The organism is Chlorogloeopsis fritschii PCC 6912 (assembly GCF_000317285.1).
In the GTDB taxonomy this organism is placed as follows: domain Bacteria; phylum Cyanobacteriota; class Cyanobacteriia; order Cyanobacteriales; family Nostocaceae; genus Chlorogloeopsis; species Chlorogloeopsis fritschii.
Window position 1 is genome coordinate 57,672 of sequence record NZ_AJLN01000153.1, and the last position, 57,671, is coordinate 115,342.

Here is a 57,671-nt window from a genome sequence, read left to right on the forward strand (position 1 = left end):
GAGTATGTGCTTTCTGTTTCAAGGAGCCAGCCTGTTGCAGGAGAGTGGATTCAAGCAGATATTTCCACAGCAGAAGGGATACGATCAGTTATTGATAGTGTTGGTGAATCTCGCTTGGATGCACTGTTATTTATGGGTGGAGTGTGGGAAGAAGGTGCGTTTACGGAGCGATACAACTTCATACAAAGTCCTGATCGAGAAACTCGTTATGTGATAGCTGTAAATACAATTGCTCCTATTGAACTAACTAAACAACTCACCAAAAATCTTGTTAGATCGAATAATCCAAGAGCTATATTTATCGGCTCATTATCTGGTCTAGATAATGCTGCATCGATCGAGGTAGCTAATACAGCATCAAAATTCGGATTGCGAGGCGCAGCACAAGCTTTAAAGATAGCTCTACGTGATTACAAGATTGGTGTTACAGTTATTAACCCTGGAAATGTCGCTACAGAAGAAGTAATGGCAGATATTGAAGAAGGTAGATTTGAGCAGCAAGTTCCGATCCCTCTTACAGATATCATTTCTGCAATTGAGTGGATTCTAAAGCTTTCAAATGCGGTGAACATCGGAGAAATTAATATGCAACAGAAGGATTAATCGATTAGCATTGTCAAGCAGGCATAGATGCTAAATGCTGAAATCTAACAATCGCGCTGCACCAGAACGTTTTAGTATGGTTGAGTTGCAAAGATTATCCCCGTCCGCTGAGTTCAACCGTTAGACTGAAGACAACACAACAGAAAAATAGTGCATGGCTAAGGAATCGGCTTTGCTCTCATTAGAAATTTTTTTGTAACTAGAATTAAAAGTAATTGTGCATAGTTTGTCAGCATGAACCAGAGGATGAGGCAAGTAATTCTCTACAAAGACGAAGATGGCTATTGGGTGGTGGGGTGCCCAAGCCTTAAGGGATGTATCAGCCAAGGTAGGACAAAGGAGGAAGCTCTTTCAAATATCAGGGAGGCAATTTCAGGCTACGTTGCAGCTTTGGAGGAGGATGGCTTACCTGTTCCAGAAGAGAAGTTTGAAACGTTTCTGGTGGTTGTGTGAGTAGAATATGGAGTAATTTTCAATCACACGACCCTTATAAACACCCCAAAAAAGCCATAATAGGAGTATTTGTAAAGCGTCGTGGCTAAAAGGCGGGTTTATTTATGGAGTCAGTTATTTCTGAACACATCGAAATCACGCCTGGTGTATGTAGTGGTAAACCGCGTATTGCTGGACATCGGATTCGAGTGCAGGATATTGCCATCTGGCACGAACGACTGGGATTTTCACCAGATGAGATAGTATCGCAGTATCCCAGCATCACCTTGGCTGATGTGTATGCGGCGTTGGCATATTATCACGATCATCTTGAGGAAATAAGGCAACAAATTCTAGAAGATGAAGAGTTTGCTAAACAGTTGCAGGCGCAAACTCATTCGCTTTTGTTGCAAAAACTAGGCAATCGAGATGTCCGGGAAGATTAGATTTCACCTAGATGAAAATGTTAGTAACGTCATTGCAGACGGATTACGCCGTCGTGGTATTGATGTTACAACCACCCCAGAACAAGGATTAATATCTGTCTCAGATGAACAACAACTAGCGTTTACACTGGCTGAGAGTAGAGTAATTTTCACTCAAGATGCAGATTTTCTCCGCTTCCATCAAGCAGGTGTTACTCATGCTGGCATTGTCTACTGTAGTCAGGGTAGTCGCTCAATTGGTGAGATCATACGCAGCTTGATTTTAATTTGGGAGTGGTTAGATGTGGAAGAAATGCGTGGGCGTGTTGAATTTATTTGAACTGCTCACATATAGATACTACCTCTTGCTCAAAGAACAAGAGGTGAAAACTATCTAGGAAGCGATCGCTCGATTTAAAAACCTAAGCGCTAGTGAGAAGAATGCGATCGCTAAATATTTAACGCAGCTTACTTGTTTGTCTAGCTCGATCGAGAAGTTGCTTGAAATCCTCACGCCAGCTATCAAATTCTGCGATAAAGTTATATCCGCATACAGTCTGGAGCGATCGCTCAGAAATAATCTCTAGTATCCGTGCGGCGCGATCGCGCGTCTCGTCTTGCAATCCAAAAGGATTGAGTCGCATCCTAGATCCTGGAGGGAATGCATAGTCACAAATAAACAATACCTTGCCATAGATATACATGGTAAAGCCCGGTGTGTGCCCACCAATATGGAAAGCTTCGATGCCATGCTCGGTGAAGTCACCGTTAAATTTTTGATCGACCGGAAATTTTCTGGCAAGCGGATGTTCGGCATCAAGAACGTGCAGATAAACTTTCGCACCCCAGAGATCGCGATACTGGTTGGATGCACCCATAAAATCCTTGTGGGTAAAGTAAATCGCTTTTACTGGCTCCAAGTCGCGATTGAATGCTGATGGACAATCAATCCAGACGGCACCTTCATCTGTTTCAATGCGATAAGCAGCATGTTCAAAACCAAGACGAGGCACAGATAACAACTGCGTGACATATTCATTGACGCGATGCGGTGTGACTCGATAAGTCTGCTCTGCCTCATCCCAAGTGACAAAACGATCGTGGCGTGCTCCGCAGAACGGACAGACATCAGGCATCTCACCAATCATGTTATAGCCACAAACTTTGCAAACCCACTGCTTATAGTACATAGTAGATTCCTCCATAGGTGTAAATTTGAAACTCTAAAATCAGCGAAGCAAAAAGTGTTTTAATTGTTCGATCGACCAAGCACCAAATAGAATCCCCAGCGCTCCTACGAATCCCATCAGAGGAGGTGCAGGTAACGGCAGTTTCAGCCACCCAAACAGAACACCAACGATCCAGCCTGCTACCAGGGAAAGCATGAATTCTTTCATCAGTTGATACCTCTGCGCCTTGTGTCAGGTTTCTATCTTTGTGTAAGAGGCAATATCTGCTTTCTAATAGTGATGAGTTCAGTATGTAAAATCTCTAGAATCAGCGTCTTGCATATTCTTGTACTTTTGAGCAAATTCTTATCTATTTGTTGAGAAATGCTTTAGGACTACTGCCAGTCAGACGTTTGAAGTGATGGCTCAAGTGGCTTTGATGAGTAAACCCCAAAGAATAAGCAATTTCTGCAATACTAAATTCGCCCTGTCGCAACAACTGCTTGGCGCGATCAACGCGACATTGAATCACATACTGATGGGGTGACAACTTTGTGGATTGTTTGAACAACCGGGAAAAATAACTCTGACTCATGCGAGCGATCGCCGCTAGTGTCGCCAATGTCAAATCTTGATCCAGATGTTCGTGGATATAGTCCACCACTTGCCGCAGTGTGTGTCTAGGTAAACCACTAACAATTGGGGACAGCGAATATTTATGAGCAGAATAATGCCGCAACAGATGCGCCATCAATGCAGTTGTCATGGCATCAACATACAAACGCCCGCCAATTCCACCGGACTCCAATTCTGCTTTCAGCGCTAACCCCATGCTGTGAATCAGCGGATCGCAAAGATTGATGATAGGAAGCAGTTCTACATCGCTGACATCGGTTGTCTGGGCCATGTGCTGTGCCAATAACTCTGGTTCAAATGCCAGCACTATAAACTGATGCTCTGTCTGCCAATACGCTTGGGTTCGAGCATTCGCGGGTAACACTCTCACCGTGCCCTGGCTCATCGGATACAACTGGTTGAGTCCTTCAAAGGTTTCAACGATGGGCGATCGCGAGGTGCGATCGTGAACGATCAGGCGATGCTGTGGACAAAAATTTTCAAGCATTTCAGGGGGCGGTTGGCGGTGATATTGCAGGTAGAGTCCACCCCAATCTGTTGAATTATTAGACAGGAGTGCTTTGTTTGGGTAAATTGAAAGACCGTCTTCTCCAGCCAGATTAACCCTCAGAGCCTCGTTTGTCACCATAACTCACAGCCTCCTTATCCAGCCAAGCTACTTAGACGTAGTTGAAATGACTTCATTTTAGCGCGTGACTTCAGTTTTTGAGTAAAGTTTCATGAAGGTAGAGTGTCTATCGAGATATGGATATCATGAGTGAATTCTGCAAATATCTAAACCGAGCGTGGCAAAGACTACCCATACTGAATGCGGCGTGGGTACGGATACTACTGAAAACACTGATAAAATCAGCCGTCGATTAAGTTCTTCGAGTATTATTGAATTTTTAGACTACAAATGTAATTTAGCGTAGTATAATAAAAAAACTCGATGATTAAGCAACAAGTGTTCTGCTTTGGTGTCAGATGAGCGCCCTGCCCTTGGTACAGGCAAAAAGGCCTAGAAGCCCAAATTCAGAGCATGGGCGCATGAAACCAGTGATGCCACCTATGCGATCGCGCAGTTTAGAGGAGTGAGGTTATGTTTGATTTAATAGTTTGCTGTGAAATGTGAATTAATTAAAACTTCACCTGATCGGGTGAGTCGGTTGGGTGAAGCAGATAGAAATCGTGGTCGCTACCCTAAGAAGGCTATGGCAAAAGGAGAAACACGATGTTCTAAGTTTTTTGAGCTAGAAATTGTGCTTGGCATTCTCTACAATCCTGACTCCGACTGCTGTTCCGGCATTAATGGCATTTTTGCATAAATTTTCACGTAGTCGCACCGATCGCTAAAATTGCCGGATTTGAGATATACAACGTATGACAAAACTTTTTTATGCCGTTTTAGCCAACTCACTTGTGGCTTCGCTGACTAATACATTTGTGTGGTTTGCCGTCACGTTTTGGGTGTATCTTCAAACCAAGTCAGTGCTTGCTACCTCAATTATGGCGGGCGTATATCTCGTGACAGTCGCCATTTCTGGATTTTTTCTCGGATCTGTGGTGGATAGGTATAAAAAGAAGACAGCTATGATGCTTTCAAGTATCTGTTCTCTCGTTTTATACTTACTTGCATATATTATTTTTGTTTCTACTCCACCATCAGTTTTTACTGATACTTCTAGTATCATTCTTTGGGTATTCATCATCCTCGCACTTCTTGGTGCGATCGCTGGCAATTTACGGACGATCGCACTTTCAACACTCGTAACGATTGTAATTCCCGAACCAAAACGAGATAAAGCAAATGGTCTGGTTGGCACGATCAATGGCGTAGGATTTCTTGTTGCTTCCACTTTTAGCGGTTTAGTAATCGGTTTTCTTGGCGTATTTTGGATGCTTGTTTTCTCAATTGGACTGACTATTCTCGCGATCGTGCATTTATGGACAGTACCCATTTCGGAACAGAAAATCATTCATACTGAAGCTCACACGAACCATATTGATATTCGTGGCACGATTCGAGTCATACATCTCGTTCCTGGACTTTTTGCACTGATTTTTTTCAATACCTTCAATAATTTCTTAGGCGGAGTTTTCATGTCTCTGATGGATGCCTACGGTTTGTCACTCGTTTCTGTACAAGTCTGGGGCATTTTGTGGGGTTTTTTGAGTTTAGGATTTATCGTTGGCGGGTTAGTTGTCGCCAAGAAAGGCTTAGGAAAAAGCCCGCTGCGAACGCTTTTTTTGGCAAATATTGTCATGTGGATAATTGCCATTTTCTTTACGATTCAGGCGTCCATCGTACTGCTGACAATTGGCTTATTTATTTACTTATGCCTCATTCCGGTTGTTGAAGCTTCAGAACAAACCATTCTCCAAACAGTGATACCGCCTGAACGTCAAGGTCGAGTATTCGGTTTTGCCCAAAGCATCGAGCAAGCGGCATCACCTCTGACTGCTTTTACAATCGGCCCGATCGCACAATTTATCTTCATCCCCTTTATGACAACAGGTGCTGGCGTGGATCTCATTGGTACTTGGTTCGGAACTGGAACAGATCGAGGGATCGCGCTTTTATTTATAGTGACTGGATTAATCGGACTGATCGTCACGCTCATGGCGATGCGATCGCGTGCGTATAGAAAATTATTAGCAAATTATCAAAAGTATTAGTGGACTATCGCATTAATTTTGCTGGGTAAAATAACGAACCACAAAGGACGCATTATACGCGTAGCGGCTTCCCGTAAGGGTAGAACACAAAGGAAGAGGGAAAGAAGAGAAATTGAAAAGTTGATTAACCTATCAAAACTTTTGCGATAGAACATTAGGGGTTTGTCTTATTAGTTCTAAGGAGTTAAGGTGCTCATATCCCCAACTTTTTTCAATAAGTCGGGGAGCTGCTAGCCAACAAAATTAATGGGACAGACTTCTTAATGCTACATTTAAGCTTGAGTAAATTTTCATAAAGGTAGATTTGCCATAATTCGCTTCAACTTCTCTGGATTCCTGACAGTGTAGACAGATTGAATATAACCATCCACAATTTCAAATGTCGTTACGCTGTGAATGCAACCATTAACGAACGTGATTATGCCAGGCTGTGCATTAATGTCGATGATGTGATTAACCGCCTCAGCAAGCCATTTGCTGCGAATCGCCAGCAAAAACCGAGCGACTTTCATTGACCCCTGTAGCGGTTTCAAGGCAGCAGCAACCTTTCCTCCACCATCTGACCAATAGGTGACATCTTTTGCTAGAAGTGCCAGCAGCCCTTGCAAATTTCCCTGGGTAGAAGCTTCCAGAAATTGCGTTGTAACTTGCTCTTGTTGTTGACGGGAAACCGAAAAGCGGGGACGTTGAGCCGTGATATGCTGACGCGATCGCCGCAGGATTTGGCGGCAGTTGGCTGGACTTTTCCCTACCATCTGGGCAATTTCATCGTAGTCATACTCAAAGACTTCTCGCAGCAGAAATACGGCTCGTTCGATGGGCGATAAGCGTTCCAGAACGACGAGAAATGCGATCGAAAGGGAGTCTGCTAACTCGACCTGAGCGGCTGGATCATCAGTGTGTTGAGTGATGATGGGTTCGGGTAGCCATGACCCTACATACTGTTCTCGTTGCACGCGGGCAGAACGCAAATGATCAATGCAAAGGCGGGTGATAATCGTTGACAAATAGGTTTTGGCAGATCTAACCGTAACTTGGGTTGTTTGCTGCCAACGCACGAAGGTTTCTTGTACCATGTCTTCAGCATCAGTAACCGTTCCCAACATCCGGTAAGCGATCGCAAATAAAAGAGGACGATGCTCCTTAAAGGTTTCGAGATGACTCATAAAACCTGCTCTGTTTGCTTTAGACTACTCAATGCCCACGCGCCTACTGCACATCCAAGCCCTTCTGTGAAGAATAGAAGAATAGCAGTGATATGGAAGAGGACACCCCAACCAGTAAACGGAATTTGGGAGATGTGATCGGGACTGATTGCAATGAAATGATTATAAACACCAAATAGAAATGCTCCAACCATTGAACTCAGCAACAACCAGCTACCAACCTGCTGAAATGATGCCCAAAGTAAAATCATGGCAGCGATCGGAGCTAACACAATGATAGAAACGACAAACAGACTTTGCAGCGCAGATAAAGGAACGGGTATTTTCTCGTGGGCTAAACCATGTAGGACTACGACAATAGCATGAATGATCACAGCAATAGTGGCATATCGAACCATGCGTTGCATCTTTACTACTCCCTGAGCGTGTATTGATATGACTGATATTCCGGTTTTGGGAGAATGAAAAAGGCTTTCACTTCCCCAGATTACTTACGCAGAAAGTGTTTCAAGAGCCGTTTTTCTCTCCTGTAATGGTTGCGGCTCATAGCTGCCAGGAACGATGCGAGTGGTAATTGCAATCCGATTCCAGCCGTTAATCGTCACGATCGCCATCAAAAGGTTTGCTATTTCATCGGTCGCAAAATGACGGCTCACTTCATTGTAGATTTCATCTGAAACATGGTCAGTCGCAATCAAAGTAACGGCTTCTGTCAACGCGAGAACAGCCCGTTCCTCTGGGGTAAAAAATGGAGTCTCCCGCCACGCATTGAGAGCGTAAATCCGTTGTTCAGTTTCCCCATTAACTCTGGCATCTTTAGTGTGCATATCGATGCAAAATGCACAGCCATTAATTTGTGATGCTCGAATTTTAATTAGTTCCAACAGTGTTGGCTCGATGCCACTGCCTCGAACATACCGTTCCAGGTGCAACATTGCTTGATAAGCGGCTGCATTTGTTTTTCCAAGCTCCATTCGGCTCTGCATCTCGGCAACCTCTTCATAAAATAGGCTTTCTATAGATGAGACGAATGAGTGCTGCTAGTTGTGACAGTTGACATTTGAGCATCCGATCCAAATTTCTGTTCAAAGCGATCGCGTTGGGGATTAAGTATTCGCCAACGAGAGAGAGATTGGGTATTGCTTCGGTTTTGGGAGAGTGATGCGATCGCGCAGAATTTGCACATAAGTTATTTTATTTTTTGATGATGTAGTAGTCGTTCATAAAATCGTGGGATAGTTGCTTAATCTCTATCTGTGAGAACCCGGCTTCTTTTAAAAGTTCGAGCGCTTTTTCTTGTCCCCACATTGTCCCCAATCCCAAACCGCCTTCTGCGAGGGATACAGTCATGCAGTGCATACAAGAAACGGTGTACAGAAGAGGTGCCACTGGATGGTCAAGATTACCGCTTACCTCAGTTGAAGCATGGATATCCTGCATCAAGTAAACACCATCCGCTCGCAAGGCGTTGTAAATGTTTCGCAACACCCAATCAGGTCTGGCTTGGTCGTGAACTGCGTCGAAAGTAAAGACCAGATCGTATTTTTCCACCTCGTCTAACCGTGTTGTATCTTTGACCTCAAATTGAACATTTGTCAAATTTTGTTGCTGGGCTTCGGTTGTTGCAGTGGCGATCGCTTCTATAGAAAAGTCGTATCCAGTAAATCGACTGTTGGGAAAAAGCCAAGCCAATTTATTCAGGGCACGACCACTACCACAGCCTACATCTAGCACATCAATTCCACGCTGTAGTTTTTCACTTAACCCCGGTACTAAAGGCAGAATGCTATCTTCTAGTACGGCAACTATGGTTTGACCGCTATCTTCTGCCATCACTTCATGAAACCGCTTGAACTTGGAGTAGGGTACACCACCACCTTTGTAAAAGCACTCCACAATTTGGTCTTCTACCGATGCCAACTCCGAAATGTATTGGGCAAAGACAGCCATGTTGTCAGGTGATGCGGCACGGGTGACAAAGGCGGCATATTCAACAGGTAACTTGTAAGTTTTATCAGTCGGGTTGTAGTTCACAATGTGACCGACGACCATTGCATTTAGCCATTCCCGCGTGTAGCGTTCGTTTAAGCCTGCTATATCTGCAATCTGTTGGCTGGTTGCGGCGGGTAATTCTGCCAGAATATCAAACAGTTTGGTACGATGCCCGATTGAAATCATCAGCGATAAAGCGCCACTGTTAAATATATTGAGTAACCTTTCTGCAAATGCTTCTGCTTTGGATCGATCTACTGTTTGTTCGAGTAATTCTGCTGTCATGATGCCTCCTAATGGGGTGATATGGCTTTAGCTACGCTGAGGCTAAGACTCCTTAATTCAGCCGAACCTCAAGATTTATTGGAAATAACTACAGATCTGCTTCAAATTCGGGCGATCGCCTTTTGTCTAAGACTGAGCATCCGGTATCCGCTTCTTGGAGAAACGAAAACTTTCAATCATTTTTTATTTATACAAACTAGTCTGTATAGTAACTATAAAATTCTCAGCTGTCAATCTAATTCCTGTTAAAATTTATTTAAAGCAAACTTTTTCTTTACTTCTGATATCTGCTTTTACCAAGGCAGTTATGACAACGTGTGACACCTCCGTCTTATCCAAAGAAAGATAAAAAGCTAACAGACTAAATAGTCTCTAAAATAGAATTAACGGCAATAATCTGTGGAGAAATGAATGCCAAAGAGCGGTGAAAACACGAAAATACGAATTTTGGATGCAGCTCATGCTTTGATTATGGGGCATGGTCTTGCTGGCACATCTATTGATATGGTCTTAGAAAAGGCTGAGATTACTAAAGGTGCCTTTTTCTATCACTTTAAAAGTAAATCCGATCTAGCACGAGCACTAGTGGAACGCTATGCCAATCAAGATGCAGCCCATTTAGAGGAGAATTTAAAGCGGGCTGAGAAACTCAGTCGAGATCCCTTACAGCAAGTCCTGATATTGATTGGGCTATTTCAAGAGGAAGTAGAACAACTTACCGAACCTGGTGGGGGTTGTTTAATTGCGTCTTACACTTACCAGTTTGAAGAACTCGATGCAGACATTCGTGAAATTTCAGCTCAAGCGGTTCTGCTTTGGCGGCAGCGTTTGGGAGCCAAATTTGAGGAAGTTATAGCTAAATACCCGCCTCGCTTGGTTGTTCGTGCTCAAGATTTAGCAGACGGAGTGGTTTCTACGTTTGAAGGAGCATTTGTAATGATGCGAGTACTTCGGGAACCAACACAACTGAGTATGCAGCTTGCTCATTATCGAAATTATATTGAACTTCTGTTTTCCTCTGCCCAGTAGAAATTAGACTCAAAAATCCATTAGTTCTTAGTTCAACTAGAATTCATAGTAAGGATTATACGGAAGGTCGGTACATCCATAATCAATACCCATTTTGTTCAGTTCCGAGGTGATTTGACTTCTATGGTGTGTTTGATGGTTGAACATTTGCATATAATAGAAGGATCTGGGCACCCTTCTATTTCTATTCAATTTCTCGCTCCAAAACTCGAAAATCTCATCTAGCCACTCCTGGGAATATTCTTGAGCTTCTTTGACAAGTTTTTCATCAAACTCAAAACGTGCTGTTCTTAATTCACTGTAGCTAAAATACGGGATGAAATTTGGATCAAACTGAGGAAGATTTTTCGTATGAATAAAGGAATGAATAGTTTGGTCTACACTGATGATGTGATTAAGAGTTTTGAAGATTGAATCAAAAAACATTCCTCTATCAAGATTAATCTTCTCATCAGTTAGATTGTCGCATATTGTAAAAAGGTTCTCATTCTGCCATTTGTTATATAGGGCCATTGTTTCTAAGTATTTAGCAGTAATCATGATTTTTAATTAACTTTTACTGGATTGAATCACACCTCGATATTAATTCTGTAGATATATTCAACGTAAGTTTCACTAACTTTCTGTGCGCCTGTCCGTTCAAAAGTTTTCTGTGCAACTTCATTCTCTAATGATGTCCCAACCCATATCTGCTCAACCCTATCTTCCTTACAATGCCTCTGAAGTTCTGCTATCATTCGTGAACCTAGCCCTTTATTTCTGAATTTTTCGTCTACAATGATGTCGTAAAGGTAGACGTAAAATACATCATTTTTTACAGTAGGGAAACGAAAGGCGCTTAAATACCCAACTGGAGATGAGTCAATCAAACAAACAATAAAATAGCAATTTTTATCTCCCAAAGCTCGCATCAAATGGGAACTGCTAGCTATACTACCATCCCGATCCTCTTCTGGTATCAAAAGTTGGATAGCAGAGGATAGCACCGGGTAATCATTTTCCTGGAGTCTTCTAGTCTCCATAAAACTTTATAACTATTTGCGACAAAGTACTGTAAAAACAGGGTTGTATTACCGCTACTGCAACTGTAAAGCGTAATGGTAAAATTCTTTATCCTTAGTGTATCCCCGCGATTCATAGAGTTTTTGCGCGTTTGTGTTAGAAATCTGAGTAGCTAAAATGAATCGAACTGCACCACTCTCCTTTGCATACTTTTCTGCTGCATTCATCAATAAAGTTGCGATTCCTTTCCTACGATACGGTTCTTCCACATACAAATCGTTTAATATCCATATCAGTTTCATGGACACAGAAGAAAAGCTAGGATAAAGCTGAGTAAATCCAACCATCTCCCCATTTTCTTCAGCTACAAACACAACCGAGTCCTTATTCTTAAAACGCTCTTGTAAAAACTTCTTGGCAGCTTTAATATCTGATGTTTGATTGTAAAAAACACGATACCGATCAAACAGTCTCGATAAACTCTCAAGATGTTCAATACTAGCCAAGAAGACTTCCATTCACTGTCCTTATTAATTCAATATGGATTTCGATGAAACAATTGTAACTGCTAAATCAATGAGGCGATCGCGATCCTTTGTGCGGTATATCGAGAACATCACGATCAATCTCTAGTTCTGCCCGCCAAACTTCATCTGATTGCAACCATGTTGTGTCTCCATTTGTCGTTGCAAGTTGTACAGATATCCGTCTAAGTGCTCCAATCGCTTTTCAAAACATCGATTAGAGCACTCAATCAATCACACTCATGCCATTGATGTGAGAAGTTCTTCGAGTCGATTCAGTGTCTCACGCATCCCTATTTCCATACCCGACTGGAGATGCCCATCTCGGTGTTCAACCGACGGATACTGGATATGGATGTGAAGCGTCGTTTTTCCGTCTTGCTCTGTTAGGGTAAGCGTATTTAGGTGGTCGCTGTTGGGAATCGGTTCATAGCGTTCGGTGGAAACTAGTCGCTGTGGTGGCACAATCTCGCGGTACTCTCCTGAGAATCCGTGCTCGGTGTCGTTGCTGGGGTCATACAAGACGTAGCGCCATTTACCACCCACTCGCAAGTCGATTTCGCAAACTGTCATTGTCATGCTTCTGCAACCGCCAAACCAGCGCTTCACATGTTCGGGCTGAGTCCATGCCTCAAAGACGAGTCTGCGCGGTGCATTGAAGATGCGCGTCACAACAATTTCCCGCTCCGAGGGCAACGTCAACGTCAAACCATTACCCTGGTTGGCGACTATCTTTGCCAAGAACTCATCGAGGCATTCAAAGCTGGAGTTCCATCCTGCAACAACGCCCATCTCCTCGTGCTTGCGGCGATCCTCCGCAGTTGGGTGTACGATCCGAAGGGTGAGGCGAGTCTTGTCGTTCAGATCCTCGAAGATGGCTGTCATGATAATTTCCTTCGGCAGGTCTGCCTTCACAACCTCCTCAAAGCCCTCATCAAACTCGTCGCTAGCGACAATCCGCTCTGGTGGTACGACTTCGTGAAAGACGCCTTTCACCGGATATTCGGTGCCATCGGGGCCACACATCACATACCGCGACGTGCCGCCCGGTCTCAAGTCCATCTCATCAACACGAGTTGTGAAACCTTTTGGCCCCCACCACTGCGCCACGTGTTGTGGATCTGTCCATGCCTTAAACACAAGCTCGCGGGGTGCATTGAAGACACGGGTAATGACGATCTCGCGTTCTGATGACTGTATCGTGGAGCTATTGCTTGCGGTCATGTTTTTTCTCCTGTTCTTGTAATTCCTGTAGATAATCGTCTAGACGATCCAGGTTCTCTTCCCAAAACTGGCGATATTGTTCTAGCCAATCCGCCACGTCTTTGAGTGCTTCCGCTTTGATCTGGCAGAATCGCCATTGAGCTTCCCGACTTCGCACGATCAGTCCAGCACGTTCTAACACCTTGAGATGCTTGGAAATTGCAGGCAAACTCATCTTGAAGGGCTTGGCTAACTCAGTGACTGATGCTTCACCCTTGGCGAGGTGAGCCAGAATTGCACGCCGGGTGGGGTCGGCAAGAGCGGCAAAGGTGACACTCAGTTGATCGGAAGACATTTCGTATTTAACTGAACAGTTAATTAACTACTAGGTTAAATGTACTATCCAAGAATGTCAAGTGCTGACTTATGGTTAATTTCTATTCGCCTTCAATGTCTGGTTAAGTGTGCAACTTTAGGAATGAGGCGATCACGGGAACGCTCGATCGGAGTTTCAACAAGTATCGAGATCTGGAGTGCACAAAGCCCAATTAATTGGAGCAGAAAACGTGCTGCGTGTGAATATTCCCACTGGTTACGCACCTGTGTCCAACCTGCTGGCACTGACTCGATTGACCATTGAAAGATTTCACGATTCATAGGTTCTGTGAAAACTAAAAAAACGATGAATGCAAAGGCGAGACAAATCGTTCCGGCTAGCGTCCACCCGAAGGTAGGTCGCTGCTTGCGTACTAAGAACGTCAGTACTGGCGCTGCCAAGAAGACAGTAGCACCTTCAATCAATCCACCAATATGTCCAAAACCCCAATACAGACTTGTATTCAGCCTTGTGTAGAGTGTTCCATCATAACCCATCTTGGCTGGCAGCTCTAGGACGTGGCAATATGCAGTTCCCATCGTCAGTGCAGCTAGAATAATGGTGATGAAACGCCAACTTCTGACAAGCATGAGCAATCCTCCTGAGTATCTTATTAACTTTGAACAGTGATTCTTCTAGAGAAATATTTGAGCCATCGTACTTTTTCAGACTGGCACTTGGTGGGAGCAACTGGGCTGATAAATCTTGACTACGATTGGAAATAGCTTTTGTAAGGATTTTGGCTAATTGAGTGGAAAAACTTTTGCTTAATCTGTGATTCGATTTAAGATGTGAACGAAAATTGCCTCTTGGCTCAGGTTCTCTGCAAGTTGTATGACGATCGCCAGAATCAGCCATAATCAAATTATGACAATTAGTTGTCATTATGACAACTAATTTCCAATTTTTAAATATCAATTTTTGTGAAGAAGCAGAACCGATGGCAAAACAGGTAGTCAACAGAACCCCCGCAGGACAAGCGATTGAAGAGTTAATCATTGAAATTGTGGCAACTTTTTTTTTGCTGCGGGCTGAAGGAATGCGAATTGGGGTGGTTTCACCATCCGGAGAAGGCTACTGGAGTGTGTTGCGGATCTTGAAGATGAACGGTGCCCAAACTGTGCCGCAAATTGCACGGTATCGGTACGTTCCCCGCCAGAGTATTCAGAAACTTGCGAATGAAATGCTCAAAGATGGGGTGATAGAACTAGTGAATAATCCAGCTCACAAGCGATCAAAACTCTTGCGCCTGACGCCAAAAGGAGAAGCCGTTTTTCAGGAGTTGAGCGATCGCATTGCCGCGCTAACTGAAACCTTGGCAGAACAAGAAGATGCAGCCCAGTTGCAAAATGCAGTAGTTGTGGTGAAACACCTACACGAGCAACTCAGAGAGATACTGAATCAATAGACATCTTTGAAAACTAATATCAAACCCTTGCACTGTCTAGGTTAATGCTCAATTTCTGGAGAGGTCTAATAGGGTATAAATGCATAAGCCGATAGTGTCTTCACTTTCTCAACAAGAATGATGCAAGTCTGGGTAATTTATTTTGCTCCTGTTCGTGCCACCATTCTTTGAAGTCTTCAAGCATGAAACCATGATTTTTTGCTGTGTTAAAAAAATCTGAAATGTGATGTACAAATGCTGGGATTTTAATCACCTCTTGATTTCTCTGAAAATTAGCTTGTGTTCCTCGATATTGTCTAAATGGATGGAGTTCACAGATGAAGAAATATCCCCCTTTGACTAATACACGAAATGCTTCTGAAAATATAAATGAGAGGTCTTCGATATGTTCTAGAACAAGATTGCAGGTAATCAAATTAGCAGACTCATGGCTACAAGCCCATGGCTTGGTGATGTCTCCTGTAACAAAAATTACGTTAGCTGAGGTGACTTTCTCTTTCGCCTTTTCGATCATGCGTGCTGAAAAATCTATCGCATAGACTTTTTCAGCAATTTGTGAAAGCAGAAGTGTATTTTTACCCGTGCCACAGCCAATTTCAACCACTGATTTACACCTTAAACCCATTAAGGTTTCTCTGGTGACTACTCGATCCAGATCGCGCGTCAGGTTTTCGTCAATATCGTATGTAGCTGACCAATGATCGTATGCTGCTTGAATACTCATATTGGTGTTGGCTCGCATCTTGTACCTGCTCATAGATAACTTTAGTCTACTTGGCTGCTGAAACACCTATCTACAGACTAAAAAAAGTCATCATATAAGCTTTTAATACGACAAACCCGGTGTCTTGTGAAGATATAAATCATCCGTCAATTGCTTTAACATGAAATCTGCGACATCAGTGCGAGAGATTTTGAGTTTTGTTGTCTTATCGGTGCCTGGAAAGCCATGCCGATAGTTGTTAGTGCGATTCCCGTCTATAAAGGCTCCCGGACGGACGATTGTCCAGTCCAGGTGGCTTTGCTTGATGTAGTTCTCTTGCTTCACATGATCTGCATATGCTTGACGCAATAAAAATCCAAACATGATGTACTTCCAGAAGAAGTTTAGATTACCCCAACTATTTCCGACTCCAAGAGTCGTTTGGCAGATCAAACGTCGAACGCCCGCTTTCTCCATTGCGCGGATAATATGTCGTGTCCCTTCTGATCTGATTGTTCCATTCCTACCTGCTCCGATCGCACACAGCACTGCATCTTGACCTTGCACCGCCTTCTCCACCGATATAAAATCCATTACATCACCCTGAGCAATTTTCAGGTTTGCGTGCTTGATGTCGAGCTTTGCAGGATCGCGGGCAAATGCCGTGACAGTGTATCCTTGCTCCAGAGCTTGCTTGACAAGCTGGCGACCTATGCTACCTGTTGATCCGAAAATAAGTATCTTCATTTTTTTGTTCACTACACAAACTAGAATTAATGTGTAACAGATGTGCCATGGCTCCTCCCGAACGATCGCTATTCCAGCTTAGGTAAACTACCTGTTCTCAGCTATCTAATTCTTGTGCAACTATCACAATCTTGCTGCCAGTTTTCAGTTTGCAAGCACAGAATCTCTCCCAAAGCGAATACAATCAAATCAGATCAATTGGCTTTTGCATCATGACAAATCCAGCCACCGATCGGACTGAAACGACTTACTCGCCCATCTTGTCTAGCCAAGCTCAGGGCTGGGAAAATATTCTGGTCGAGCAATTCCAACAACCTCCGGGTGAGGCGAGGTGTGATTACAGCGATGAACATACAATTTATCTATCTCTTGCCCCTCGTCCAATTCGCTTGCTGCAAATTCAGGGAGGCAAAACCCACACAGGATTGTACGCAAAAGGCGACATTTCTGTAACGCCTGCAAAGACGCCACTTTTTGCACGTTGGGATCAAGATGATCACTACTTGCAGATTCGGATTGCATCTCGTTTCATCGAGAGCGTTGCCACCGAAGCTCTAGCGATGAATCCAGAACAGCTACAATTACTCCCCGAATTTCGGATTCGCGATCCTCAAATTGAGGCGATCGCTATGATGTTTCTGTGTGAACTGCAACAGGAAAATTTAGGCGGCAGGCTCTACATTGAATCACTGGCAAATGTTTTGGCAGTGCATTTGCTCAGACAATACGCTGCTGCTAAACCTCATCTTCAAACTTACGAGGCTGGATTATCTGAGCGTCAACTATTGCAAGTCTTAGAATACATCAACGAACACCTCACTCAAGACATCAAGCTTGCAGACTTAGCTCAATTGCTGGGCATCAGCCAATTTCATTTCAGCCATCTATTTAAGCGATCGCTTGGTACGGCTCCCTACCAATACCTGATTCAGCAACGGATCGAACGAGCAAAGCAGTTGTTGAAACAAACCGATCTATCAATTATGGACATTGCCTTAAACTGTGGATTCAACAGCCACAGCCATTTAAGCAAACAGTTTCGGCACTTTACAGGCATGACACCAAAAGCCTACAGAGTGAATTGATGCAGCAGCGATCGCTATTAAAAGCTAGAAGCAGAGCAAGCCCCAGTTGCTTTAGCAGCACGTAGAGGAAGACTAGTAGTAGTGGGATCGTAGGCTGTGAGAACTACCTCACCTTTACCATTCAGCACCCATCCTTGTGCAGGGATAACACGTTTGGTGTGAGTATGAGTTATCGGCTGGTTAATTGTTACAATTTGGGATTTGCTGCTACTGGCAGTAGGTTCCACTAAATCAATGCGAATATTGTCACTTTTGAAGCTTTCATTGGGACTGCTTGGCAAACCACCTCGTCCGGTGATGATGAAACTACTCACTGTACCAGGCTGACAAGGACTTTGGGCAATTTGTTGTGTAGGATCTACAACGGTTTCCGGCAATTCTATTAACCCTCGGCTATGATCGACATCAGGTGTATTAAGAATTACATCACCCGCCAAGCCAAATTCTGAACTGGCATCAATATCGTTGGTTGTGTTTGGTGGAGTTGACGGGCGCTCTTCAAGTCCAAAAATGCTTTTAGTGGTGATTTTAATTTCGCCACCTTTGCCTTGAAAAGCATTAGCAACAATATCATTGTTTTGATCGGGGAAAGCCACCACTAAACCGTTGGCAGCATCGATATCAATGTTGCCACCACTAGCATCGTTCAAAGCACGAGCAGAAATCAGACTTTGATTTTGCATCAACAACAAGTCTACGTTTTGCAGTCTGATGTTTGCTCCTTCTCCCGCATTAGTTTCGGCAGTCAGTTTTCCTTGGTTGAGGCGAATGGTGTTTGCCTTCACAGTTAAGTTACCTGCTGCACCAGTTCCCTTTGCACTTACACTTACTTCTGCACCATCGCGAACATTGAAAATTGGAGTATTAATAATTAAATTTCCGGCTCTACCACTAGCATCAGCCTGAGAAGACGAAGACAAAGTGCTGGCGATCGTGTTACCTGCAATAGTTCCAGTACCGAAGATATCAATAGACTCGCTTGCATTGACAATCAAAGTTCCGCCATCACCATCACTAAAAGAACCTGATTTAACTTCTCCGCCATTTTTAATTATCAACTGCCTAACATTTAAAGTCGAAGTGCCTGGCAAACCTGAACCAAAATTATCTGCCGAAATTCTTGCTCCATCCTCAACAGTTAGCAGCCCAGTAGTCAAATTTAAGCTACCCACATTCCCTGTAGCTCCTGGTTCCGCAGACACAAATAAACCACTGCGTTGTTTGTCAAAAAGTTCACCTGTAGCAAATTGTGAAGCCCCACTTAAAAGAACTGAATCTGTCGCATTGACGATCATATTTCCACCATTGCCAGTTTTACGACCAGCTGTAGATATCTGCGCTCCACCTTGAACAGTTAATTTTTTAGTATCAATCGTCAAAGTACCGGCATTGCCTGGATTGTCTATTGCGCCCTCGGCAACTTGAGCAAAGATACCACTGGGTATACCATCCGAACTGGTGCCAATTACATCTACGAATTCGGATGCTTTTATCAATATGTTTCCCGCGTTTCCAATACCGAAAGTAGAAGCATCAATAATTGCCCCATCTCGAATAAATAGTTTTCTTGTTTCAATGGTTACATTACCACCATTACCCGTCACACTCCCACATTCTGATAACAGACAGACTTGAGAGCCAATGAAAGTAGATCGCCCATCTGGTGAAGTTCCTTCTAATTCTACAGAATCAGAAGCTTTTACAAATATATCTCCAGCCTTTTCTTCACCCTCAGCAAGAGTAATAATATTTGAACCTCCACTCAATTTCACAGACTCAGCTGCGTTGATGATTAAATTTCCACCTGGTTGTGAACCTAGAGCAATAGAAAAAATCAATGAGTAATCTGTCAAAGTAATATTTTTACCCTGCACTTGAATAACACCAGCGCTATCACCGCTAGTATCTACTTGTGCGCCGCCAGACAGTTGAATATCTCTAAATTTCTGAACATTTTCATATCCCAAAGCATAGCTTGTATCAATCTCATTTAGACTCACAAAACTATTAGCGTCAACACTACCTAACTCGATTCTTCCATTTAGTGCAGTTAAATTACCACCCAGTAAAGAAACATTACCACCTACTAAAGCTAAAGTTTTACCACTCGCAACTTGTAAGCCAGCAGGAGAACTAATCGTATTTAAGGAATCCTCAAGACTGGCTTGAGATTGATTAACAATATCTCCAGGATTATTTCTAAATTGTAAACCTATCGGTATACTAACTGTTAACAATGGAGCAGGTTCGATACTAGTTGCACTGAATTCTGTACCATCTGCAAATTTTAGACTATCCGCTGTGCTGGCGACAAAAGAACCCCCGATTTGGAGACTAGCATTCTGTCCAAAAATAATGCCGGCAGGATTGATGAAAAATAGATTAGCACTACCGTTAGCTTTGATTAAACCATCTATACTTGAAGGCGAACCACCTGTAATCCTTGTGATAATATTTCTCACTGCTGCCGCATCATTATTGAAATAAGCGGTATCCCCAGTAATATCAGCAGTGTTGGCAGAAAAAGAAAATTCTTTAAAGCTATGAAAAAGGTTTTGATCCCTGGGAGTTCCACCTTCAATCACTCTAGTATTGCCTTCACTTCTAACGGTGGAGTTGTTAGGTAACGTTGTATCTGGAATTATATCTGCTATTACTGGGCTGGAAATAAATAGCCAAAAAAATACACCACTCAAACTGCAAAATTCTATTTTGGAGGTTTTTATAGCCTGAATTTTCATTTTTTATTAAATTGATATGCTTTCTTTAATTTTCTAAGTTACTTTACTACTTTTAGAACTAACAAATATTATTTGTAATATAAAAGTTAATTTAGGATATGTATTGTTTACTCATGAATATACAAAACAGCAATACACACCCTTATGTATTATTGATAATTATTTATGACACTGAAGAACAATTTTATTGAATACATAGCCCTCCTTAGCCAATGAAAAAAATTGGAGAGGACTAGTGTGCTTTAGTTAGGTTAAAAGCGCTGTATTTTTAAGGTTTCTTAAATCAAGCTTAAGGAGTTTATGAATACGGTTACCGCTCACAGTGTTCCCGTAATTGCTCGATTTCTTGTTGAGTTAATGGGAATCTTTTATTCTCAGGATCGGGAGTGAAAGAAAATGAAGTAAAAATATTATCATTAAGCAAATTCAAGGTGTCAATATTTTGGCTCACAGGGCTAATTTGCTTTGGGAATAAAACTTTACCTTGATTATTTAAGAATGTAGTTAGGTTTGATGTATTGAACACAGATAGAGAATATATATTGGTGAAGGGGTAGATATAGGGAGCATAAAATTTAAATTTCATGAAATTTTGTGGATCGGAAGAATCTTCTAATGTGCTTTCATATTGAACTGCTTTTCCGCTAAACTTACCTTCAAAACTAGTACCTTGTGCTTGGTTTTTGAGAGATTGAAATAAGTCTGGTTTGTCTATTTCATCTATTACAGAAACTTCTAATGTTCCTGGTTTAAAATTATAATATTTAGGTGGAGTGTTTGAATTAAAGTCATCATCATCAATTAAAACTGGTGTTTGAATCGCTCCACGGAATTTTCTTTCACAGGAAAATTCATAAGTGAGAATGCCAAATTCCAATGTTTCACTTGAATCTACTGAACCACCAGAGAATTTCCCTAAGCCTAGAGCAGACTGTGGGACTAAAGTAGTTGTCATAGCTAATACAGTAGCTGCTGATATCACTTTTGCTAATTTGTTAATCATCACTGAATACCTCTAAAGCTAATTCCAAACATTTGCAATTAATTACAAGCTTTTTAAATTGATATTCTGCACTTGCTTTTCCTAAAACCAATTTTGAACAAAACTCAAATCTTCATCAAATTGCAGGTATGTATAATAACAATTGTTATTTTAAATAGGATTGGGAAGTATTTGTAAGCAAATATAAATTCCCCTATCTCCTATATTTAGAAAATGTTATTTCATGTTACTCTGCTTCTGTCTAACGATTTTTCTTGCCCGGTTGCGATCGGCAGATCACGAGGGTTTTTCTTTTAGGTTTGGTTTCATCATTAGATTCGGGAGTAAAGGAAAAGACACTAAATAAACTATCCGTTTTATCTAATGGTAACTCACCCTGCAAATTGCTTATTTCTTGTGGAAGGCTAACTTGACCATTTTCATCTAAAAATGGAGTTAAATTTGATTTATTGATAGCAGACAGAGAATTTAGATTCGCAAAGGGATGAACATATGGCGCATAAAATGCAAAATTAATATAAGTGATATTTGTGGGATCTGTATCATCTTCTAACCTAGCTTCATATTTAACTGCTTTTTCGACAAACTTACCAGTAAAGCTACTTTGTTTTGCATTAAGTATTTCAAATAATGTTGGATTTTCTGTTTCATATACTAAAGAAACTTTCAAATTCCCTGGATTAAATAGAATCACTGTTTCATCTTCTGGATTTAGTCCGAGACGATTAACATAAACTGAGTTTGGGATTGCGTCATAAAATTTTCCGTGGCACAAAGGAATAGAGGTATCAATACCAAAGAGCAGATAATCTTGTTGATTAATCGCACGACCAGAAAATCTGCCTAGACCTAAAGCAGATTGTGGGGCTAAAAAACCTGTTATGGCTAATACTGTAGCTACTAATTTGAATTTTGCTAATTTGTTAATCATCATTTAATAACCTCTAAAGTTGTTTCTCCATTGCATGAAATAGGCACCCCAAATTTTCAACTTCTATCACTATCAAGAAGATGCAGTAGTCTAAATTAGATTTAAAGACAGGCAAAGCCTCACCAAGTACAAAATAACTGCAATACTTGGCGTACTCGATATATGAAATGCCTAAACAATATCGAGTTCAAGTGACAAAACACTTTTATGAATTTGGTGTTGGATTTCAAAATTTTTAGCACTAAAAACCAGCTACAAACTAAGAAAATTCTGGTTCCAAACCCTTATAGAACTTTCCATTTGAACATGACACTGGTTTTTCGCTTCTCTACTGCATTGGGTCAATTAATGCATAGCCAACAGAATTTATAATATCATTAGTGTGCTCTTTTAATTGAAAAAATTATTTCTATAGATTTTTTTATAACAATATGTAAACAGTTTGTTAACAATCATTTACTCTTTTGGTCACTCTTGTCGAGTCTTTTTTACATATATTTAAGTAGTCTTTATGAACTGCATACACCAATAACGAATGATTGCTACTAAAGGATATACCGCCTTCGGTGTCTATTAGAAGGGCATTGCCAACAGCAGATGCTACAAAGCGCTGCTCACCGCTACGCATCTACTGCCCTGTGCCTTTTTCCAATCAGATCGGCGCGGAGCTTATAAGACTGCATCAGAAACTTTGCCGATCTGTTGTTCTTTAAGTTTGGTTCAAGTTCAGAAAAGTTAATACCGTGATTGGGGAGCAGATCGGATATGAAGTCATGAAGTTGGCTGTGCATTCTTCTGACACTCTACTGGAGAAGGTTGTTAACGGATTCTAGCTGAATAGTTAGCATTATTATTTACACTTCACTTCATCGTATTGTAAGTGTGTTGAACATAGTTAATTTACTAACTTAACTGGTTTCTCATCAACATGAACTGTTCTAAATCGTGATGCTCTCCTTTCCAAAAACCACGCTCCATCAGTATCCCCTGACTCTGAAAACCTAAACTTTCCAAAAGCCTTCTAGAAGCCATATTTTCTAACATGATTTGTGCAATGACAAATTGCACTCCTCTAATCTCAAACCCATAATTCAGAATGGCACGTAAAGCCTCACTCATAATGCCTTGTCTCCAAAACTGACTAGCAAGCTCATAACCGACTTCGGCAGCATTGGCTTGTTTATCCCACGTAAACCCACAGGAACCAATCAGATAGTTGTCTGACTTACGAGCAATTCCCCAGCGTATTCCACACCCACTTTCAAATCCCTTTGCCCGTCGCTCAATCACCCCTATTGCTTGATTGAGGTGGTTGAAAGTATCAAGGTCATGAAACTGAGTTACATTTGAATCGGAGAATATGGCAAACACAGCCTCTGCATCTTCCTGAGTAGCTTGTCGAAGCCAAAGCCGCTTTGTCTCAAGGTTTGGAAAAGAAATCATCAGTCAATTTATCAACTTCAAGGGATGCGATCGCACTAGAAGCTTACTATTACTCAAAATTTTGTCAAGTTCAAATCACTGCACAAACGCAGAGTGTCTTTCCGTTGTGGGTAACGGCTTGTTGTAGAAATTTGGGATTATTATGCCGTGTAACCTGCAACTACATCTCAACAAGTAATACATTAGAACAGATAGGGAACTAATCGCTTTGTACTTTGCCTGTAGGCTTCATACTCATCACCGAATCTGTCAAGCAGCATCTGTTCCTCCTGGTTAACTCGTGTTGCATACGCAATACTAAAACCAATGAATCCAGATAAACCTGCAATCCAATTTGGCAGCAATAATGCTTGGGCAACGCAAAGTAACAGCACAGAGGCATACATCGGATGACGAATGTTTTGATAAACGCCATTGGTTGTTAATGTGTGTCCTTCCCTGATTTGCAGGGTTGATGACCAATTTTTGCCCAAGTCATGATGGCTGCGCCAGAACAACCAAAGCGAGAGCATAAGAGCGGCAATACCTAATACATTAGCCCAGATTGGTAGTTGGTAGTTTACAGAATTTAACCAAGGAGATAGAACATAAATCAAAGGGAGAAATAGTATCCCAATCAATAACAGAAGGCGAACTAATTTTTCCTGAATGGTTTTTCGATCATCCACAATCGTATTCTTTTTCTGCTCTTTTTGATAAGGGATTCTCACGAGCAGCCACAATATCATTCCAATTATGAAAATTATCTTTGATGTCAGTGGATTCATCTTGCTCATCTCCTACATTGACCCAAAAAGTAGTCGTCAATCTGGTAAACTTTTGATTACTCTCCTTAAGTTCAGTCAGCGAGAATCTTCGCAAATGCACAAAAAGGCTGCTCATGACTTGAGTATGCATCACTATATTATTAGAATACGTAATTATGGTGGGTGAAGTTAAGCAATCACCTGACAAAATAGGATCAACTATCACTAGATGCGGATCTAAAATTATGAATTAGTAAGTTGCTCGTAAACGGCTCAAAAGATATTCTCCTGCCAGAATCGGTGGATAAATAGGAGTATGTTCTTTTTGGCAACTCTCAAGACAAGCAATTTCCGTATCATCGTTAGGATGGCAGAAAAATGCCACAGAATACCGAGACTGTTTTACTCTCTCATCGCTAGGAATTATTACCCGATGTTTAGTTGAGCAAAATACGTGATTAGTCCATCGTTGCATTAAATCCCCAGTATTAACTATGACAGTATCGGGAATTGCTGGCGCAGCAATCCACTGCCCAGCTGTTGTTTGTATTTCCAAACCTCCAATTTCGTCTTGAAACAGTAAGGTAATGCTGCCATAGTCTGAGTGTTCGCCAGCACGCACTTGCCCTGGTTGGGGTAATTGTTGCACTGGAGGATAATGCAGCAGCCGCAGGGTATGATTTTGTTCGGTATGTCTAGTTATAAAAAAATCTTCTGGTAATTGTAAAGCCAAAGCAAATGCTTGCAATATTCTATGAGTTAATTCTGTGCAAGCTTGATAAAAAGCGAGAATACAAGAGTCTTTTGCTGGAGAACTTAGGCATGACACAAAAAAATTCTCCGCGTCATCACGTCCCCGCGTTGCCGCGTCTTTTCGTCCCACATTAAACGCCTCTTTCAAATCACCTGGTTTATTAGCATCAAGTTTTTCTCTCTCAATTCCAACATAACCTTGATTGCTAAATTCATTACTCCAAGCTAATTGCTGTTTTATTTCCAATGATAAGTTGAAAAAGGCTTTACTTTTTGAAAATACTTGCTTGATTAAGTCTAGAGATATACCATGATTTTGCAAGTACATAAAGCCGATTTCATGACAAGCTTGATATATTTGCTTGACTACAGTTTGTCTATTTCTAACATTACTATCGGCAAAGAGAGAAAAATTAATAACTGGAATCTTGTCCATCGTAGAATTTTAACTTTAGATTTGATTCTATTTGAAGCCGAAATCGCAATTGACGATTTATGCCTACTTAAACGGTAAGACAATAATTATTTCATCTGTGCTGATACCCCTGACGACATTGTACCTTTTTTATAATTTAATAGGATAATTAGCAATTAGCAATTCCTTACCTTTTTCTGCTTGATTTTGTTTGTAGTTATTCATGCCATATTGCAATTCCCATTCATAAATGTAGGCAAAGGAAAAATTATGCCGTACCTCTTCACAGTTGTCATAAGTAATCAACCATTTGTGCGAACACTCTGACATTAACTTGGCAAAGCGGGCATGATCGAAGCAAGTATGCAGATCGCCCTTTTTACCATAGAGTTTAGATTTACTCTTACTAAGATAAGGTGGATCGAGAAAAATAAATACATCATCTCCAGGTTCTTTTAATAGGGCGCTGTAGTCAAAGTTAGTGATACGAGTATTAATAAAACAACCATTCAAAGCTGCTAGTCGTTCAATAGAAGAGTTTGTAAATCGACTTTTGAAAGAAGCACTAGAGTAACCACCACTCTCTATAGTGCCACTAAAAGTAATTCGATTGAGAACAAAGAAACGCACAGCCCGCTCCAATGGAGTCATTGTACTAGTATCTGCAACTGCAAGAGATTTAAATAAAGCACGTCCATCTGTTGTCTGTTGCTTGATTTTCCAAACTTCCTCAACTAGCTTAGGCAAATCAATTTTTACCTGAGTCCAAAAATAGTAAAGTTCTTGGTTGAGATCGTTAATCCAGCAAGGCAATTTGGGGTATTTTTGTAAGATATGAAAGAAGACAGAACCTCCACCCACAAAAGGTTCACGAAACTCTTTAAACGTAGGAGGTATATAGCGGGCAATCTGAGGAATCGCCTTCTGTTTCCCACCAGGATAGCGTAATGGACTTTTAAACATAAGGAATTATAGTAGTAGCAATCAAAACACATATCTCTGACTTTTTAAAAAAGTCGGGGATATTATAGGGCAAAATTTACGTATAAATTGGTTGATCTAATTATCAAATTGTAAACCAGGATATAAAAATGTTGAAGATTTTAAAACTAGAGCCAGATTTACATAGAGTTCACGTGCAGGAATTATTTTTTGAATATTTAAGTTGGATTAACTTGATGACAAGCAGTGAATTTAATTTCAGTTTTGATGTTAATTCATATTTAGAACAAGATATGACGAAGCTGTATCAATTTGCTCCCCCAGAAGGAAGACTATTGTTGGGAGAATACGATGGAAAAATAGCAGGATGTGTTGGCTTGCGAAAAGTTAATGATGAAATAGTAGAGATAAAAAGGGTATACGTTAGACCTGAATTTCGTAGAAAAGGTATAGCTCGGCGCTTAGTAGAAGCGATTATTCAAGAAGCTTGTCAAATAGGTTATACAAAAATTCGTTTGGATGCTGCACCTTTTGTCAAAGAAGCACAACTTCTTTATCGCTCTCTAGGTTTTCAGGATATTTCTCCTTTTGCTGAAAGTGAAATTCCCGAAAAATTTCACTCTTTATGTGCTTTTATGCAGTTAACAATTAAGCCTGATTAAAATAAAAAATATATAAAATTGTACAAATACGACTTGAATATTTGGAATTAAGTAAAATAATTAAAGATAGCAGTAAGCTGCTCGAAATCCTCATGCACTTGTGTAGAAGTTAATTTTACAATAACCGTAAGTAAGGTGGGCACCGCCCATAATGTAAAAAGAAGAGTTTGAGGAAAATTAGGCAGTGCCCACCCTACAAAAATTGCAATCAAACAACTGGTACAAGATTTGAATTTACAATCATTATATGGAGACAAAAAGTGCAAATCACTAAACGCAATGTCGAATTGAGAGTGGATGACAGTTTAATGCGTGTTTATGTGGCAGCCCCAAAAGCAGCAGGGCTTTATCCAGGTATTTTATTCTACAGCGATATTTATCAGTTAGGCGAGCCAATGATTCGTCTTGCAAACTACTTAGCTGGATTTGGCTATGTTGTAGCAGCCCCAGAAATTTTTCATCGTATGGAACCAATTGGTATGGTTATTGAACCAGACGATCTCGGTAGAATGCGGGGCAATGATGATGCTCGTCGCACTTTAGTTGCTGATTATGATGCCGATCGCATTGCTGCAATTGAGTTTCTCAAAGCAGAGATTTCGGTTGCTCCGGGTAAAATCGGTACTCTCGGTTTTTGTATTGGTGGGCATCTAGCTTTTAGGGCAGCTTTTCAAAGTGAAACGAAGGCAACAGTCTGTTGTTATCCAACTGGCATTCCCAGTGGCAAATTGGGTAAAGGGGTAGCCGATACAATCCAACGGGTAAGTGAAATTAAAGGCGAAATGCTTATTGTCTTCGGTACTCTCGATCCTCACATCCCGGCAAATGACCGTCAAATTATTATTCAAGCTCTTGAGCAGGCTGGCGTACCATATAAAGTCTGCTCATACGAAGCAGAGCATACATTTATGCGTGATGACGGTTATCGCTACGATTCTGCTGCTGCTACCTCTGCTTGGTCTGAAATTATATCTTTCTTTCAACGTATTTTTGCGGACTGAACAACAGCTAATACTGATTCACTTTAAGCGGCACTATCTTTGTTGTCTTTGGCTATGGAGATAAAGAAATTAGCGATCGCTATTCTTATATTCTCATTACAAAAATCTTATATTTAGCTTCTAAGTTGAATATACATTCACTTAGTGCGCCCCACTTTCAATAGTGGGTTTTCTTTTGGAATTGCCAAACAGCCATCAAGCAGAGCCACTACAACCATCATTACCAGAGTTGAACCTGGCAGTAGACCTGATTGCCTCTGGTCGCATTTCTGAAAAACCCAGCTACTCCGATTCACGATATCGCATTTGTATTGGGGTTCTCTGAACCGAGTGCCTTTCACCGTGCCTTCAAACAATGGACAGGACAAACTCCACAAACTTATCGATTATCATGCTGTTAATACGAGGTGCGATCGCACTTGACAACAGGACTTTTAAAATATTCTCTTATCTTTGTCTTAATGATTGATACTGGTCATCAGACAAAAACTTTTCAAATTCTACTGCTGGAATCGGTCGGCTGAAAAGAAAACCTTGCATAGCATCACAGCGATGTTGACGCAAAAAATCTAGTTCTTCTTCAGTTTCTACACCTTCAGCTATTACCTGAAGATTAAGATTGTGTCCCATCTGAATCAATGCAGTTGTTATAGCTGCTTTCTGTAAGTCACAATTAATATTGTGAATAAAGTAGCGGTCAATTTTTAATTTATTAATTGGTAGTTTTTTGAGATACATTAATGAAGATTGACCAGTACCAAAATCATCAATAGCAATTGTCACTCCCAAGGAACGCAATTCATTCATCGTGGCAATTACCATATTTATATCTTGTACAATCAAACTTTCGGTAAGTTCTAGTTCTAAATAGTGTGGTTCCAAATTGTTTTGTGTTAAAAATGTCACTATTTTTTGACTCAAATCTGGATGAGTAAATTGACGGGCTGACAAATTAACAGCAATCCGGAGTGGAGAATAACCTGCATCACGCCAAGCTTTATTTTGTTCACATACACTTTGCAATACCCACTCGCCAATAGGGATAATTAAACCTGTAGATTCTGCTAAAGAAATTAATTCTGAGGTAGCAACAATTCCTAATTCAGGACTCTGCCAACGTAGTAAAGCTTCTGCACCAAAAATATGACCTGTTTTAAGATCTATTTGTGGTTGATATTCAATATAAAATTGTCGGAATAGGGCTTGTTCTATAGCCCTGCGTAAAATACTTTTTACAACTAGCATCTCTGAATTTGAAGTATTTACTTGGATGCTAGTGGAAAATTGCTGTTTCAAAATTGCTTGTTTTTGCAAGCGAGTATCAATAGCACTTAATAATTCTGCACGAGTAAATGGTTTGGTGATATAGTCATCAGCTCCTAGATCCATGCCTTGGCGAAAGTCAGTTTTTGTTGCTTTCGCTGTAATAAAAATAAATGGAATTGTTGCAGTTATCGGTTCTTGACGCAATGCTGTAAGCACACCAAAGCCATCAAGTTCTGGCATCATTAAGTCACACAATATTAAATCAGGCGCTTCGCTGTGAGCTAACTTAACTCCTAATTTACCATCAGCAGCGCCGACAGTATCAAAATCTTCAGCTTCCAACAAATCTAATATATTTTCACGAACTGTTTGCTCATCTTCTATTACTAGAATTTTAGTCATAATCTCCGTAATAATTTAAAAATAGGAATTGGATAGTGGATAGTGGTTAGTAGGTAGTAGTTGATTGGTAATTTATTTTGGATATAACTACTAATTGCTGTATGGGTGGTTTGAGGAGACAAATTAACAGTTTGAACGGCAAAATTATCAACAAAACTCGCCCCTGCTAACTATTACACATTCTTTAATGGCAAAGCTACAATAAATGTCGTTCCTACTTCAAGTTCGCTAATCACTTTAATTTCACCCTTATGAATATCTACGCACTTTTTTACTATTGCCAATCCCAAACCTGTACCTTGAATGTTGCCGACATTAGCAGCACGATGAAAAGATTCAAATAGATGAGGTAAGTCTCCTGGTGGAATACCAATTCCTCTATCTTGTATTTCAAATACAGCTTGTCCTTCCTGACAAGTAAGAGCAAATTTGATAGTACTATTATTTGGAGAATATTTTTTGGCATTTAAGAGTAGATTTCTAAGAATATACCCTAGCAGTTTTTCATCCATACAGCAGGGTATGAATTCGTAATCACAGTTCAATGCGATCGCACATTGGGGAGCGATATCAACTTGTAATTCTTCTAATAAGTTGCGGCAGTATTGTACTAAATCTAGAGGTACAGGTCTAAACTCTAATTTTCCTACATCCACCTTACCAATTACCAATACATCATTTAACATATCAGTCATATGTTTGACAGCTGTTTGAATGCGATGGATGTGTAAAAGCAGTTTTTCTTCTGTCCATTTGTGGCGATAGTGTTCCAATAGTTCTGAAGAGGAAAGAATAGTACTCAATGGGGTACGGAATTCATGGGAAGTCATGGTAATAAAGCGAGATTTGAGTTCATTTAGTTCTTTTTCTTTCTCTAATGCTGTTCTTAGTTCCTTTTCCAACTGTTTGTGTTTTGTAATATCAGCTCGATAACCGACGATTTCTATTGGATTACCTGCATCATCCCACAACACTAGCTTGGCTTGGTCGTATACCCAACGATAGCTACCATCTTTATGTAAAAAACGATACTCATAACTATTTTCTCCTTGGTCAAATATTTTTGACACTTCTGATAAAACCCGTGTTACATCGTCTGGATGAATATGATTGATCCAAAAGCTAGAATCTTCAATAAATTCCCACGCTTTATAGCCCATCATGGCAGTAATATTGTCGCTAATAAAGGTAATACCGTAATCACCATCGGGTTTGCAGGTATAAATAATTGCTGGAGTAGAGGAAAGTAAGTATTGCAATCGCGCCTGTGATAATAACAATGCTGCCTCTGCTTGCTTGCGATTGGTAATATCGTTTTGAATGCTGACATAATGGGTGTAAGTACCATCAGCATCAAACACTGGAAAAATACTTAATTCATTCCAAAAAAGACTACTATCTTTACGGGAGCTACGTAAAACTACGGTACAATTTTTTGCTTGTTTGATAGCTGTATTGATTTCTTGCGCCGCTATTTGATTCAGATTTGCGCTTTGGATCAAGCAACTGCTTTGACCGATAATTTCTTCTATAGAGTAACCAGTAATGTTCTCAAAGGCAGAATTAACGTAGATAATTGGCAACTGTGGCAGTCTGACATCAGCGATCGCAATACCGTTAGTACTGGCAGCAATAACGCGATCGCGTAAACGTAGGCTTGCTTCTGCTTGTTTGCGCTCAGTAATATCAGTATGGATGCTAACTGTACCGATAATCTTACCAGTCGCATCTTTAATAGCATCAGCACGAAGATAAATGTCTAAAATTCTACCTCTGCAAGTTTTCATTTTGACTTCACCGCGCCAAGAACGATCGCTGTTTACAGCTGCAAAGATTTTTTGACACTCTGCTTGATGCGGATAAAGAGCTAGTATTCCTCCAGCAGCTTGCAATTCTGCTAAGGTGTACTCAAACAGTTCGACAAATGCCGGGTTGACGTAAATTTCCTCACCATCGATGTCAATCAAGCCAATAGCATCACTGCTACTTTCTATGGCTTTGCGAAAACTTACTAAAGATTCTTCGGCACGTTTGCGATCGGTAATATCTGTGGAAATGCCACAAATAGCATAGGGAACACCATTAATATCTTTTAAAGGAAATTTGACAGACAGATAAATATGTTCTCCATCTGTTTGAGGAGCAACTTCTTCTACTTCTAGATATTCCCCACTAGTGAAGACATGATGATTGTTTGCTGCAAACTTACTAGCAACTTCACCAGGAAAAACATCATATAAACTTTTACCTACAATCTCCGCTTTGGTAGTGTGAAATAACTGTTCATACTGACGGTTAACAAGTAAAAATCTGTTTTGATTATCCATTACATAAATAATTGCTGGAGAGTTATCTAAAATCGCTTGTAGCTGTTGTTGAGTCTCCTGTAATGCCGCCTGTGCCTGATTGCGTTCGGTAACGTCTCGACTAATGCCACGATAACCACGGAAGTTACCTTCTCGATCGAAGATTGGAACTCCATTCGTTTCTAAAACTACTGGGTACCCATGTTTATGTATGTTGATATTTTCAAGACATTCAAATGGCTTTTGTTTACTAACAATTTCAAAAAAAAGTTCGGCAATACTGTCTCGTTTGTATGGAGGCATCAACTCTAAGGGTACTTTGCCTAAGATTTCTTCGGGTTGATAACCTAATATGTCACTTACTTTCGGACTTACGTATGTATAAGCAGCGTTTTCATCAACTTCCCAAATTAAATCGCTGCTGGTTTCTATTAAGTTGCGGAAACGCTCCTCGCTCTGTTTAAGAGCTGCTTCGGTATGTTTGCGATCGCTAATGTCAGTGATGGTGCCAATATAAGCAATGACTTCACCTGTGTCTGTTTGCTCTGCAACCGACTGACCAACAACCCAACTAATACTACCATCAGGACGCTGAAACCTATACTCGCAGGAAAATGGTAGATTGTGGACAGCGGCTTGGTACCAATCTTGAACAATTCGCTCTCTATCGTCAGGATGAAGGGCACGCTCCCAACCATGGTTCATAGCTTCTTCAGGAGTAAGCCCAGTAATTTCACACCAACGCTTGTTAACGTAAAGACAATTTCCGAAAGCATCCGTTTTAAAAATACCTACTGGTAAGACAGCAGCGATAGTTTGATAGCGTCGTTCACTCTCTTTTAGGGTAATTTCGGCGCGATCGCAATCGTGTTTTTGTAATGTTTGTTGTAAGGCTTGTGTTAATTCCTCCACTCGCCTTTCTAGTTTTGCTTGTGCTTGTTTAAGCTGATTGATATTTCGCCCTTCGGCGAGTAGCATTACCACTTTGCCTGAGTCATCTTTGAGCGCTCTCAAAGAAAAGTCGAAGCTAGCGACGGTATCGTCTGCACCAAGTAGATCAACTTCGTAACGTACAAATTCACTGTTGACAGCGAACGCGATCGCTGCTTTTAATTGGTTTTGGGTTTTGCTAGAAGTTGCCCACCAACGTGTTTCCCAAAACAAACGCCCGATCACTTCTTGTGGCTGCAATCCTCCAAAGTCGAGTGCTGTTTTGTTGGCTTCTAATAAAATTCCCTCTGGTGTTAGCAGCACCATAAATTGAAATGTGCCGTTGAAAATCCCAAGAAACTTTTTCTCGCTGTTTTGCAGTTCCTCTTCAGTATGTTTGCGTTTAGTAATATCTCGCTGCACAGAAACAAAATGAGTGACTTTGCCCTCGCAATCTGCGATCGGCAAAATTTTTACCTCTACCCAGTATGTAGAGCCGCTTTTGTGGTGATTGATTAACTCTGCTGTGACTGGTAATTTACTTTGAAGAGCAACGCGAATTTTGTTGAGTTGAGTGCGATCGGTTAATTTACCCTGTAATAGTCGTGGTGTTTTACCGATCGCTTCAGTGGCGCAATACCCACTCATCCGAGTAAAAGCTTCGTTAACATAAACTATTTGCGCGTCGAATGGTGCATCTAGCCTGTTAGCTGTTGTAATCACAATGGCATCGTTAGCATGAACAACTGCTGACTCTAACAAACGCAGTTGTTCTTCTATATCTGCTGCTACTAATTGCGAGTTGCTTAACTCATGGCAGCCTAAATCGGTAGTAAGTGTCACTTTGCCTACCTCCCATTACTCAAATCAGCTAAGAAAAACTTTCTTGCTTGAAAATCACTTAGCGTAATTATTTATACTTCTAATTTTATTTAATTGCAATTAGTAGTAGAGGCAATATAACGGTTTAGCAATATCCGTAATAAATTTTTAATATCTTCAAACATCGTTTTGCTTCAGTAATATTACTGTTATGGATGTAGATTATTAAGTAGTTAAGTAGAAAACCAAATTATTAGATCCCCGACTTCTCGACAGAAGCCGGGGATCTGGGAGAGGTTTGAACCCGATCCCCAGTCACTAATCCCCAATACCCTTTACAGATAATCTTCCAATTGTCGGGCAACCAATCGAGCAAACAAACCTTCTTGAGCCATCAGTTGAGAGAAATTTCCCACTTGTACCACACAACCAGCATCAATAACATAGATGCGATCGGCATTACGAATAGTACTGAGGCGATGGGCGATCGCGATTCGCGTTACTTTGAGCCGCTCCAAACTTTCAGTTACAATTGCTTGGGTGCGATTATCCAAAGCGCTGGTTGCCTCATCCATGAGGACAACTCTCGGTTGACAGACAAGGGCACGCGCAATCAATAAGCGCTGTCGTTGCCCACCAGAAAGATTACTTCCTCCCTCACTAATCACAGTGTGCATACCCATTGGCATTTGCTCAATGTCTTCTGCCAAACCTGCCATCCGGGCTGCTTCCCAGGCTTGCTCTAGCGTTACCAATGCTCCAGCGGTGATGTTCTCAAAGATTGAGCCTGAACCAATCTTGCCATTTTGCAGTACTACCCCCAAGGATCTGCGTAAAGCCTGAAGATCCAATTTAACTAAGTCTTTACCATCGTAAAATATACTTCCTGCTGTGGTCGTTTCAAACCCCAACAACAATCGAAATATTGTTGATTTCCCACTTCCGGAAGGCCCGACTATAGCGATAAATTCTCCAGGATCTGCATATAGACTGACATCTTTGAGGACTAAAGGCCCATCTTCAGAATAACGAAAGCTGACACGATCTAAGACAATGCGGCCGATTAATTGTCCGGGGTTTTCCTTGCGATTGCTAGTTTCTAGAGGAGTTCGTAAAATTGGTTGTGTTCGTTCCCACACAGGAACAATACCCCAAATGTCTGTAATGGTATTACTGAGATCAGTGACTCCTTTGATAAAAATACTTAAAGCATAGTTAAAAGCAATAAATGTGCCAAGTGTCAGACTCGACTGTCTGTTTACCATCGCAAAACCAAACAAGAGAATTGAACTCACCAGTGGTAGTGCTTCGTTAAAAACAGAAACATAGTCGTTAATCTCTTGCCCACTCGCCTTGAGCCTGATTCTTTGGCTGTACTTTTTCGCCCAAGCTGCAAATGCTCTTTCTTCCGCCATTGCTACCCGCAGTTTAGCCACGCCGTTAATCAGTTGAATCGTAAGCCCATAAATTGCGCCGTCTATTTCCTGTAACTGTCGTGATTTCTTGACTAACAAAAAGCTAGAAATACTGGTGATGAAGCTGGCTAGCAACCCTAAACCTACCCCTATCAAAGCAAGTTGCCAACTGTAAACAAACATCAGCACCAAGTTGAGTAAAGCAAACACCCCACTTAATAAAGTACGTTGAGTAGCACCGCTGAGTTTTTGCTGAATCCGACTCACAGACATGACACGATTGACTAAATCTCCAGACGCATACTGACGAAAAAACGCTGGACTTAATTTGAGCACCCGATCCCAAATAGCAGGTTGCAAGGCGTTATCGCTCAGGCTTTCAACTCTAAGAGTAATAATACTTTGAGCAATTCCAAATACTAACTGGGCAAAAGCCACTACCAACAGCACCAACCCAATCTGCCACACCAAGGTGCGATCGCTCTCAGGAATAGCGTAATTTACTAAAATCGCTGTTGCCTGTGGTGCAATCATTCCCAGCAAGGTGCCACTAATTCCTAACAGAAAAATACTAATAATGTCTTTTTTGCTACCTCTAGTTGCAAACAGCAGTACCTCAACAGCATTATTTACAACCTGGGGTAAAGGTCGATAAAGAACGTAAGCTTGCTGTGACAGTGTCTTAGCCACAGCTTTGTTCAAGGGTATACGAGTTTGTGTTACCGAGTCAAATAGTATATAACCCTTAGCGCCAACAGGCAGCAGAGCGACTGGACGTTTTTCCCACTCAGTAAAAGCCAGTAGAGGGCCATGTTCTTTATGCCACCAATTATCTGCTAAAGTTACACGCCGAATACGTATTTGTGATGCTCTGGCAATAGCAGCGACAGGATCTTTCGCACTTTCAAGATCTTCTACAATTGGAGGATGAATTACAATCCCTAAAAACCGTCCAATTGCTCCCATTGCCACCAAAAGAGCTGGCCCTTCCTGAAAAAATACAGCTTCTTGCTGGGGTTGTAATACAGCCGCGAGTTCTCCCAGCGCTCTTGCTACTACTTGGCGATTGCGTTGTTCTCGTTCCTGAAATCTAAGATATTCTGCTTCTGCCTGTTGATTGATTAACAAATTGAAGTAGTCAAAGAAATAAGTATGTAAACACGCTAAACCTGCTTGCAGTTGTGCCTGTTCTAATTCTGCACCTGCTAGGATGACTCCTTTAGCCAAATTTTCTGCCTCCAACCACATACCTGTTGTGAGTGGAAAAGCTGGCGAGGTTGAATTCAAAGTTAAGTCATCAATTCCCAGCCAGCGAACACTACCTTGTTGTAATTTCACCCAAAAAACTTTTTTTTGGCATAGTTGTAGTGTCTCATCAGTTGATAACGAAAAATTGCCCTCAAAATCTCTGGGGAGGAGATTTAATGGCATCGTTAGTTTGGTTTGCTGCTGGTTAAGAACTCGATCTAGGTTATATAGCCAATTTTCTAATAGCGCAGTTGCTTCCGGTTTACCTGCTGCAATTTGCTCGACTAACTCACTCATCGGCAGTTGAGATAATTGTGTCGGTTCTACTGCTACCGCCACAAATGCCCATTGTTGGATTGCGATCGCTTCCGGTGCTAATGCTGCACCAAATAAAGCTTCACCTGCACTAACACTAAACAAATAACGGCGCTGACTCTGGGCTGAACCATCCTTGACTTTAGTTGCAAACAACGCCAGCCTTCCAGATTCTACTATCCACACAGTTTCTGGATCGTGCAGTAGCACTGATTCATTGATCTTCATCAGTGTAGTCCAACACAACTACGCACCTGAGTGTACAACATCAAGTGCTTATTGTTGAGATGATATGCAATTATGCAAATACATCCTAATTTGTCGTCAGAACAAGGAGAATTACTTAGAGCGATCGCCTGCGATCGCAACAACTGCAAATTGAATAATCGGAACTTTATTAACATTCTACATTTCTGCTTTCAACCCTGTTCCCTGCTATATAATACCGATGTACTCCTTAGCCCTCAATTAATCATGGTCAAAACAATCCAAGCGTGGGATATCAGTCTTTACGAACTGGAGGAAAATTTTGGGTTGGAGTTAGTTAACAATACTGATTTTTTTCCAGAATGGACAGAAAATTTACCGTTACTAACGGATATTGAAAAATCATCTTTAGAACGAGTAAAAAACAATTATTTAAATTTAACTAAACGCCGTTCTATGTCAGAAGAAGTAGTGAAGATGGTAGTGCTGTCTCCACTGCTTGATTTAGCTGGTTTTTATCAACATACTTTCGAGATTGAAACAGAAACTTCCACTGAAATTTCGGCTGTAGATGAAAGCGTTATCGTTAAAGGTAGTATTGATGTTTTAGTGATAAATAAAAGACTATGGATACTTGTTATTGAATCTAAAAGTACTAAATTTGATGTGATATCTGCACTGCCTCAAGCACTTTCTTATATGCTCGATACTCCCAATATTGAACAGCCAACATTTGGGTTGCTTGTCAATGGTAGAGAGTTTGTTTTTGTCAAGTTAGTTCAGGTACAAAAGCCAAAATATGCTCGTTCAGATGCTTTATCAATAGAAAAAACAAATGAACTTCAACAGGTTTTAAGTATATTAAAAAGATTTAGTGAATTAATTTTACTGTAGTATTCCTGACGAATTATTCCGAGAATGGCAAGAAAATTTACCAGGGATTACAGAGTGATTAGTTAGTAGAATATGTCATTTAAATCACAACGGTACTTTTACGGCTTTTTAAGTACGGAATGGTGACAACCCCGCTAATTAGCAAATAGAGCAGGATGGCAGCGAGGGCAAGCTTTTGCTCTGGAAAGTTAGTATGGGCGATCGCAATCGCAACGCCAGGGTGTCGAGTAGCGGTAGATAGTGCTAGAACTGTGCGGTGATGGGGATTTGGCCCACCCAGCAAATGACCTGCTGCTAGCCCAATAAGGACAAAAACTACAATCACAATGATCGTTCCATTGCCAATCAGAGAGGCGATCGCGGATCTTGCAGTGAACAAGATGGGCAAAAGACTGACAAGCATCAGTACAGATGCTACCACAGATATGGGCTTGGCAATCCGTTGGGCAAATGCAGGTAACAGATATCGAACTGTGATACCGATCGCCAGCCACACCAAAACGGTAGATAGAACAATCTGAGCAACGACGACGGGCGGAATTTTGTCGGTTCTGCCGAAGGCTCTATCGAGTAGCTTAATCATGAGGGGAGCAAACACGATCGCCAGCAGCGACATCGCCACCAGTAATCCAAACGTGTAGTCCTCTTCTCCGCCTGCCTTGAGTTGCTTCTTCGGTAAGATGGGCGGGATTGGAGACAACGATAGCGCGATCAGAGCGATTTCTACAGCCGGATACAGATTGAAGGCAGCTACAATTGCCCCCACTACCAGTGGCATAATGATGTACATGGAGAGGAGCGATCGCACAAGTTGTCTGGGATGGCGAAACAAATAGGTTATATCTTTGAGTCTTGCCCCCAGCCCAAGCGCGAAAACAGCGAGTACGATACTCACCTTCAGCGCTAGCAAAATTAATTGTGTTAGATTCATGGCGTTAAATTGGGGCTTTATGGATGCGGGTATAGAGTTCGCGCTTGTCGGCACAAAAGTGAAGCGATCGCCTTACTCCCTAACTGCCAAATAGTATTTTCTTTGCCAAATCGAAGATTTGCTCCAAAGGAATAGTAATAAAGAATAGGGGTAACAAAGGTGCGAAAATAGTGCTTCCTAGTCCAATCACTGCACTCAAACTAAATGGCACGATTCTCATTTTTTTGATTGCCTCAAAGCTGGCACCCAAATCGGCAAGAGATGATATATCGGGGCTTCCTAAAGGAGATTCTTCTTTTTCCATAGCCTAGAATCAAAAGAGCGATCGCAAGTATGAATCAAATCGGCTCGGCTTTCTCAACGAGAATTTTACACTTGCTTTATGCCTCTAATGCAGCCTTGATTTTGGGATTAGTATACCAACTGTAAGGGCCTTCCATCACGGGCTTAACATTTAACTCCTGTCGCCACTCCTCTAAAGGACGTTCAAAGCCTTCTTCCCACTTTATGGGAAATAAAGGTTTTGCTGCTTGCGCTATTTCAATACCATCAGAAATTAATCGGAATTTATACCCCAGTGTTGTATTTAAATCAGTTACCTCCATGTTTTCGTCATAAAGTTTGTCACTTGTAAAAAAGCCTAGTAACAAAGAGACGAGATCCAAAAACAGAAAAGCAGGATAGCGGATCTGTCCTACAAAGACTGAAATGACACCTAATTCTCCTAAAGTATCCAGCGAATATCCAGTCATGACATGATGAATATCGTGAGTTTTAAAAACCCTAAAGTTAATATAGGCTCCGTCTGTTTCAAAACGAGTAGGAACAGTTAGATTAAACGGCTCATAGCCGATTGCTGATAAAACTCTGGCATAAGTCCATCCCAAAGAGCCTTTCGGCATTGCCAACAGAGTCTTCAAATCATGGGGTGGGCCAACATATCGTTCCTCTAACATTTTCGCTGAAGCGGGGTCTTTTTGAATAGCTTGAGTACATAGTTGCATCTGAAGCCCAGTACTCAGTTTGTCACCTAATTGAAAAACATTTTTAGGATCTTTCCCCGCACCACCAGCTAAATCAACTAACTCCAAAAACTTATTTAAATTTTCAGGGGATGCTAAACTATTGATATACCTATAGCTCATTGCTTGTGTCCTGTATGTAATTGTTTACAAGAGTTTAGGTTTTGCTCACTTCCTAAACGATGGTGTTGTAATTTTTTTGAGCAATCAAGATAGGATACATACTCAACTAAGAATATTGCTTAAAGCAATACTCCATCTAAGAAAGTAGTGCAACTAAATAAGAAATTTATGAGAAACTTGTCTCCTTCTAAGTCTTATCTGTTCTTATAAACTTCTTACTTTTGTTTTCTCTTTTCAAATAAACTTCCTCTGACAAGGGAGAAGTGATGGATATTTGAAAAAGATATTTTTCCATATAAATTTCTTTTAAAAAACCCGTTATAAAAATATTGATAAATTAATTTTTTGATACATAATTGGGTTTGACTACTGATAGATACGCTGCACCCTTCGAGGCTCTAGTTCTCGTTTATCGTTACCAGGTTCAACCTGGTAACGAAAGTTTCGAGGCTTTGCCTCCAAGCTGTTGGCTCTGGTGAGATATTGTACTGCGGAGCTAGTGCGCCCTTCAATGATGGGTATCTCACTCAAAACACACCAACTTTATCTGTCTTCTCCCAAGGAAGATCCATATCTACTCTGCCTACCTGCCCATAAGCAGCTAATTTGCGGTAAAATCCACCTTTTTGTAGTGAAGGTAGATTTCTGAGATTAAATTGCTTAATGATTCCCGCTAAACGAAAATCAAAATGCTTTTCTAGCAATTTTGTAATTTCTTCATCAGAAATTTTACCTGTACCAAATGTTTCTGCTTGAATACTAACAGGTCTAGCGATACCGATTGAATAACTTAATTGCACTTCACATTCATCTGCTATGCCTGCTGCCACAATGTTTTTAGCCGCATAACGGGCGGCATAAGCTCCAACTCTATCTATCCTGATTGGATCTTTTCCACTTAGGGCTGAACCGCTATGTTGTGCATATTCACCATAAGTATCAATAGCATTTTTTCTACCTGTTAGACCAGAGTGAGAAGCAGGCCCACCTCTAATAAATTGTCCATCAGGATTGATAAAAATTCTAGTTTGTTCATCTGGTTTAATTTCTTCGCTTTCAAACACAGGTTTAACTACAGTTTCATAAATATCCTGCCGTAGTTGTTCTAAATCAGGGTATTTTGCTTTATTTTGACTTGCTATGACTGTAAGACTATGAATTCTATAAGGGCGGCGATTTCTATACTCAACTCCCACTTGAGTTTTACCATCAGGAGTCAGATAAGAAAGTATATTTTCGCGCCTAACTTCACTAATTCGCTTTGCTAATTTGTGCGCCAACCAAATCGGTAAAGGCATCAGAACATCTGTTTGATTGCAGGCAAAGCCAAAGACTGTAGCTTGATTTTTAACCGGAATTCTCTCTATTTCTTCATCAGATAATTTGCTTTCATCAAAAGCAAGTTCTTTTTCTGGTGGTAATTCAGAAAGACTCGTCAAAATGCTACAAGTTCTACCATTAAATTCAGTATGTTCGTAGCCTACTTTGTCAATTACTTGTCTGGCTACGTTAGTAAAATCTACGTTGGCACTAGGTTCAAATCTCGCTGCTAAAAAAACAATTCCTGTAGCTACAGCACATTCTGTAATTACTCTGGCATAGGGATCTTGCTGAAGAAATCTGTCTACGATCGCATCACTGATTTGGTCACATAATTTATCAGGATGCCCTTCTGTGACAGATTCAGATGTAAACATGAAATCTTTTTTCATATACTTTTACCTGTGGTTAGAAGAAGGCAGCTATGCTGGAGGCAGGAGGCAGAAAGAAATTCTCCAACTCCCTTACTATTCTTCAAGGGAGAGTGATTTTTGATCGAGATTATTTTTTAAATTTATATTCTTTGTGCTTTCATTTACCAATAGAGGCAGCAAAGCACTACCACCAATGACTGCACCATCCACGATATCTATTGGCGTAATTTTCAACAAACTTCGCAATGGTGGAATAGCTATAGCCATAAGTTGAATGGCAAAGGAACCCAAAATGGCAGCATTTAAGTAAGAATTATTTGGCAATTTTTCTTTACTAAATATGCTGTGATGTTCTGAACGGCAACTGAGTGTATGTAGCAGTTGCGCTGATGTCAGGCTCATAAAGGCGATCGTACTTGCCTGAGGACTGATGCCATATTTGAGGATGCCATACCCATAGGCTGCTAAAGTAGTAGCAGATATTGTTCCCGCTTCAAAAGCAATTCTGCCAAAGTCGGAATTCTTAACAATCGGTTCGTCTGGGTTGCGGGGAGGCTGACTCAATACATCTGGTTCTGGTGCTTCTAAAGCTAGGGAAAGACCTGGGAAAATGTCAGTAACCAAATTTAGCCACAACAGTTGGATTGCGTTTAAGGGTTCGCCCAAACCAACTGCTGTAGATGCTGTCATCACCATAATTTCACTAATGTTGGTGGCAAGCAGAAAATGCACTGATTTTCTGATGTTGTTGTAGATTGTCCTACCCCGACTGACTGCTACAATCATAGTTTCCAGCCTGTCATCTTCGAGGACGATATCTGCTACCTCACGGGCTACATCTGTTCCCCCTTTGCCCATTGCCACACCAACTTGAGCAGCCTTAAGTGCTGGAGCATCATTAATACCATCGCCTGTCATGGCAACAACTTTTCCGGCAGCTTGCAAAGCTTGGACTATTTGCAGTTTATTACTAGGACTGATACGAGCAAATACATCAACCTTATCACTGAGTGCTGTTAGTGCTTCGGGTGTGAGATTGTTGAAATTAGTAGAGTCAAGGATTTCTAATTGTTCTTTTCTGCTTAGTTCTAATTCTTTAGCGATCGCATAGGCAGTTGGAGTTTGATCCCCAGTAATCATCACCGTATCAATACCAGCTGTGTGAAATTCCGCCATCAACTGTTTGACTCCCTTACGAACAGGATCTGCCATACCCACAAGTCCAAGCCATGTTAGATCTTGTTCATAGTTATTTCCACCCTTGGCGTCGTCAATGTGAGTATAAGCTACACCCAATACTCTCAATGCTTTCCCTGCCATGCGATCGTTTTCAATTTCTAGTGCTTGCCTGTCTTCTTCTGTTAAAGGCACCACTTCCCCGTCTTGCATCCAGTATTTGCATATCTGCGCTACTTCTGCGGGGCTACCTTTGACAGCAATAAACTTGTAATTGTCGTGAGTGCCATGAACCGTACTCATAATATTACGGTTCTCCGATCGCAAGTTGGTTTGCTGCAACGAATACTTTTGTCTGAGTTGATTTACATCCACCCCAGCACTGATAGCCATGTGAATTAGGGCATTTTCTGTTGCTGAACCTTTAATACTAAACTCACCATTTTGCTCTAAATTAATTAGACTTTCGTTACAAAGAACTGATACGTGAATTAATTTGAGCAGTTCATCACAAGTATAAGGGTTAAGATCCTTGCCGTTGGCGATAAATTTACCGTCAGATACTGTAATGTGTTGGCTGTCTGTATGCACTTCGACAACCGACATCCGGTTTTCTGTAATGGTTCCAGTCTTATCCAAGCAAATGGTTTGTACGGAACCTAAAGCTTCTACAGCGCTGAGACTGCGAACTAAGACATTATGCCGCCGCATATCTTGAATGCCCAACGCCAAGGTGGTAGTAGCAATTGTGGGCAAACCTTCCGGAACTGCTGCCACCGCTAGAGATATAGACGACTTGAGCATTTCTAGCAAACCGTATCCCCGCAGCACGCCCATGCCAAAAACCAGCCCACAAAGCCCCATCCCAATCGTCACCAATTGACTGCCCACTTCGTCTAGTTGTCTTGATAAGGGCGTTTCGCTTGCTGTTGCTTCACCAACTAGTTGTTGAATCTTGCCCATTTCGGTAAATTTACCCGTTGCCACCACCACAGCTAAACCTTGCCCACCAGTAACAAAAGTTCCCTTGTAAGCCATATTCGTGCGATCGGCAAGAGGCACATCTTCTCCTGTTGGGCATACTGTAGATTTTGTCACGGGTATGCTTTCCCCCGTTAAAGCAGACTCATCAATACTTAGATTTTCTGCTTGAATAATGCGGGCATCTGCTGCTACATAGCCACCTGTTTTAAGAACTAAAATATCTCCAATGACAACATTTTCTGTAGGAATTTCTATTTGCTTACCATCTCTAATTATCCAAGTTGATGTTTCCTGATGGCTTTTGAGGGAATGAATGATTCTTTCTGATTGGCTTTCTGTTGTATAGCCGATCGCCGCATTTAAACCAACAACACCCAGAATTACTAAGGCATCGATCAGCCCTCCCGTAACCGCGGAAACACCAGCGGCAACGCCCAGTAAGGCGACTGGTAGGGATTTAAATTGGTCAATGATTATACTTAAATCTGAACGTGTCTCTGTTTCCGAAAGGACATTTAGACCATATTTGTTCAGATTTTCAGCAGCAGCTTGATTAGTTAATCCTGTAGTACTTGAGGTGTTAAATATATTAAGTACGGTATCTGCTTCCATTAAATGCCAATTTTCTACTCTTTGTTCTTGAGCATTAGCAATATTTTTTTTAGATTCTTTTTTGGTTGTAGATAATTTTTTTGCAGATTTTTCGGAAAGAAATATATCTCCTTTCGTTTGATATTCTGAAATACTTTTTTCAATCAAAGATGCGATTTTATCTGCATTAAATTCTTGCTCATAGGTGACAAGAATATTACTAGTTAATGGATTGGCAGAGACATAATTTATTTCTGAGTAACTGGTGAGCGATCGCTCAATATATTCCTTGAGAGATTGTGAGCGATAAAGCTCTTTAACCTTATATCTAGCTCTGCCTTTGACTGTATTATGAATTGCTTGAATCACAAAAATTCCCACTCCTGTAAGATACTTAAAAAGTAAAGTAAAAGAACTCAGAATACTTTTGTAAAAGCCTCCCTCACAGAATTTATAGCATCGGTGAACATTATAATTTCTGGCTTCTTTACCTATCAGTTATGACTATTATTTTCTAAATTATTTCTGGCTCAAAATCTTTGAAATGATGGACTATTGACTATAGAGTCTTCGCCGCTTTCTAGTTGCAATTCATTAGTTTTGTTTAATTTGACAAAAGAGTCAAAAGCATACCATGCCAAGGTGTACCAGGGAATTTCATCTATTTGCAGTCCCTTCATCAACAATTGACGAATAGCAAGTGCGCTTAATCCTAAAGGAAATAACAACCGTAAATCAATCGCGCCTTGAGTTAAGTGTTCAACATCTGTATTGAAGTCAGACACCACATTGATCAAATCTCTACCAATTATGGATGTTCCGTCTAAAGAATAGTTCCGAGCAGTTCCATTCGATTGCGCCTGCTTATCTGCGATTAGTTCAGCATTTACCTCTGCGGCTAAATTTTCAATTACCTCTGTAGTTTCCGCAAGTGCTTCTTTACACCTCTCAGAAAGAGCTATTCCACCTTTGATTGCCGCTTGGACAGTAGGCTGATGTATCGCTGAGGCGAGAGGAAGAATCACAGGTGCAAAAATTACTCCTGTAATACCCTCGACAATTTCAGGTACATTTATTTGTTCCCAGTCAAATGTAGGTGACATCTAACAATTTCCTCCACAAACAGGCAGACAATATAGAAGCGTAGTCAAAGCAAAGACTAATTCCATCAATCTGTGGTTTTAGTTTCGTTAGTGATTTAACACACTTGCGATTTTTATCACTCAATTACTTAGATAATATTGAAATTACATGGAAATTGTGAGAAATTTGTGAGGAGGTAAAGAAATTCACCAAATATTCTTGAAATTTGCCTTTTAACTACTATTAATTTGCTTTTACGTAGAATTTGTAGTTCACCAAAGCACGAGCTAGTTAAGCAATATTACGATTGGGTTCGATAGCGATCGCTGATGAAAAATCTATTGTCTATTTTCTCAGTTATGTCTAAAGCTCAACCCATGAGCCTAACTTTTTCTAGATATAAACTTTATTCACTGGATTCTATACTGTTAACACAAACTAGGTGTAGACAAGGTGCTGGCTCCCAAGTTGAACTAGTGCAGTACTAATCTTGTGCTACTTATTTGCATTAAACGAAGCCGCTCAGGTATCGAAAATACATAACTACAATCTGTCCCAGACTTAATTACAAGCCATGCAAGAGAGGATATTGAGCCAAGCTAAAAATTGGGGATTTATATGCAAAATTGACAAGCAAGGAAAATATCAAATTCTCCCCCAAGTATCCACAGAACGATGGAAATTGCAACTAGCTGAGGAGGAAAAGTGGTTGCTTTTCGTTGGTGATATCCCTCAGATTTTTTGTCATCCTTCCGATGTTTTAGCGTTTTTAGAGCGTCGCCGAACTATAAAAACTTTTACACCGCCAAACTCTTTGCGTAAATAATTCCAAAGAAAGATCATACAAACATTTTGGTTAAGTTAAGGTTAAGACAAATGAGAATTTTATACATTACATAAAGGTGATTTCTTATGGCACCAAAAATTGTTGATTTCGTTGAAGATGCTGGTGCTCCTGGTGTAATTGCAGGTGTTGGAGCAGTTATTTTGGCACCTGTATTATTACCAATATTTGCTGGAATTGGAAGACCGATCGCCAAGTCGGTTGTTAAGGGAGGTATTTTGATTTATGAAAAGAGTAGAGGTGCATTGGCAGGAGTTGGCGAAACCTGGGAGGATTTGGTGGCTGAAGCCAGGGCAGAACTCGCTGAATCAAATTCCGCGCTAGCAATTAACTCTACACAAGAAACTCGCAATCCGGATGTATCAGCTTCTACTCCCAAAGAAAAAACTCGCAATCCGGATGTATCAGCGTCTACTTCTAAAGAAGAAACTCAGACTCAGGCTGTGTCGAAATCTACTCCCAAAGAAGAAACTCGCAATCAGGCTGTGTCAACATCTACCCGTACAGAAAAAACTCAGACTCAGGCTGTGTCGAAATCTACCCATACAGAAGAAACTCGAACTGAACCTGCACCCACCTGCGAGTAACAGCACTAGTTAGGATTTGTCGTGCGAGCAAAAAAAGAATTCATTAATACAGTAAATATACTTAATTAGAAAGCAACAATTTGCGCTAATCTGGAGGCATGAATTACGAAACTGCTCGCAAATTTCTAATTGACCAAACACTGATTACAGAGGAAAATACAGATGCGCTCCTGAGGCGAATGCAGCAGGGCAAACCGCCTTTTCCTGGTCAGATCACCTCAACATTGCTAGCGTTGAAAGTGGTATTTGATGGTCTCAAAGAAGCCACTACTATAGATCGAGAATTGGCTTACGCCTTGTATCAACTCACAATCAAAACTCAAATGTTATTTGCAGGAGGGCGTAAAGCAGGGGTTGATTGGCCGCCCCTGCTCAAAGAAGATTTATTAAGAATAGCGATCGCAACTGAAGGTATCTTTTCTGGTAACTGGCAAAATTTACATTAATTTGGTTAGTAGATAGTCTGAACACAGATCCCCGACTTTGTAGAGACGCGAAATTTCGCGTCTCTACATATAGCTAACCACTAACCCTTATCGAGTTCGCAATTCTGCTTCCAATTTTTTAAGATCGGACTTGAGCAAAACCGTCATTTGCCCGGTAAAAGCTTTACCAGATTTGGGTTGGGCAACTTCCATCCAGTAGGCATAGCGATCGCCTAAACGCAACTCTCCCCGCAAAGCTTCGCGAATAGGAGTTTTAGCAAAACGGGCTGAGTTGACTGCACCCTGATTTGGATACTCGTACACTACTTGAGCATTTTTAAAGTCTTGATAGATATCTAAGCCATAAATTACTCGTAAAGATTCTTGCAAGCGCTCAAAATTCATCCCATTAATCGCATCATACATGGCTAAACGCTCGTTGCGGATCTGGCTGCGGTTTCTAATAAACCCCACTTTGCCAGGAGGTAATACAGATGCTTGAAAAGTGAACCGTTGGGCTGCTGTATCGCTCTTTTGTACAAAAAACTGCTCGTTATGATGGGGGCGCAATGTCGGATGTGCTTTGATCCAAGCACCAACTTGTTCTGTACCTTGCCCTGGTAAAGCTTGAGCTTGATTAGCAAATAACGTATCCAGATACATCCAAGGCAGGAGAGAAAAAGGCAAAATTAAAAGGTTCAGTAGAGGTTTTCTTAGCATTTTCGCTTTTTGTAAAAAGGGTAATCTTAGTTTTCCCCCAGAACCCCTACTGTCTTACTAGTAATATTACGGAATCATTGCCACTTTAATAACTTGACGCGATCGCATTTCCAAAAATACTGTTTCTAAATCCTTCAACGGACACTGCTTGCTGATTAACAACTCAAACGGAATTTTTTGACTAGCGATCAGTGCCAGCGCTGCCCTAACAAATTCAGGAGTATTGTGAAATACTCCCTTGAGCGTCAATTCGCTGTAGTGTAGCTGTTCTGTATTCACAGTAATTGTCGTATCTCGCGGGCAACCACCAAATAAGTTAACAGTAGCACCAGGACGAGCGCAAGCAATCGCAGTTTCCCAAACACTAGGTACACCTGTTGCTTCAATTACCACATCAGCCCCCCAACCATCTGTGAATTCTTTCACCACAGTAGGTATATCCGGTAGTTGACGATAATTAAAAGTCTTTGCAGCGCCAAGTTTTTGACCTATTTCTAGTCTTTGGTCATTACCGCCAAATAAAAATACTTCCACACAGCAATCGTAGGCTAACTTGGCTACAAACATCAGCCCGATCGCTCCATCTCCCAAAACTACTACGCGATCGCCAGCCTTGACATTAGAACGAGCTACCCCATGCAACACGCAAGCCAAAGGTTCAGTCATTGCTGCTAATTCATCGGGTAAATTGTCGGGAATTGGCAATAAATTATGTTCTACAATGGGCGCGGGAATTTTCAGATATTCGGCAAAAGTGCCGTTATTCCACGTCAAATTTGGACATAGAGAATATTCTTGGCGTTGACAAAAAAAACAATTCATGCATGGAGCGGAATTATTAGCGACAACGCGATCGCCTACTTGCCAACCTCTGACTCCTTTGCCTACAGCTACAATACGTCCAGCAGCCTCATGACCAAAAAGAGTAGGAGGTTTAAGCATTTTAGCATGGCCACCACGACGCCATACTTTTAAATCTGTACCACAAGTTGTAGCCGCTCCCACTTGAATAACTACTTCTCCCTCGTCAGGGGTAGGATCGGCAACATTTTCTAGACGTAAATCTTCTTGACCGTAAAGTAAGGCTGCTAACACAGCTTGTAACCTATTAATAGCTCCACCTGATTTTATCAGGAGTGTTAGTAATAGGGGATAGGGGACAGGGAACAGGGAATAGATTAAACCACAAATCGTAGGGGAGCCAGTGCGGTCTTGGGGTTTCCCCAAGTGGAGCAACTGGCGTTGGGCATTGCCCGTAGCCCATCTGACAAACATTTGAGATATTTTTGCCCACCTTACAAAAAACCGTTGTAATGCTATTTCACAAAAAAGAACCCAGTTGTCCGCTCTTAAAACTCAGTGAGGAAAGAAAAGTATCTTTCCTTCTGAGTTCTGAGTTCTGAGTTCTGAGTTTTAAGTTCTAAGTTATAAAGACTCCTAAGATTTTACTGATTGCTGCAAAAGAACTCCTGTATTTCTTCCTTCTATCGCACTCGATAGACTAGTAATAGTTAACAGTGGTACCTCTTGTCTACAATCTTGACAAAACCAGTAAACTTCACCATGACGGACATGACGCAGGAGGCAACCACCGCAACATGGACAAGCGTTGCTTCTCATGCTCATATTTATGTCCTCCTTCCAAAAAGTTGTGGTTAATATGCACCAAAAAATTGTTTAAAATTGGATTTTTGCAGAAAGAATTCGCCCATTTAAATCAACACGGTCTTTGATAATTTTTTCGTAAACCGCTTCGTACCCATTAACCATTTGGGTAACGCTAAACTTGTTTTCTACATATTTTCGGCAACTGTGACGACTTAATTCCAAAGCTTTAGGAATCATTGTCGCCATTTCATCATAGGACTGGCAGACAAAGCCTGTCACGCCTTGGCTAACCACTTCCGGAACAGAACCTAAATTAATGGCAATTACTGGCGTACCAGTTGCCATTGATTCAATCATTACCAAACCAAAAGGCTCTTGCCAGGTGATGGGGAAAAGGGTGATTGCAGCATTGCCCAGCAGTTCAGTTTTCTCAGCATGATTGATTTCTCCGAGATACTGAATTTGCTGACCATCTATTTGAGGGGCAATTTCTCGTTCAAAAAATTTAGAATCGACTACATCCACTTTTCCTGCCATTTTCAAGCGCCAACCTGTTTGCTTTGCAATGGCGATCGCATATTGCGGGCCTTTTTCTGGTGAAAACCGTCCTAGAAATGCCAAATATGGTGGTTCTTGAGGTTGGGCTACAAAAGGATAATCTTCTGTATTAATCCCGTTATAAACTGTGCCAACGTAGTTAAGATTAATTTGTCTCTGCGCGTTACTGATGCTGACGTAGGATTGCTGATTGTGGTGGCTGTATATGTTGCGGTTATCCTCTGTGAAACTACCATGCAGAGTATGCACTGTAGGTGTTGGCACCAAACTCGCCAGAGGTAAAGCCGAAATCCCTACATGAGAATGGATTAAATCGAATTCCGCCGCCTGATGATAAACTTGACTGAGTTCAAGCATTTCATACGCCGTGTATTCTTTGACCTTAGGGTCTAAACGCAGCGCACGTGGATAAACTGCTTCTAATCTAGCCAGAGTTTGAGAATCTCCAGACGCAAACAAAGTGACCTCATGACCGCGACGAACCAACTCATCAGTCAAGTGACTCACTACCAGTTCAATTCCTCCATAGGTTGGAGGTGGAACTCGTTCCCATAAGGGGGCTACTTGAGCGATTTTCATAGATTGTTTAGGTTCAGGAAGTGATTATAGTCCTCAAAAAGTGGACTTACAAACAGCCTGGATGAAGTATTTGTACTCACCCATCTGAATTTTACATTAACCGAACTGACTCCTGAGAGTGCAATTCTTGGTTAACCGAACCTGGTAATAGCCCCGCAGCCATTCCAGACCATTCAGCATTGCTCGTCAAGCAACTAAGATCTAAAGATTACTATCTCAGCCATTCTACTTGCATCTATCTTGGGGATCATAGAAAATGGTAGATTCTGTAGTGAAAAATACGAAACTCTACCACGGGATCAAAGGGGACACGGTGACAAGGGGATAGGGGATAGGGGATAGGGGACAGGGGACAGGGGATAGGGAACAGGGAACAGGGGGACAAGACAAGGAGAGTAATAAATTAACCACTAACCACTATCCACTAACTACTGTACGGGAGGCAGCGCGTTGCGGAGCCAGTGCGGTGAAGCAGCCCCCGTCTTGGCGGTTTCCGGCGATGGGGGACTGCTGAACCCGGAGGGTGGACGGGTTCCCCGGCATAAAGCAACTGGCGTCGGGTTTCCCGCGTTGTAGCGACTGCCGTGCGGGTTTAGAAGATAAATTGTCTGTTTCAACCGAAAAATCATCGGCAAAACCCGCCCCTACTAACTATTGACCAATGACCAATGACAAATGACCAATAACTAATGAAAATTGCTACTTGGAATGTCAACTCGATTCGCATCCGCTTGCAGCACGTTGTTGATTGGTTAATTCAAAATCCAGTTGATGTATTGTGTATGCAAGAAATTAAAGTTGTAGATGAAAATTTTCCGCGATCGCCTTTTGAAGAACTAGGGTATCATCTCCATTTAGCTGGTCAAAAATCTTATAACGGTGTTGCCATTCTCAGTTTGAAACCTCTACAAGATGTCAGTACTGGCTTTAGTGCAACGTTGACAGAAGTAGCGCCAGAATGGAACGAACAAAAGCGGGTAATCACGGGTGTCATTGATGGCATCAGAATTATTAATCTTTACGTACCCAATGGTGCAGCTGTAGGAAGTGAGAAATATGAGTACAAGCTGCGTTGGTTAAACGTGCTGCGAGAGTACTTACAGATTCTCTTGGCATCTACACCCAATATTTGTATGTGCGGCGACTTTAACATTGCCCTAGAAGCTAAAGATATTCACGAAAAAGTAAATACCGAAAATCACATTATGGCATCTGAACCAGAGCGCCAAGCCTTACGGGATATTCTTGCACTGGGATTTAGCGACGCCTTTCGTAAATTCACAACAGAAGGTGGGCACTATAGTTGGTGGGATTACCGCGCCGCTTCGTTTCGCCGTAACTTAGGTTGGCGAATAGATCATCACTATCTCACACCAAACTTGTACGAACGTGCAAAAAGTTGCACCATTGATATAACTCCCAGAAAATTAACTCAACCTAGCGATCACGCTCCGGTGATTGTGGAATTTTAGACATGAACTGAATTAATAGTGTAGCGATTGCCCCTATGAATGTGTGAATTACTGAAATCAGAAAGCATTCAAAGATATCGAGAAAGTAATATGCCTTTTTACTTGCTGAATCTACTGAAATGAGTAACCTGATGAGGATGAAGAGATGATTGTGCTAATCGATATTGGCACTCACGATGAGGTTTATTGATAAATGAGTGGAAGGCGATCGCCCTTCCTCAAAATCGCCAAGCATAATCACTTTTTGTTACAGCGAACCTACTAGTCCACTACATAAGTTATCCCCCACTTTTTTAAAAAGTCGGGGATATGAACACCTGCGACTTGTCAAAATCAATGTGGTGAAGTACTACCAAAGCTTAGTAATTTTGTAACTACTAGCTATAGCCAGGGATGCAGGAGCATTTATAAAGTAATTATTAAATTAGTAGGATGTGTGAAAGCGAAGTGTAACGCACCAAAAACAGATGGTGCGTGGCGACTATTTATTGATTGTTTCCTTGTAGTATCGCCAAGAGCACCGCCACACAGACTGCATATACTAGGGGCTGGTAACTAGGGACTAGGGATTAGGAAGAGGACAAGGTGACAAGGTGACTTGGGGACAAGGAGAATCGTGATTTGCGTTCTTGCCCCTTCCCTTTCTCCCCCTCCCCGTGTTCTCTTATTCCCGATACCCAATCCCCGATACCCAATCTAAAATCCAAAATTGTTATGTTTCTAGTCACTGGAGCAACGGGAGGAATCGGTCGCCGCGTCGTGCGACTGCTACGGGAACAAGCAATGCCAGTACGGGCATTTGTGCGCCTGACTTCACGCTATGGAGAATTAGAACACCGGGGCGCTGAAATCTTTATTGGTGACTTACAACAGGAAAAGGATATTCAGAAAGCTTGCCAAAGTGTCCAGTATGTTATCAGCACTCATGGTTCTGATGGTAATCCCCTAGCTTTAGACTATCGTGCCAATATAGAACTGATTGATCAAGCAAAAGCCAATGGAGTGCAGCACTTTGTTTTTGTTTCTGTATTGGGAGCCGATAGAGGGTATGAAGATGCTCCGGTATTCAAGGCAAAAAGAGCTGTAGAGGGATATTTAGAAAGTAGTGGCTTAAACTACACTATTTTACGACCAGCTGGATTAGCATCTAATTTGCTGCCTTTGGCAGAAAGATTTCGGGAAACAGGGTTATATTTACTTATTGGTGACCCCAAAAACCGGACTTCGATTGTAAGTACAGATGATTTGGCAAAAATGGTAGTTGATTCTGTAACAATTCCAGCCGCTTGCAATCAGATATTACCAGTCGGAGGGCCAGAGATTTTATCACGAGAAGATATTCCCCGGATTTTGGGTCGTATCTTTAACAAAGAGCCATTAATAATTAATCCCCCAATGTTTGTTATTGATGGATTGCGTAATGTCTTAGGTTTTATGAATCCCCAAGCACAAAAAAACCTGGGAACCTTTCGTACATTGCTGGCAAATGAATTTTTCTGTACAAAAGAGGAAATTGCCAATTTAGAAGCAATTTTTGGTTTTAAGTTGGAACCTTTAGAAAATTTCTTGCGGCGTTATTTGGCGGTTTAAATAGGGACTAGGGACTAGGAACTAGAAAGAGGAGTGGGAGAGAAGAGGGGGAGATGGGGGAGATGGGGGAGAAACCGCTTCCCACACTCCCCACACTCCCCAATCCCCAATCACCTGTACCCTGTACCCTGTACCCAATCCCCAGTACCCAGTCCCAAGTCCCCAGTACCTAATCCCTAGTTTAAAATTCTTATGAGATATTCCCTTGCTGCGAACCCTGCACAAGCACGTCAGATAAAACAGCGATTCGCTAAACCAGACGAACAACTATCTTATGAATTAGGTAAGGCGGTACAAGAATTACCGCCACTTTATACAAGATTTTTAGCAGGAACAATAAGTGTAATCGTATTTGGAGCAATTGGCTGGGCGCATTTTTCTCAAGTAGATGAAGTGGCAAGAGCATCAGGAGAGTTAATTGCTTCTACCCAGGTACGTCCGGTAACATCTTTAGGTAATGGCTCAATTATTGCGGTAAAAGTAAAAGAAGGCGATCGCGTCAACAAAGGTCAAGTTTTGATTGAACGCGATCCAGATTTACAGCAAGCTGATGTAGCGCGCTTGGCAAAATCTACCAATTTAATTCAACAAGACTTACGGCGTTTGGATGCAGAACGTACAGGAGTTACAACTACTGGTACGCAACTGCAAGATGAACTTTTAACTTCGCGCTTGCAAGACTACAAAGCGCGTCAAACGGCAGCAGAAGCAGAAGCAAATCGTCAAGCCGCGCTGATCGAGCAGGCAAAGGTGCGCTTAACTAGGTTGCAAGATAATTTAGTCAATGCCAAAACCAGCGTTGCTAATGCCAAATCTAACCTTGCTAATGCTCGAAAAATTCGAGAAAAAGTAGGTAATAATTTAGCGATCGCCCAACAAAGAGAACAAAGCCTCCGTACTCTCACAGGTTCTGGTGCCGTACCGCGATTGGATTATCTAGAAGCGCAAGATAGACTCAACCGTGCCAACGCCGAAATCACCAGAGCAAACGATGAAGTAACTAACGCCCAAAATAAACTTACAGAAGCGCAAGACAAAGTTACATCCCTAGCAAAAGATATTGATGCCCAAAAGCAAGAAATTCTGCAAGCACAAGCAGCATATCAAGCAGCTCGTACTCAAGCACAGCGTTTAGCATCAGAACGTCAAAGCGAAATTTTAACCCAAATTAATAAGCGCAAAGAAGAACTAACCAACGTTCAAGGGCAGTTAGAACAGGCACAAAAGCAACGCCAACAAGAAACTATAGAAGCTCCCGTATCTGGAACAATTTATAGAATCAAAGCCACAAAAGGCCCTGTACAAGCAGGTGAAGAGTTGCTATCTATCTTACCAGATGGAGAAGAACTACTCCTTGAAGTCAAAGTCCTCAACCGTGATATTGGCTTTATTCGTGATGGCATGAAAGCAAAGGTTAAGATGGCGACTTTCCCTTTTCAGGAATTTGGCACTGTGAATGGCGAAGTAGTGCAAGTCAGCCCGAATGCCATTGTAGATAAGGAATTGGGCTTAGTTTTTCCCACCAGAATTAAACTGAACAAACATTCAATTATGGTGCGGGGTAAAGAAGTGGCATTTACTCCGGGGATGACTGCTAGTGGTGAAATTGTCACCCGCAAAAAGTCAGTTTTAACTTTTATCTTAGAGCCAGTAACTCGCAGGTTTAGCGAAGCATTTTCGGTGAGGTAGATAGAATTTTTGTATTTAAGGTATTTAGCCTGCCTCCGTAGACTTTGTTTGTGTAGCCTCAGACTGGAAGTCTGAGGGAATAAATTCAACTTATTCGCCTATACTGCTTCTAGTAGTGCTTTGCGTTTCCCTACTATATTTTCTACCTCATCCCCATTGGTACTAATGTTACTGCTACTTGCCACACTGGTTTTGTAATCGTTCCAGAATTCTAACCATGTGGGTGAATTCAAAAACATTCCATCGTGATTTCCATTGGTAGAACTGGTGCTTGTTTGAGAAGCGATCGCACCCACATCACTACTAGTCGTAGTATTGTTGCTGCTAAAGCTACTGACATTGAAGTTAGAAATAGCAGTAGTCAGGCTGTTGTTGTGGCTGAAACTAGTCATGTTGTTTTCACCACTCAAAGCTGTAGATTGCGTACTATTTCCTGACGTTTCTGCAAGGATTTGACGTACTTGGGCATCAGTCAAATTGCTGTTAGCACTGAGCATTAAAGCAACTACACCCGCAACATGAGGAGCAGCCATTGATGTGCCGCTGTAAGATGCGTATTGATTACCTGGCAGTGTGGAGTAAACTTTAACTCCAGGAGCAGTGACATAAGCTAGGGGGTTTTGCCCAGCCCGGTTGGAGAAATCAGCCATATTTTTATTCTTATCAACTGCCCCAACGGCAACTCCCCAGTTGTCTGCGTAGCGAGCCGGATATCCTGGTAATGATTTACCGTCATTGCCTGCTGCCATGACTACAATTACGTTTTTGCTGCTGGCATATTCAATAGCTTTCTGCAAAGTACCGTTGGGATATTCTCCACCAAGGCTTAAATTAATTACATTAGCACCATTATTTACAGCATAGTAAATACCATCAGCGATAGAACTATAATAGCCAGAGCCATCATCATTTAAAACTTTAACTGGCATAATCTTGGCACCGTGGGCAACACCAGTCACACCAAAACCATTATTTTCCCCAGCGATGCTACCAGAGACATGAGTGCCATGACCGTTGCCATCTAGAGTATTGTTATTGTTACCGTCAAAGTTCCAACCGTACACATCATCTACAAAACCATTACCATCATCATCCTGGCCATTACCAGGAATTTCTTTGCTATTTGTCCAGATATTGTTCTTTAAGTCTGCATGGTTGTAGTCTACTCCAGTATCTAAAACAGCAACGACGACTCCTTGCCCGGTATATCCGTTTGCCCAAGCTTCAGGTGCTTTTACTAGATCCGCTCCCCAATCGTTACCGCCACGGTTAGGAACATCAGCAAAAGTATTTTTTCTAGCAGCCCTAGCTACTGCTTCTGCTGCATTCACCAAACCATAGCCAGAAGTAGGATTATATCCTTGAGTTTCTTTATTTTTACCAGTGATGGTAATTTCACGCGCAGCAATGTTATTGCTGTTATTGATTTCTAGAATATTATCGAGAGCATCAGCTCTGTAGAGTAGATAATAAGTTCCAGGTGTAGTGTTCTCATCTACAGTAACATTGTAAGACTGAGAAGTCGCACTCCCAGGTTCAAGCCCGCCGATCCAATTCCAGCCCAGGAGATTGTCATCTGAAGTGAGAGTTTTATCTTTAGAAAGATAACAATCAGTGTAGTTAAAACCAGCACTGCTCTTACCTTTATTTTTTACCTGATATGTTAGTTGGATCGTGCTACCAGCAACAGCAACACTAGGAGCTGAAGCATTTTGGATCACTAAATCTGCTTTAGCAGCAGATAAGCTCGCTTTTTTTGATTTACGATTTTTACGCCCCTGTATATTAACCTCTTCTTCTAGAGCATTTTCTGCTGGTTTGAAGCTACTACGACTATTGACGCTAAAAATGTCATCATCTTTAGTAGTCAAATTATTTATAGAAGAGGTAGAAGTGATATTTAGCCCTTTAGTATCAAACAAATCATTCCGATGATTATTCATGGGCATAAGTATTGTTTAGACGAATATTTTTTGACAGCATGAACTGTTAAACATTAGCTCCGAAAATGTTTTCAGCAATGGATTATTCCCCTTGGTAAATAATTAATCTATAATTACATGAAAAAATGCTAATTTATTTACAAATACTTTTATTAACTGTGATTTCT

At 41.2% G+C, this 57,671-nt stretch carries 59 protein-coding genes and 1 pseudogene (1 of these 60 only partly in view); 20 read left to right on the forward strand and 40 right to left on the reverse strand.

The window, feature by feature from the left end:
- The 4 genes from UYC_RS0134345 to UYC_RS0134360 form a co-directional block, all read left to right on the forward strand.
- A protein-coding gene (locus tag UYC_RS0134345; protein ID WP_016876123.1) for an SDR family NAD(P)-dependent oxidoreductase crosses the window boundary here: on the forward strand, positions 1–603 show its 3' portion. The gene continues 120 nt to the left of window position 1, outside the view; the window shows 603 of its 723 coding nt (coding positions 121–723); its start codon lies beyond the left edge, outside the window; the stop codon is at positions 601–603.
- 234 nt (positions 604–837) lie between these two features.
- Positions 838–1,056, forward strand: a complete 219-nt coding sequence (locus UYC_RS0134350) for a type II toxin-antitoxin system HicB family antitoxin (RefSeq protein ID WP_039751577.1) — start codon at positions 838–840, stop codon at positions 1,054–1,056.
- 104 nt (positions 1,057–1,160) lie between these two features.
- Positions 1,161–1,481: a DUF433 domain-containing protein gene (locus UYC_RS0134355; protein ID WP_016876125.1), complete on the forward strand. Its 321-nt coding sequence runs from the start codon at positions 1,161–1,163 to the stop codon at positions 1,479–1,481.
- A complete protein-coding gene (locus UYC_RS0134360; RefSeq protein ID WP_016876126.1) occupies positions 1,465–1,800 on the forward strand; it encodes a DUF5615 family PIN-like protein in 336 nt (111 codons plus the stop codon). Before UYC_RS0134355 ends, UYC_RS0134360 begins: the two co-directional genes overlap by 17 nt.
- A gap of 118 nt (positions 1,801–1,918) precedes the next feature.
- Here the strand turns inward: UYC_RS0134360 and UYC_RS0134365 are convergent, their stop codons facing one another.
- The 3 genes from UYC_RS0134365 to UYC_RS0134375 form a co-directional block, all read right to left on the reverse strand.
- Positions 1,919–2,650 (reverse strand): MBL fold metallo-hydrolase, encoded by a 732-nt coding sequence (locus UYC_RS0134365; RefSeq protein ID WP_016876127.1) that lies wholly within the window; start codon positions 2,648–2,650, stop codon positions 1,919–1,921.
- Between the two features lie 39 nt (positions 2,651–2,689).
- The gene (locus UYC_RS0134370; RefSeq protein WP_235082990.1) at positions 2,690–2,845 is read right to left on the reverse strand and encodes a DUF1427 family protein; all 156 of its coding nucleotides are present in this window, start codon (positions 2,843–2,845) and stop codon (positions 2,690–2,692) included.
- A 154-nt stretch (positions 2,846–2,999) separates the two neighbouring features.
- Positions 3,000–3,893: an AraC family transcriptional regulator gene (locus UYC_RS0134375; RefSeq protein ID WP_016876129.1), complete on the reverse strand. Its 894-nt coding sequence runs from the start codon at positions 3,891–3,893 to the stop codon at positions 3,000–3,002.
- A 475-nt stretch (positions 3,894–4,368) separates the two neighbouring features.
- Between UYC_RS0134375 and UYC_RS0134380 the strand changes: the two genes are divergently transcribed.
- Positions 4,369–4,572 carry a hypothetical protein gene (locus tag UYC_RS0134380; protein ID WP_016876130.1) on the forward strand — a complete coding sequence of 68 codons (204 nt, stop codon included), beginning with the start codon at positions 4,369–4,371 and terminating at the stop codon, positions 4,570–4,572.
- 55 nt (positions 4,573–4,627) lie between these two features.
- Positions 4,628–5,923: an MFS transporter gene (locus UYC_RS0134385; protein WP_016876131.1), complete on the forward strand. Its 1,296-nt coding sequence runs from the start codon at positions 4,628–4,630 to the stop codon at positions 5,921–5,923.
- Positions 5,924–6,213: 290 nt separating this feature from the next.
- Here UYC_RS0134385 and UYC_RS0134390 read toward each other — a convergent pair whose 3' ends face one another.
- From UYC_RS0134390 to UYC_RS0134405, 5 genes are all read right to left on the reverse strand, one after another.
- Complete coding sequence (locus UYC_RS0134390; protein WP_016876132.1) at positions 6,214–7,089, reverse strand: RNA polymerase sigma-70 factor; 876 nt, start codon at positions 7,087–7,089, stop codon at positions 6,214–6,216.
- A complete protein-coding gene (locus UYC_RS0134395; protein WP_016876133.1) occupies positions 7,086–7,496 on the reverse strand; it encodes a hypothetical protein in 411 nt (136 codons plus the stop codon). The genes UYC_RS0134390 and UYC_RS0134395 overlap by 4 nt, the downstream gene beginning before the upstream one ends.
- Positions 7,497–7,580: 84 nt before the next feature.
- On the reverse strand, positions 7,581–8,063 hold the full coding sequence (locus UYC_RS0134400) for a carboxymuconolactone decarboxylase family protein (protein ID WP_016876134.1): 483 nt from the start codon (positions 8,061–8,063) through the stop codon (positions 7,581–7,583).
- Between the two features lie 41 nt (positions 8,064–8,104).
- On the reverse strand, positions 8,105–8,275 hold the full coding sequence (locus UYC_RS38480) for a hypothetical protein (RefSeq protein WP_157171304.1): 171 nt from the start codon (positions 8,273–8,275) through the stop codon (positions 8,105–8,107).
- Positions 8,276–8,283: 8 nt separating this feature from the next.
- On the reverse strand, positions 8,284–9,366 hold the full coding sequence (locus UYC_RS0134405) for a class I SAM-dependent methyltransferase (RefSeq protein WP_016876135.1): 1,083 nt from the start codon (positions 9,364–9,366) through the stop codon (positions 8,284–8,286).
- A 411-nt stretch (positions 9,367–9,777) separates the two neighbouring features.
- Between UYC_RS0134405 and UYC_RS0134410 the strand changes: the two genes are divergently transcribed.
- Positions 9,778–10,395, forward strand: coding sequence for a TetR/AcrR family transcriptional regulator (locus UYC_RS0134410; RefSeq protein WP_016876136.1), 618 nt, complete (start codon positions 9,778–9,780; stop codon positions 10,393–10,395).
- Between the two features lie 36 nt (positions 10,396–10,431).
- On the opposite strand, the gene UYC_RS0134415 is transcribed toward UYC_RS0134410, so the two are convergent.
- The 6 genes from UYC_RS0134415 to UYC_RS0134440 all read right to left on the reverse strand — a co-directional run bounded on the left by UYC_RS0134415 (position 10,432) and on the right by UYC_RS0134440 (position 14,090).
- Entirely contained in the window at positions 10,432–10,935 is a 504-nt protein-coding gene (locus UYC_RS0134415; protein ID WP_016876137.1) for a DinB family protein, read from the reverse strand.
- Between the two features lie 29 nt (positions 10,936–10,964).
- Positions 10,965–11,417, reverse strand: a complete 453-nt coding sequence (locus UYC_RS0134420; RefSeq protein WP_016876138.1) for a GNAT family N-acetyltransferase — start codon at positions 11,415–11,417, stop codon at positions 10,965–10,967.
- A gap of 54 nt (positions 11,418–11,471) precedes the next feature.
- Positions 11,472–11,915: a GNAT family N-acetyltransferase gene (locus UYC_RS0134425; protein WP_016876139.1), complete on the reverse strand. Its 444-nt coding sequence runs from the start codon at positions 11,913–11,915 to the stop codon at positions 11,472–11,474.
- A 246-nt stretch (positions 11,916–12,161) separates the two neighbouring features.
- A complete protein-coding gene (locus tag UYC_RS0134430) occupies positions 12,162–13,145 on the reverse strand; it encodes an SRPBCC family protein (RefSeq protein WP_016876140.1) in 984 nt (327 codons plus the stop codon).
- The gene (locus tag UYC_RS0134435; RefSeq protein ID WP_016876141.1) at positions 13,129–13,479 is read right to left on the reverse strand and encodes an ArsR/SmtB family transcription factor; all 351 of its coding nucleotides are present in this window, start codon (positions 13,477–13,479) and stop codon (positions 13,129–13,131) included. The genes UYC_RS0134430 and UYC_RS0134435 overlap by 17 nt, the downstream gene beginning before the upstream one ends.
- A gap of 92 nt (positions 13,480–13,571) precedes the next feature.
- Complete coding sequence (locus tag UYC_RS0134440) at positions 13,572–14,090, reverse strand: DUF1772 domain-containing protein (RefSeq protein ID WP_016876142.1); 519 nt, start codon at positions 14,088–14,090, stop codon at positions 13,572–13,574.
- A 296-nt stretch (positions 14,091–14,386) separates the two neighbouring features.
- Between UYC_RS0134440 and UYC_RS0134445 the strand changes: the two genes are divergently transcribed.
- The gene (locus UYC_RS0134445; protein WP_016876143.1) at positions 14,387–14,908 is read left to right on the forward strand and encodes a MarR family winged helix-turn-helix transcriptional regulator; all 522 of its coding nucleotides are present in this window, start codon (positions 14,387–14,389) and stop codon (positions 14,906–14,908) included.
- A gap of 100 nt (positions 14,909–15,008) precedes the next feature.
- On the opposite strand, the gene UYC_RS0134450 is transcribed toward UYC_RS0134445, so the two are convergent.
- Together UYC_RS0134450 and UYC_RS0134455 are read right to left on the reverse strand one after the other, a co-directional pair.
- Positions 15,009–15,650, reverse strand: a complete 642-nt coding sequence (locus tag UYC_RS0134450) for a class I SAM-dependent methyltransferase (RefSeq protein WP_016876144.1) — start codon at positions 15,648–15,650, stop codon at positions 15,009–15,011.
- A gap of 84 nt (positions 15,651–15,734) precedes the next feature.
- Complete coding sequence (locus UYC_RS0134455; protein ID WP_016876145.1) at positions 15,735–16,358, reverse strand: NAD(P)-dependent oxidoreductase; 624 nt, start codon at positions 16,356–16,358, stop codon at positions 15,735–15,737.
- Between the two features lie 212 nt (positions 16,359–16,570).
- Here UYC_RS0134455 and UYC_RS0134460 point away from each other — a divergent pair, with 212 nt between their 5' ends.
- On the forward strand, positions 16,571–17,443 hold the full coding sequence (locus tag UYC_RS0134460) for a helix-turn-helix domain-containing protein (protein ID WP_026087561.1): 873 nt from the start codon (positions 16,571–16,573) through the stop codon (positions 17,441–17,443).
- Between the two features lie 17 nt (positions 17,444–17,460).
- Here the strand turns inward: UYC_RS0134460 and UYC_RS0134465 are convergent, their stop codons facing one another.
- The 8 genes from UYC_RS0134465 to UYC_RS0134505 form a co-directional block, all read right to left on the reverse strand.
- Entirely contained in the window at positions 17,461–20,184 is a 2,724-nt protein-coding gene (locus UYC_RS0134465) for a beta strand repeat-containing protein (protein WP_016876147.1), read from the reverse strand.
- Between the two features lie 310 nt (positions 20,185–20,494).
- On the reverse strand, positions 20,495–21,187 hold the full coding sequence (locus tag UYC_RS0134470; RefSeq protein WP_016876148.1) for a hypothetical protein: 693 nt from the start codon (positions 21,185–21,187) through the stop codon (positions 20,495–20,497).
- A 241-nt stretch (positions 21,188–21,428) separates the two neighbouring features.
- Positions 21,429–22,121 carry a hypothetical protein gene (locus tag UYC_RS0134475; protein ID WP_016876149.1) on the reverse strand — a complete coding sequence of 231 codons (693 nt, stop codon included), beginning with the start codon at positions 22,119–22,121 and terminating at the stop codon, positions 21,429–21,431.
- Positions 22,122–23,021: 900 nt separating this feature from the next.
- The gene (locus tag UYC_RS0134490) at positions 23,022–23,561 is read right to left on the reverse strand and encodes a GNAT family N-acetyltransferase (protein ID WP_016876150.1); all 540 of its coding nucleotides are present in this window, start codon (positions 23,559–23,561) and stop codon (positions 23,022–23,024) included.
- A gap of 182 nt (positions 23,562–23,743) precedes the next feature.
- Positions 23,744–24,337: a protein-S-isoprenylcysteine O-methyltransferase gene (locus UYC_RS0134495; protein WP_026087562.1), complete on the reverse strand. Its 594-nt coding sequence runs from the start codon at positions 24,335–24,337 to the stop codon at positions 23,744–23,746.
- Positions 24,222–24,458: a hypothetical protein gene (locus UYC_RS35975; RefSeq protein WP_100227222.1), complete on the reverse strand. Its 237-nt coding sequence runs from the start codon at positions 24,456–24,458 to the stop codon at positions 24,222–24,224. The genes UYC_RS0134495 and UYC_RS35975 overlap by 116 nt, the downstream gene beginning before the upstream one ends.
- Before the next feature lie 99 nt (positions 24,459–24,557).
- Positions 24,558–25,496 (reverse strand): isopenicillin N synthase family dioxygenase, encoded by a 939-nt coding sequence (locus tag UYC_RS0134500; RefSeq protein ID WP_016876153.1) that lies wholly within the window; start codon positions 25,494–25,496, stop codon positions 24,558–24,560.
- 129 nt (positions 25,497–25,625) lie between these two features.
- A complete protein-coding gene (locus UYC_RS0134505) occupies positions 25,626–26,438 on the reverse strand; it encodes a DNA adenine methylase (protein ID WP_016876154.1) in 813 nt (270 codons plus the stop codon).
- A gap of 128 nt (positions 26,439–26,566) precedes the next feature.
- Here UYC_RS0134505 and UYC_RS0134510 point away from each other — a divergent pair, with 128 nt between their 5' ends.
- The 4 genes from UYC_RS0134510 to UYC_RS37030 all read left to right on the forward strand — a co-directional run bounded on the left by UYC_RS0134510 (position 26,567) and on the right by UYC_RS37030 (position 28,481).
- Entirely contained in the window at positions 26,567–27,079 is a 513-nt protein-coding gene (locus UYC_RS0134510; protein WP_016876155.1) for a GNAT family N-acetyltransferase, read from the forward strand.
- A 260-nt stretch (positions 27,080–27,339) separates the two neighbouring features.
- Positions 27,340–28,080 (forward strand): dienelactone hydrolase family protein, encoded by a 741-nt coding sequence (locus UYC_RS0134515; RefSeq protein WP_016876156.1) that lies wholly within the window; start codon positions 27,340–27,342, stop codon positions 28,078–28,080.
- Positions 28,081–28,243: 163 nt separating this feature from the next.
- Positions 28,244–28,405 carry a hypothetical protein gene (locus tag UYC_RS39245; RefSeq protein WP_016876157.1) on the forward strand — a complete coding sequence of 54 codons (162 nt, stop codon included), beginning with the start codon at positions 28,244–28,246 and terminating at the stop codon, positions 28,403–28,405.
- Entirely contained in the window at positions 28,392–28,481 is a 90-nt protein-coding gene (locus tag UYC_RS37030) for a helix-turn-helix domain-containing protein (protein WP_235082993.1), read from the forward strand. Before UYC_RS39245 ends, UYC_RS37030 begins: the two co-directional genes overlap by 14 nt.
- A gap of 46 nt (positions 28,482–28,527) precedes the next feature.
- Here UYC_RS37030 and UYC_RS0134525 read toward each other — a convergent pair whose 3' ends face one another.
- From UYC_RS0134525 to UYC_RS39250, 4 genes are all read right to left on the reverse strand, one after another.
- Complete coding sequence (locus UYC_RS0134525) at positions 28,528–29,748, reverse strand: EAL domain-containing response regulator (RefSeq protein ID WP_016876158.1); 1,221 nt, start codon at positions 29,746–29,748, stop codon at positions 28,528–28,530.
- Positions 29,749–29,921: 173 nt separating this feature from the next.
- A complete protein-coding gene (locus tag UYC_RS0134530; protein ID WP_016876159.1) occupies positions 29,922–33,827 on the reverse strand; it encodes a PAS domain-containing sensor histidine kinase in 3,906 nt (1,301 codons plus the stop codon).
- 314 nt (positions 33,828–34,141) lie between these two features.
- Positions 34,142–37,012, reverse strand: a complete 2,871-nt coding sequence (locus UYC_RS0134535; protein ID WP_016876160.1) for an NHLP bacteriocin export ABC transporter permease/ATPase subunit — start codon at positions 37,010–37,012, stop codon at positions 34,142–34,144.
- Positions 37,012–37,188 carry a hypothetical protein gene (locus UYC_RS39250; RefSeq protein ID WP_200862415.1) on the reverse strand — a complete coding sequence of 59 codons (177 nt, stop codon included), beginning with the start codon at positions 37,186–37,188 and terminating at the stop codon, positions 37,012–37,014. Before UYC_RS39250 ends, UYC_RS0134535 begins: the two co-directional genes overlap by 1 nt.
- Before the next feature lie 70 nt (positions 37,189–37,258).
- Between UYC_RS39250 and UYC_RS35980 the strand changes: the two genes are divergently transcribed.
- Complete coding sequence (locus UYC_RS35980; protein ID WP_026087563.1) at positions 37,259–37,885, forward strand: type I restriction endonuclease; 627 nt, start codon at positions 37,259–37,261, stop codon at positions 37,883–37,885.
- A gap of 79 nt (positions 37,886–37,964) precedes the next feature.
- On the opposite strand, the gene UYC_RS0134545 is transcribed toward UYC_RS35980, so the two are convergent.
- The 7 genes from UYC_RS0134545 to UYC_RS0134575 form a co-directional block, all read right to left on the reverse strand.
- A complete protein-coding gene (locus tag UYC_RS0134545) occupies positions 37,965–38,816 on the reverse strand; it encodes a bile acid:sodium symporter family protein (protein WP_071588458.1) in 852 nt (283 codons plus the stop codon).
- Between the two features lie 79 nt (positions 38,817–38,895).
- Positions 38,896–39,120 carry a hypothetical protein gene (locus UYC_RS0134550; protein ID WP_016876163.1) on the reverse strand — a complete coding sequence of 75 codons (225 nt, stop codon included), beginning with the start codon at positions 39,118–39,120 and terminating at the stop codon, positions 38,896–38,898.
- A 76-nt stretch (positions 39,121–39,196) separates the two neighbouring features.
- Complete coding sequence (locus UYC_RS0134555) at positions 39,197–39,961, reverse strand: Coq4 family protein (protein WP_016876164.1); 765 nt, start codon at positions 39,959–39,961, stop codon at positions 39,197–39,199.
- A 366-nt stretch (positions 39,962–40,327) separates the two neighbouring features.
- Entirely contained in the window at positions 40,328–40,492 is a 165-nt protein-coding gene (locus tag UYC_RS39255; RefSeq protein WP_016876165.1) for a hypothetical protein, read from the reverse strand.
- Entirely contained in the window at positions 40,489–41,673 is a 1,185-nt protein-coding gene (gene metK / locus UYC_RS0134565; RefSeq protein ID WP_016876166.1) for a methionine adenosyltransferase, read from the reverse strand. The genes UYC_RS39255 and metK overlap by 4 nt, the downstream gene beginning before the upstream one ends.
- Before the next feature lie 75 nt (positions 41,674–41,748).
- Positions 41,749–44,775, reverse strand: a complete 3,027-nt coding sequence (locus tag UYC_RS0134570; protein ID WP_016879846.1) for a cation-translocating P-type ATPase — start codon at positions 44,773–44,775, stop codon at positions 41,749–41,751.
- A 161-nt stretch (positions 44,776–44,936) separates the two neighbouring features.
- A complete protein-coding gene (locus UYC_RS0134575) occupies positions 44,937–45,509 on the reverse strand; it encodes a DUF5132 domain-containing protein (protein ID WP_016876168.1) in 573 nt (190 codons plus the stop codon).
- 554 nt (positions 45,510–46,063) lie between these two features.
- Between UYC_RS0134575 and UYC_RS0134580 the strand changes: the two genes are divergently transcribed.
- The 3 genes and pseudogenes from UYC_RS0134580 to UYC_RS0134590 all read left to right on the forward strand — a co-directional run bounded on the left by UYC_RS0134580 (position 46,064) and on the right by UYC_RS0134590 (position 47,366).
- Positions 46,064–46,315: a hypothetical protein gene (locus tag UYC_RS0134580; protein ID WP_016879847.1), complete on the forward strand. Its 252-nt coding sequence runs from the start codon at positions 46,064–46,066 to the stop codon at positions 46,313–46,315.
- 86 nt (positions 46,316–46,401) lie between these two features.
- Positions 46,402–46,668: pseudogene (locus tag UYC_RS39770) on the forward strand (DUF5132 domain-containing protein); the annotation flags it as partial.
- Positions 46,669–47,018: 350 nt separating this feature from the next.
- Positions 47,019–47,366 (forward strand): hypothetical protein, encoded by a 348-nt coding sequence (locus UYC_RS0134590; RefSeq protein ID WP_016876171.1) that lies wholly within the window; start codon positions 47,019–47,021, stop codon positions 47,364–47,366.
- Between the two features lie 87 nt (positions 47,367–47,453).
- Here the strand turns inward: UYC_RS0134590 and UYC_RS0134595 are convergent, their stop codons facing one another.
- From UYC_RS0134595 to UYC_RS0134605, 4 genes are all read right to left on the reverse strand, one after another.
- Positions 47,454–48,065, reverse strand: a complete 612-nt coding sequence (locus UYC_RS0134595; protein WP_016876172.1) for a hypothetical protein — start codon at positions 48,063–48,065, stop codon at positions 47,454–47,456.
- A gap of 66 nt (positions 48,066–48,131) precedes the next feature.
- Positions 48,132–49,160, reverse strand: a complete 1,029-nt coding sequence (locus UYC_RS0134600) for a zinc-dependent alcohol dehydrogenase (RefSeq protein ID WP_026087564.1) — start codon at positions 49,158–49,160, stop codon at positions 48,132–48,134.
- Positions 49,161–49,502: 342 nt separating this feature from the next.
- Positions 49,503–49,691: a hypothetical protein gene (locus UYC_RS37035; RefSeq protein WP_071588459.1), complete on the reverse strand. Its 189-nt coding sequence runs from the start codon at positions 49,689–49,691 to the stop codon at positions 49,503–49,505.
- A gap of 51 nt (positions 49,692–49,742) precedes the next feature.
- Positions 49,743–50,810: a glycosyltransferase family 4 protein gene (locus UYC_RS0134605; RefSeq protein WP_016876174.1), complete on the reverse strand. Its 1,068-nt coding sequence runs from the start codon at positions 50,808–50,810 to the stop codon at positions 49,743–49,745.
- Positions 50,811–51,499: 689 nt separating this feature from the next.
- Between UYC_RS0134605 and xth the strand changes: the two genes are divergently transcribed.
- The 3 genes from xth to UYC_RS0134620 all read left to right on the forward strand — a co-directional run bounded on the left by xth (position 51,500) and on the right by UYC_RS0134620 (position 55,561).
- The gene (xth, locus tag UYC_RS0134610; RefSeq protein ID WP_016876175.1) at positions 51,500–52,282 is read left to right on the forward strand and encodes an exodeoxyribonuclease III; all 783 of its coding nucleotides are present in this window, start codon (positions 51,500–51,502) and stop codon (positions 52,280–52,282) included.
- Between the two features lie 714 nt (positions 52,283–52,996).
- Positions 52,997–53,872, forward strand: a complete 876-nt coding sequence (locus UYC_RS0134615) for an SDR family oxidoreductase (protein WP_016876176.1) — start codon at positions 52,997–52,999, stop codon at positions 53,870–53,872.
- 192 nt (positions 53,873–54,064) lie between these two features.
- Complete coding sequence (locus tag UYC_RS0134620) at positions 54,065–55,561, forward strand: beta-barrel domain-containing protein (RefSeq protein ID WP_016876177.1); 1,497 nt, start codon at positions 54,065–54,067, stop codon at positions 55,559–55,561.
- A 98-nt stretch (positions 55,562–55,659) separates the two neighbouring features.
- On the opposite strand, the gene UYC_RS0134625 is transcribed toward UYC_RS0134620, so the two are convergent.
- The gene (locus UYC_RS0134625; protein WP_016876178.1) at positions 55,660–57,504 is read right to left on the reverse strand and encodes a S8 family serine peptidase; all 1,845 of its coding nucleotides are present in this window, start codon (positions 57,502–57,504) and stop codon (positions 55,660–55,662) included.
- Between the last annotated feature and the right edge of the window lie 167 nt (positions 57,505–57,671).

Excerpts from the sequence above, each read along its gene's own strand:
- UYC_RS0134350 (WP_039751577.1), top strand. The coding sequence starts at position 838 with ATGAACCAGAGGATGAGGCAAGTAATTCTCTACAAAGACGAAGATGGC.
- UYC_RS0134355 (WP_016876125.1), top strand. The coding sequence starts at position 1,161 with ATGGAGTCAGTTATTTCTGAACACATCGAAATCACGCCTGGTGTATGT.
- UYC_RS0134360 (WP_016876126.1), top strand. The coding sequence starts at position 1,465 with ATGTCCGGGAAGATTAGATTTCACCTAGATGAAAATGTTAGTAACGTC.
- UYC_RS0134365 (WP_016876127.1), bottom strand. The coding sequence starts at position 2,650 with ATGTACTATAAGCAGTGGGTTTGCAAAGTTTGTGGCTATAACATGATT.
- UYC_RS0134370 (WP_235082990.1), bottom strand. The coding sequence starts at position 2,845 with ATGCTTTCCCTGGTAGCAGGCTGGATCGTTGGTGTTCTGTTTGGGTGG.
- UYC_RS0134375 (WP_016876129.1), bottom strand. The coding sequence starts at position 3,893 with ATGGTGACAAACGAGGCTCTGAGGGTTAATCTGGCTGGAGAAGACGGT.
- UYC_RS0134385 (WP_016876131.1), top strand. The coding sequence starts at position 4,628 with ATGACAAAACTTTTTTATGCCGTTTTAGCCAACTCACTTGTGGCTTCG.
- UYC_RS0134390 (WP_016876132.1), bottom strand. The coding sequence starts at position 7,089 with ATGAGTCATCTCGAAACCTTTAAGGAGCATCGTCCTCTTTTATTTGCG.
- UYC_RS0134395 (WP_016876133.1), bottom strand. The coding sequence starts at position 7,496 with ATGCAACGCATGGTTCGATATGCCACTATTGCTGTGATCATTCATGCT.
- UYC_RS0134400 (WP_016876134.1), bottom strand. The coding sequence starts at position 8,063 with ATGGAGCTTGGAAAAACAAATGCAGCCGCTTATCAAGCAATGTTGCAC.
- UYC_RS38480 (WP_157171304.1), bottom strand. The coding sequence starts at position 8,275 with ATGTGCAAATTCTGCGCGATCGCATCACTCTCCCAAAACCGAAGCAAT.
- UYC_RS0134405 (WP_016876135.1), bottom strand. The coding sequence starts at position 9,366 with ATGACAGCAGAATTACTCGAACAAACAGTAGATCGATCCAAAGCAGAA.
- UYC_RS0134410 (WP_016876136.1), top strand. The coding sequence starts at position 9,778 with ATGCCAAAGAGCGGTGAAAACACGAAAATACGAATTTTGGATGCAGCT.
- UYC_RS0134415 (WP_016876137.1), bottom strand. The coding sequence starts at position 10,935 with ATGATTACTGCTAAATACTTAGAAACAATGGCCCTATATAACAAATGG.
- UYC_RS0134420 (WP_016876138.1), bottom strand. The coding sequence starts at position 11,417 with ATGGAGACTAGAAGACTCCAGGAAAATGATTACCCGGTGCTATCCTCT.
- UYC_RS0134425 (WP_016876139.1), bottom strand. The coding sequence starts at position 11,915 with ATGGAAGTCTTCTTGGCTAGTATTGAACATCTTGAGAGTTTATCGAGA.
- UYC_RS0134430 (WP_016876140.1), bottom strand. The coding sequence starts at position 13,145 with ATGACCGCAAGCAATAGCTCCACGATACAGTCATCAGAACGCGAGATC.
- UYC_RS0134435 (WP_016876141.1), bottom strand. The coding sequence starts at position 13,479 with ATGTCTTCCGATCAACTGAGTGTCACCTTTGCCGCTCTTGCCGACCCC.
- UYC_RS0134440 (WP_016876142.1), bottom strand. The coding sequence starts at position 14,090 with ATGCTTGTCAGAAGTTGGCGTTTCATCACCATTATTCTAGCTGCACTG.
- UYC_RS0134445 (WP_016876143.1), top strand. The coding sequence starts at position 14,387 with ATGACAACTAATTTCCAATTTTTAAATATCAATTTTTGTGAAGAAGCA.
- UYC_RS0134450 (WP_016876144.1), bottom strand. The coding sequence starts at position 15,650 with ATGCGAGCCAACACCAATATGAGTATTCAAGCAGCATACGATCATTGG.
- UYC_RS0134455 (WP_016876145.1), bottom strand. The coding sequence starts at position 16,358 with ATGAAGATACTTATTTTCGGATCAACAGGTAGCATAGGTCGCCAGCTT.
- UYC_RS0134460 (WP_026087561.1), top strand. The coding sequence starts at position 16,571 with ATGACAAATCCAGCCACCGATCGGACTGAAACGACTTACTCGCCCATC.
- UYC_RS0134465 (WP_016876147.1), bottom strand. The coding sequence starts at position 20,184 with ATGAAAATTCAGGCTATAAAAACCTCCAAAATAGAATTTTGCAGTTTG.
- UYC_RS0134470 (WP_016876148.1), bottom strand. The coding sequence starts at position 21,187 with ATGATTAACAAATTAGCAAAAGTGATATCAGCAGCTACTGTATTAGCT.
- UYC_RS0134475 (WP_016876149.1), bottom strand. The coding sequence starts at position 22,121 with ATGATGATTAACAAATTAGCAAAATTCAAATTAGTAGCTACAGTATTA.
- UYC_RS0134490 (WP_016876150.1), bottom strand. The coding sequence starts at position 23,561 with ATGATTTCTTTTCCAAACCTTGAGACAAAGCGGCTTTGGCTTCGACAA.
- UYC_RS0134495 (WP_026087562.1), bottom strand. The coding sequence starts at position 24,337 with ATGAGCAAGATGAATCCACTGACATCAAAGATAATTTTCATAATTGGA.
- UYC_RS35975 (WP_100227222.1), bottom strand. The coding sequence starts at position 24,458 with ATGCATACTCAAGTCATGAGCAGCCTTTTTGTGCATTTGCGAAGATTC.
- UYC_RS0134500 (WP_016876153.1), bottom strand. The coding sequence starts at position 25,496 with ATGGACAAGATTCCAGTTATTAATTTTTCTCTCTTTGCCGATAGTAAT.
- UYC_RS0134505 (WP_016876154.1), bottom strand. The coding sequence starts at position 26,438 with ATGTTTAAAAGTCCATTACGCTATCCTGGTGGGAAACAGAAGGCGATT.
- UYC_RS0134510 (WP_016876155.1), top strand. The coding sequence starts at position 26,567 with ATGTTGAAGATTTTAAAACTAGAGCCAGATTTACATAGAGTTCACGTG.
- UYC_RS0134525 (WP_016876158.1), bottom strand. The coding sequence starts at position 29,748 with ATGACTAAAATTCTAGTAATAGAAGATGAGCAAACAGTTCGTGAAAAT.
- UYC_RS0134535 (WP_016876160.1), bottom strand. The coding sequence starts at position 37,012 with ATGAAGATCAATGAATCAGTGCTACTGCACGATCCAGAAACTGTGTGG.
- UYC_RS39250 (WP_200862415.1), bottom strand. The coding sequence starts at position 37,188 with ATGTTAATAAAGTTCCGATTATTCAATTTGCAGTTGTTGCGATCGCAG.
- UYC_RS35980 (WP_026087563.1), top strand. The coding sequence starts at position 37,259 with ATGGTCAAAACAATCCAAGCGTGGGATATCAGTCTTTACGAACTGGAG.
- UYC_RS0134545 (WP_071588458.1), bottom strand. The coding sequence starts at position 38,816 with ATGAATCTAACACAATTAATTTTGCTAGCGCTGAAGGTGAGTATCGTA.
- UYC_RS0134550 (WP_016876163.1), bottom strand. The coding sequence starts at position 39,120 with ATGGAAAAAGAAGAATCTCCTTTAGGAAGCCCCGATATATCATCTCTT.
- UYC_RS0134555 (WP_016876164.1), bottom strand. The coding sequence starts at position 39,961 with ATGAGCTATAGGTATATCAATAGTTTAGCATCCCCTGAAAATTTAAAT.
- metK (WP_016876166.1), bottom strand. The coding sequence starts at position 41,673 with ATGAAAAAAGATTTCATGTTTACATCTGAATCTGTCACAGAAGGGCAT.
- UYC_RS0134575 (WP_016876168.1), bottom strand. The coding sequence starts at position 45,509 with ATGTCACCTACATTTGACTGGGAACAAATAAATGTACCTGAAATTGTC.
- UYC_RS0134580 (WP_016879847.1), top strand. The coding sequence starts at position 46,064 with ATGCAAGAGAGGATATTGAGCCAAGCTAAAAATTGGGGATTTATATGC.
- UYC_RS0134590 (WP_016876171.1), top strand. The coding sequence starts at position 47,019 with ATGAATTACGAAACTGCTCGCAAATTTCTAATTGACCAAACACTGATT.
- UYC_RS0134595 (WP_016876172.1), bottom strand. The coding sequence starts at position 48,065 with ATGCTAAGAAAACCTCTACTGAACCTTTTAATTTTGCCTTTTTCTCTC.
- UYC_RS37035 (WP_071588459.1), bottom strand. The coding sequence starts at position 49,691 with ATGAGCATGAGAAGCAACGCTTGTCCATGTTGCGGTGGTTGCCTCCTG.
- UYC_RS0134605 (WP_016876174.1), bottom strand. The coding sequence starts at position 50,810 with ATGAAAATCGCTCAAGTAGCCCCCTTATGGGAACGAGTTCCACCTCCA.
- xth (WP_016876175.1), top strand. The coding sequence starts at position 51,500 with ATGAAAATTGCTACTTGGAATGTCAACTCGATTCGCATCCGCTTGCAG.
- UYC_RS0134615 (WP_016876176.1), top strand. The coding sequence starts at position 52,997 with ATGTTTCTAGTCACTGGAGCAACGGGAGGAATCGGTCGCCGCGTCGTG.
- UYC_RS0134620 (WP_016876177.1), top strand. The coding sequence starts at position 54,065 with ATGAGATATTCCCTTGCTGCGAACCCTGCACAAGCACGTCAGATAAAA.
- UYC_RS0134625 (WP_016876178.1), bottom strand. The coding sequence starts at position 57,504 with ATGAATAATCATCGGAATGATTTGTTTGATACTAAAGGGCTAAATATC.